This window comes from Paenibacillus sp. JNU01 (genome assembly GCF_059130585.1).
Map to the genome: position 1 here is coordinate 1,614,800 of NZ_CP169723.1, position 57,671 is coordinate 1,672,470.

The following is a 57,671-nucleotide window of genomic DNA, read 5'->3' on the forward strand; positions in this document are numbered from 1 at the left end:
ATTGTACATGAACATCATGCAGTCCCTGTTCTGCATAGAACTCCAGCACTGCACTACCCATGCTACCTGCTTGGGATGCTTCTTCAAGTACAATCAATTTGGTTCCGCGAACGGCCAGATCACGCAGCATCTGCTCGTCAAGAGGTTTGAGGAAGCGTGCGTTGATTACGCCTGCTGTGATACCTTCCCGCTTCACCATCTCCGCTGCTTCTTCAGCAAGCTGTACCATCGACCCGGAAGCGATGACAGCATATCCCTCCGATGGACGCAGTTGCTCCCATGATCCGATTGGAATCGGAACAAGTACATCATCCAGAGGTACACCGACCACATTGTTTCGTGGATAACGGTAAGCAATTGGACCTTCATTATAATCAAGCGCCGTTTTCATCATATGGCGCAATTCATTTTCGTCTTTTGGCATCATCAGCACGATATTCGGAATATGACGCATGAATGCCACATCGTATACCCCTTGATGTGTTTCCCCATCCGGTCCAACAAATCCGGCACGGTCAATGGCAAACATCACGTTGGCGTTATGTCGGCATATATCATGTACAATCTGATCATATGCACGTTGCATGAATGTGGAATACACCGCGAAGACCGGCTTCAAGCCTTCCATAGCGAGTGCAGCACACATGGTGGCCGCATGCTGTTCTGCAATCCCTACGTCAATCATGCGATCAGGAAATTCCTTACTAAAAGGAATGAGACCAGATCCCGTAGGCATTGCCGGAGTTACCGCTACAATCCGCTTATCCTGCTTCGCAAGATCAATCAGCGTTTGACCGAACACTTCCGTGTACATTGGTTTTCCAACTGCTTTCAGCACTTGTCCCGATTCAATTTTGTACGGAGAAATCCCGTGCCACTTGTGCGAATCGGCTTCTGCTGGCTGATAACCCTTACCTTTGGTTGTAAGTACATGGACCATGACTGGACCATCCACATTATCCGCCTGTTTAAAGGTTTCAATCAATTTGGGAATATCATGCCCATCAATCGGTCCCAAATATGTGAAGCCCAGTTCTTCAAAAAGAACACCTGGTACCATCATATATTTGACACTGTCTTTAATCCAGCTTGCCGATTTGGCCAAACGATCTCCAATAGCAGGAATTTTTTTAAGCATCCCCTCGACATCATCTTTTGCTTTCAGATAATGACGATCCGAACGAATTTTGCTCAAATATTTATGCATGGCCCCAACGTTTGGAGCAATGGACATTTCATTATCATTCAGAATAACCATCAGTTTTCTCTGCTCATGACCGATATGATTGAGAGCCTCAAAAGCCATACCACCAGTAAGCGCTCCATCACCAATCATCGCGATAACTTGGTTGTCCTCACCCTTCAGATCACGTGCAAGGGCCATCCCCATCGCAGCAGACAATGAAGTACTGCTGTGCCCGGCTTCCCATACATCATGTTCACTTTCGTTGCGTTTGACAAACCCGCACAGTCCGTTATGTTGACGCAATGTATCAAAGCGGTCCATACGTCCTGTCAGAACTTTGTGCACATAAGCCTGATGCCCTACATCAAAAATCATTTTGTCTGCCGGACTGTTATAGCAGTAATGCAGGGCTACCGTGAGCTCAACCACGCCTAAGTTAGGTGCGAGATGCCCCCCTGTAACGGACAGCTTCTCAATCAGAAACTGCCGGATCTCTGCCGACAAAAGGGCAAGATCATCCTGAGACATCGACTTTAGATCACTGGGTTGTTTAATTTGTGGAAGCAGCACGAGAATCTCCCCGCTTTCCTAGATTGTTTAGTTTATTGTTGTAAATCGATATATACATTATGAATCAAATAACATTAAATCATTATAACATAAAAGAATAAGAATCATAATTTCCTGCACTATACTCCCGATAACGAGCATTCTCGCCAGCAAGTTATTTAGAATTCTTCTCCATATGTATTCCCGCATCCACTCGGGACAGACTTATCCCATCCACTCGGAAAAAGGACATTACATTTATTACACGGTTATACAGGGTTTGAAACAGCGCATTTGTCAGAATCTAATGGTCTCGACTCATCAAATAATCTGCAATCTCCAGCAATCTCGATGCATCAGGTAACTCGGCTCTTTCAAGTGCATCTTTAGCAGATTGGGTAAGGGATTTTACTTCGTCTACAGAAGCCTCCATACCAATAAAATAAGGGTACGTTACCTTCTGCTGATTCACATCGCTTTGTGTTTTCTTGCCCATCTTCTGCTCGTCGCCCGTCAGGTCGAGAATATCATCCTGAATCTGGAACGCCAGGCCAAGATCACGGCCAAATACACGCAAGGCTTCCAATTGTCCTTCCGTTGCTCCACCAATTCGTGCTCCGGCAATGAGGGCAAAAACAATCAGGTCACCCGTTTTGTGCAGATGAATATATTGAAGCTGTGCAAGATCCGTCATGCCTTGTTCGCCTTCCATATCCGCAACCTGGCCGCCGACCATGCCTCTTGCTCCAGCGAGTTCGGACATGTCCTCCACGATAGACAGCAATGCATCTGCTGCCACACCACTACGGCGTCCAGCTTGAACAATGCTATAAAAAGCATGAGTTAGCAGTGCATCGCCTGCCAATATGGCTGTTGCTTCACCATAAACCTTATGATTCGTTAATTTTCCCCTGCGGTAATCATCATTATCCATAGCGGGCAGGTCGTCGTGGATCAGTGAATAGGTATGAACCATCTCCACGGCGCAGGCTACCGGCATTGCAGCTGTACGCTGTGCACCGAAGGCTTCCGCCGCAGCAACGACCAGAAGAGGACGAAGGCGTTTGCCTCCGGCCATAAGTGAATACTGCATCGCATCAGTCAGCGATTGGGGTACATCCCAGTGATCAGGAAGCGTCTGTTTCAACGCTTCTGTCACCTCAGCTGTGACCTCTTCGAGGTATGCTTGAAACGAAGGACGATTACTCATGGACTTCACCGCTCTCATCGTCAGCAGTTCCGAAAGGCTTCTTGCGAAGCTCTCCATCTTCTTCTACGATCATCTCGATCTTACGTTCCACTTGTTCCAGCTTCAGACCGCAAAGTTGCGAAAGTTTCATCCCGCGCTGAAATAGATCGATGGCCTGCTCCAACGGAACATCACCATGTTCAAGCTGACCTACGATGTCTTCCAATGCCGCCATTGCTTCTTCAAAATTCAATTCCGGTTCATTCGCCATGGGTATTGTCGTCCTCCTTCATTCCCCAAACCTGACAGTCCAGCTGTCCGTCTGTTAATTTAATCTTAATTGAATCTCCAGGCTGTACATCCTTCGTCGACTTGATCAACTGCTGTTCCTGCTCGTCATAGACAAGACTGTATCCTCGAGACATGACTTTAAGCGGGCTAAGCGCATCCAGATGCCGCACAGATGATTTCCACTGTTGCTGCTTCGATCTGGTTATGGATCTGATCGCAAGTTCCAGTTGTCTGCGTGCTGCCGCATTCTCGCGGCGTGCTGCATTGACCTGATCACGAGGATTGAATCGTTGCAGTGCCGCCCGAAGACGCTCCTGCTTCTCTCCCATCCATTTCATACGCGTATCCACTGTTCTCAACAGCCGTTGATGCATCATATCCAGTCGTTCCGTGTGCTGCATCAAGGTACGTCTTGGATGAACAAGCACCGGCGAACGCTGTAATCTTGCGAGCCGTTCACGATTGTGGATAGCACGCTGACGCAAGCTGTGTTGTAACTGGCGCTGACGTTGTGCAATCTGATCCAGCAACTCAGCTCGATTAGGTACAGCCAGCTCCGCAGCAGCTGTTGGCGTCGCCGCACGCAGATCAGCCGCAAAATCCGCAATCGTAAAGTCCGTTTCGTGTCCAACTGCAGAAATAACAGGTATATCCGAAGCAACGATTGCTCTTGCCACTATCTCCTCGTTAAAAGCCCACAATTCCTCTAGTGAGCCGCCTCCACGTCCAACGATGAGTACGTCGGCTTCTCCCATCCGGTTCAAGTTGCCAATCGCCTTAACAATGGAAGGCGCAGCACCTTTGCCTTGAACCAGCACAGGATATAAAACCACTTTAGCAGATGGATACCTGCGCTGAAGTGTAATCATGATGTCTCGTACCGCTGCTCCCGTTGGTGAAGTAACAACACCAATGGTCTGTGGATAACGCGGGATCTCTCTTTTGCGCGAAGGTGAAAATAAGCCTTCATCCTCCAGCTTTTTCTTCAGCTGTTCGTAAGCCAGATACAGACTGCCGATCCCGTCCGGCTGCATGTGAGTAGCGTAGAATTGATACTGCCCATCCCGTTCATACACCGAGACATTACCACGGGCAATAACCCTTGCACCCTCCTTCGGTACAAAGGGTAATCGCTGGTTATGGGAGGCAAACATAATCGACTTAATCCGGCTGTCCTTGTCCTTCAATGTAAAATACATATGGCCGCTGGAGTGATGTGTGAAATTGGATATCTCTCCGCGTAACCAAACGTCCGACAGGACCTGATCCGATTCCAGTTTCATCCGAATGTATCGGTTCAGGTCTTTGATGGAGTAGATCTTTTGATCTGCCACAGACAGAGCCCTAGGCCAATCCGTGAGCGCGCTTGGCAGCGATCAGTGTATTTTGCATCAGCATTGTGATTGTCATTGGACCAACACCACCAGGAACCGGTGTAATTGGACCAGATACTGCCTTCACGCTCTCAAAGTCTACATCTCCTGCCAGTTTGCCGTTCTCCAAACGGTTCATGCCGACATCGATGACCACAGCACCCGGTTTAACAAAATCAGCATCCACAAAGTTTGCACGACCGATAGCTACCACCAAAATATCAGCCTGACGCGTGATTTCTTTCATGTTTGCTGTGCGGGAGTGACACATGGTTACCGTTGCATTCTCGCGTTGGAGCAACAGCGATACCGGTTTGCCAACGATATTGCTTCTTCCGATAACTACTGCATGTTTACCAGACATTTCGAGTCCAGTACGCTTGATCAGTTCAATGACACCTGCTGGGGTACATGGAAGCAGACTATCGTCTCCAATCACGAGATTACCAACATTAACTGGATGGAATCCATCTACGTCTTTATCCACAGCAATCGCATCAATGACCGCTTTCTCTTCAATATGTTTCGGCAGTGGGAGTTGAACCAAAATTCCGTTAATGGATTGTTGATTGTTCAGCTTGTCCACCAGCGCGAGCAGATCTTCTTGGGATGTGTCTGCATCCAAACGATGCACTTCGGAGTAGAATCCGAGGTCATGACATGCTTTTTCTTTATTACGCACATATACTTGGGATGCCGGATCTTCCCCGACGAGCACAACAGCCAGACCAGGTACTACCCCCTGTTCGCTAAGCTGTTTTACTTCTGCTGTCATGCTTGCGCGGATCTCTTGGGATACTTCTTTACCGTTAATAATAGATGCTGTCATTGTACTCTCTCTCCCTTATGTGAATATAAAATTAGAGGTTGTTCAAAAAAACCGCTTTTGATTAAGATGAGCACTGAAAACCGGTCCTTTTGAACACGCACTATGGTTAATCATAACTTAAGACAATTTTGCTTTTATGGCATCCACTTCCTGAATCATGCGTCCAAGCACGCCATTGACAAACTTGCCGGATTCTTCTGTACCAAAATATTTGGACAGTTCGATCGCTTCATTGACAGATACCTTTGCCGGAATGTCATCACGGAACACCATTTCATACGTAGACAGTCGTAAAATCTGGCGATCTACACGCGAAAGACGGCTAATCTGCCAACCTTTCAAATAATCCACGAGCAATCCGTCGATGGCTTCCTTATTGTTCCAAGCTCCTTGTACAATTTCGGTAACATAAGTACGCATTACATCTGCATCGCGAATAACCACTTCGGTTTCATTATCTTCAGCAGCTTCATTGATCAACATGTTTACAGCTTCTGCTGCACCCACCTCATTCATTTCCATCTGATACAGACTTTGTACTGCAATTTCCCTTGCCAAACGTCTTTTCATGTCCTGCCTCCTGCAACGCTCCTTCTAGAGCGTCATCATGCTTATTTTATAATTCATGCAACCATCTCATCAAGTCCTCAAGGGATTAGTCGATGGCTTCCACGGTATTGTTATTGTTATCTCTTTTCACAAAAAAACCTGCAATACGTCTCCTCCAAAAAACGGGCAACCTAAACTACAGCTCTATTTTCGGAAGAAACATATTGCAGGGTTCAGGTAGGTCATTTAAACGGACGCCAGCGATCGCCCAGCCATTGTCCCCACTCCCTCCAGGGAATGGACGAACCCAGCTTCGAATCGCTTCGTCTGCCTAACGTATAACCGATGAACACCAAGAGTGCAAAGAACAACATATCCCAAAAACCGATCCATACATAAAGAAATCCAAAAAAGATGCCGCCGATAATTCCGGTAATTCGGCCTCTATGACTATCCCAAATCTCTTTCCACAGCATCAGTGAAACTCACCTCATTCCACTCGACTCTTGTAGTTAGGCGACTGGGTTACATTGGCGATATACACCGTTACAAAAGAAACCGGGATGCCCGTGATCTCTTGTACATGATCATGTATCGCCTTTTGCAGATCAGAAGTCAGCGCAGGAATAGGTGTCTCACCATCCACTACCGCACGAATCATAATCTCCAGTCCTGACTCAACCACGCGTATGCGTGCCTTGACATCACGTACTCCCCGGAACCGGGAAGTTGCCTTCAAACAGAGATTCTCAATCGTCTCCATCGAAATCTGTACATCACCAAACTCCGTACGTTGATCTACAGACGGCAACGATGCACGCTCACGCCGAACCGAGATGTAGAAAAATCGCAAACTCAGGACAAACAAAATGGCTGCTGCAATAACCGATGCAACAATAACGTTTTGTTCCTGCTGATAATTCAATTCGTAAGGCAGCACACCGCTGATCAGAAGAATGACGGCTGCCGATATTGCTCCAACGCTTATGCTGTATATAAACAACAGAAGCCGATCCAGTATTTTAGCCACGAACTGCACAGCCTCCCTTGCTCACTAACATGACTTAACCTGTTCACTAGCAAAAATGAGATCGTCATCTAGCTTTCACTATAATGAAGACCTGTCCAAGACGGGGATAACCCCCGGCAGAATATGCCGGGGGAATCTGTCTTCTTTTATTTTACGCGCTGACTGTTCAGGTCGATCTCTTCCACTTTCTCGGTGCTCTTGAACTGAACGTCATGAATGTGCACATTCACTTCATTCACATTCAATCCTGTCATGTTCTCAATGGAACGTTTCACGTTCTGTTGAATCTCCGTAGCTACCTGTGGCAGACGGTATCCGTACTCGATAATTACGGAAACATCAACTGCAGCTTCACGTTGGCCCACTTCAACTTTAACACCTTTGGAAAGGTTTTTGCGGCCAAGCAATTCAGCAAATCCGCCAGCGAATCCGCCACTCATGCCTGCAACACCCTTTACTTCAAGGGTTGCCAATCCAGCAATCACTTCAATAACTTCAGGTGCGATTTGGATTTCACCGATATCCGTTCGTTCAAATTCAGTCGGTAGTGTACTCATAACTGTTCAACACACCTTTCGCGAGATAAGTTTGCGGCCATCCGTCAGGGCGCTGGACTCAGGTTAGATAACCTTCAGAACCCTTCCGGTCCGGCTTTACCGGAACTCCTGCAAACATCCGCGAGGTGCGGGCTTATCCTTTGCAGGAGACATGCGCTCTTATTATTACATACTATATCATTTGGGCTACATTATGACAAACAAGCCCAATATACCTATTAAATCTCGTTTTCCTCAAGAAATTTGATATCAAAGTCACCACGAATGAACGTCGGGTGCTCCAGCAATTTCTGATGGAAAGGAATGGTTGTAGATATGCCCTCAATCGCAAATTCCCCAAGTGCACGCTTCATCTTGGCAATCGCCTCTTCACGATTCGCTCCCCACACAATCAATTTTGCGATCATGGAGTCGTAGAAAGGTGAAATGGTATAACCAGGATACGCAGCACTATCTACACGAACGCCAGGTCCTCCCGGTGCAAGGTAGAATCCGATTTTGCCTGGTGATGGCATAAAGTTACGGTCCGGATCTTCTGCATTGATACGACATTCGATGGACCAGCCATTGATAACCACGTCTTCCTGACGGAATGAAAGTGGGTTGCCTTCCGCTACAGAGATCATCTCACGGATCAGATCCACGCCAGTAACCATCTCAGTTACCGGGTGCTCTACCTGAATACGCGTATTCATCTCCATGAAATAGAACTCGCCATTCGGGCTGAGCAGAAACTCCAATGTACCTGCTCCAGAGTAATCCACAGCAAGGGCAGCCCGTACCGCAGCTTCGCCCATAAGTGTACGCACATCTTCGGAGAGAATCGGACATGGAGCTTCTTCTACCAATTTCTGGCGACGACGCTGAACCGAGCAATCACGCTCTCCCAAATGTGCTGCATTTCCGTGTTTATCAGCAATAATCTGAATTTCCACGTGTTTCATGCCTGTCAGGAATTTCTCCAGATACACACCTGCATTACCAAATGCCTTTTGTGCTTCCTGCTGAGCAGCCGTAATCTGCTTAATCAGCGTCTCTTCATCTTCGGCAATACGAATCCCCTTACCTCCGCCACCGGCAGTAGCTTTGATAATGATAGGATATCCGATATCTCTAGCAATCATGATGGCTTCTTCCATACTTTCAACGAGACCGTCTGATCCAGGAATAACAGGTACTCCTGCATCTTTCATCGTCTGTTTGGCAACAGCCTTGTCCCCCATTTTGGTAATGGCTTCGGGTGAAGGGCCGATGAATGTAATGTTGCAGGAACCACAGATTTCTGCAAAGTCAGCATTCTCCGCCAAAAAACCATAACCAGGGTGGATTGCATCACATTCCGTCAGGGTAGCTACACTCATCAGGTTGGTGAAGTTCAGATAACTGTCCTTGGACAGTGTCGGTCCGATACAGTAAGCCTCATCTGCAAGACGAACATGCAGAGAATCCTTGTCCGCTTCCGAATAGACGGCTACCGTTGAGATGCCGATTTCGCGGCAGGCACGAATAATACGTACCGCAATCTCACCACGGTTCGCAATCAGTATTTTTTGAAATTTCATTTCGTTTTGTCCTCCTTCGAAGCTCATGCGGTTAGCTGTTAACCAGCTATAACGGTTATTCCGGTTTCACCAGGAAAAGGGGCTGCCCATACTCGACCAGCTGTCCGTTCTCAACCAGCACTTCAACGATTTCTCCCTTGATGTCCGCATCAAGCTCGTTCATCAGCTTCATGGCTTCGATGATACATACCGTTGTTTTCTCAACAACTTTATCACCTGCGCTCACAAAAGGACCCGCTTCCGGCGAGGAAGCTCTGTAAAAAGTACCTACCATCGGAGATACAATTTTATGTAAATGACTTGTAGTATCGACCTGCGGTGCAGCTTCACTTACCACTGCTGCCGGCTGTACTTGCGGAGCAGCAATCATTTGCGGTTGCACAGCAGCTGCTTGAACATACTCCGTTTTGCCCGGTTTGCGGATCGATAACCGTGATCCTTCATTTTCAATTTCCAACTCTTGAACGGAACTTTCATCTACCAGTTTGATCAGTTCTTTAATCTCACTCAATTTAAACATTTCCATTATTCACTCCTTCGGCATCATGCCAGTCTCACTAGGACGGTCATATGGCTTTATGTATTATATCATAATCATTAAAAATGGAAAGAGCCCGAGAGTGGAACAAGCTCCCGGGACTGCTTTTCCATGATTTGGATTACTGCTCTGTGACGTATTGCACACTGATTTTGTTCTGTGAAACGGCTAATTCTTTCATCACCAGATCCACAATGGATACCGCCTGTTTTACATCCAGTTTGTCACTGAGGACCACCACTTTATACTTGTCGGATTCTTCTTGAACAATCGCATTGGCGAACTGTTGGGAGAGGGTCTCCTCAATGCCTGTGATTTTGGCTTCTTTTTCTTCCAAGGTACGGAGCTGCTCCGTTGCTTTTGCATTCTCTTCTGGTGTTTTACTCAAGTCGCCTGCCACAGTCATCAGTTCCTCATACTTGCGATTGTTGCTCTCTTCACGCTGCCATTGATAGTTCTGGAACTGGCTGCTCGCAGATGCTGCCGTATTCTGCTCTTCCATTTCCTTGAGGACTTCCTCATCAGTCTTGGTTGCAGTGCCCCCAGCCTGACCGTCTGTCTCCGGTGTGGTTGCTGCCCCTTTGTCGGTCTCTTTGCCTGTTTCACCCTTATTCTCTCCCGGTTCGGCAGCAGGTGTTTTCTCTGTATTTCCAGCTTCTTTACCTTCCGTAGCCGCCGGTTCTTCCACAGCGCCAGCCGCACTTGGATCACTTTCAACTTCGCCGCTACTTACTACTTCATTCACAACCAATCCTTCTGTAGGATCAAGAATGCCTGCCGTCTCCTTCGCTTCCCCTTGCTTGATTCCATCGACTTGCTGACTGTCAGCCACCGGCGCGTTGATTGGACCGGAATCTTCAGTGAACAGATAATACGCGGACAAAATGACCATCAGACTCAGCATGGAAACGAGCCATACCGTTTGACGTTTGTTATTCATTAGAACTTCCTCCTCAAATTGGCTTCAATCTTATGAGAATTGAATCTTGTGATTCAACAAACCAAATTAGTCTTGTTTGCGTGGTACAACCGAGATCCGGTAGGCTGCCACATTCAGTCCTTTTTCTACAGCATCGGTTATCAGGTCCTTCACAACCTTGTTCTCTGCACCCCTCGCAACCACAAGCACACCACGGATCTGCGGTTTGAGCTTTTTGGTCACTATGGGTGTCTGATCCCCTGATATTTCGTACGTAATAATCTCACCATCACGGGTGTATTGCGTCATATGTCGTTTGCCCCCGCTGGCATCCGTTTCTTCGGTAAGTTGCTGAGAATCCTTAACGTTCCGCTGAACGACCAGTTCTTCTGTGGAGTCCACGGTAACCATCACATCAACTGTCCCCACACCAACGATGTTTTCCAACACACCTTTGATTTTGTCTTCAAATGCAATTTCGATCGCCTGAAAAGGATTCTGTTCCGACGGATCACTCTGTATGGATGCCATGGATGTTGCCGGGTCCGGTGGTTCCCGACCGATATTTTCGGAATCAATTTTTTTGACATTGACAAAGGAATTGAACAGCATGATTCCCACGCCGATCAAACCAAGGATAATCAGCCAACGGAAGGTTTGACTCCGCCTTGCCCCACCCTCTCCGCCACCCATCCAGGTTTCCATCTTTTTGAACCATTGTTTCATCGGATACCCTCCTTCTCAGAGCACTTCAGCACTTTTCGGTTCTGTCACTTGAACTTTATTTGCATCAACATCCCACTTTTCAGTCAACAAGGTAATAATCTGCACTGCATGTTCAGACCTTGTGGATGTCTCACCTTGTTGCTTAGTTTCATCTGCTTGATCACGTATAACAGGCTCGGAAGACGCTTCATTTCCATCACGCTGTCCTTTATTTACATCAATCTGTACATCAGGTACTTCAATCTGACTGATCTGGATGGGCTGCTGCATTTGAGATGACTTATCCTTGTCGGTTGCTGTGTCTGTACCGAATATGGGTTGTGTATTTACAGCGACTTCTTGCTGTGTAGCTTTCACTTCACTTCCTGCGTCCTCTCCTGCCATCTCAACCAACACACGCTGGATCACAGGCAGTTCGACGGATGAGGCAGCTTCCATCTCGGTTTCATATTTACTCATTGCTAGCTGTACCTCTACGGATCGAACCCTCGCTCCTGTGGTTTCTTCAATCTGGCCTTTCATGACATTAGCCAGTTCTTTTGCTGTCCATTGCAGGGATTGTTCCTGTTCACCCGCTTGCAGTCGTTTTCCCTGAGCCAAAATCTGTTCAAGTGTTGCATTCCCATCCGATGGAGCATCCATTGCCGACATTGCCCGTTTCAGTTCGCCAACCGGATCACTTTTGAGCAGCTTGGTTATGGGTGATAAAAGGGTCAGCAGGATGAGAAGGCTCAGCACAAGCTTGACGTAACGTTCCATGGATCGATTCGGCAATAGCATATCCACGAAAGTCGCCAGCAGAACGATCATAATCAATTCCTGGAGCCAGTTGCTCAGCCACCCCATCCTTTCCATCCCCTTTCTTGCCAACATACATTCAGCGCATCATGACAGTCAGATTGCCCGCGGTCAGCAGGATGGTAATTGCCAGGAAAAACATCAGTCCGACGGCTGCGAGCGCCGCAAATACATAAATCATGCTCTTACCAATGGCCTGCAGGCATCCTACAATCGGGGTGTCTCCTAGCGGTTGCATGATGGCTCCCGTTACGTTGTATATCAAGGCAAGAGCCAGGATCTTGAGTGCCGGAAAGGCACATAGAAACAAAATGATGATCACCCCGGTGAGTCCAATTGCATTTTTCACCAGTAGAGAAGCTGTAATGACCGTATCCGTCGCATCCGCAAATGTTCTGCCCACAACAGGGACAAAGTTACCTGCGATGTACTTGGCGGCCTTCAGGCTGACTCCATCCGCTACGGAACCCGATGCCCCCTGAACCGAGATTACGCCCAAAAACATGGTCAACAGGATACCCAGCAATGCCACACTAATATTGCGCAGGAGGTCTGCCAGCTGTGTCAGCTTGTACTTGTCAGACAATGAACTGACGAGATGCAGAACAGCTGAGAAGAAGAGTAACGGGAATACCAGCAAGTGAATCAATGTACTCACCAGATGAATCATGAAAATGATGAGTGGATGGGTCACGGAGACGGTGATGACATTCCCCATGGACGCGAGCAGTGTGAATAACAAGGGAACCATGGCCATCATGAAGTTGATCATGCCGGTAATGGCATCCTTGGCGTATCCAATCGCCACACTGAAGCTGTTGATTGCAATGATGATGATGACCATATAACAGATGGAATAGGCGATTTTGCTAATATTATTTTTCTCAAATGCGGTCTGAAGGGTCTCCAGAATCATGCTGAGTACGCTTAACATCACAATCGTGACCAGAAGCTTGCCATTATATAAAATTTCATGCAGCATGAAGGTGCCTATGGCTACAAACACCGATTTCAGGCTGAACCCTTCATTGCCGGGGATTAACATATCCATGAAGGAAGGGGTCTTCCCATCCGGGAAGAAACCACCGTATTGTTGCATCAGTTGGTCCCAGTATTTCTCCACCTGATCCTTGGGAAGCTGATCCGCCTGTTGCTCCATCCACTCACCGGAAGGTGCACTTGCAGTCACCTGTCCCAGGACTCCGAACAGAAAACAGAGCATCAGCACAACCGTAAGGCGCCACTGCGGCTTATGATGCATTAATTTCATATAAGTCCGCACACCCCTTCTACACCGGCATCAGCTTCATGACGGTTTCGATAATAATGCTGATGATCGGTATAGCAAGTACAAGGATCAATACCTTACCGGCCAGTTCAATCTTGGACGCAATGCTCTCCTGACCTGCATCCCTGACAATCTGCGCTCCAAATTCAGCAATGTACGCTATGCCAATAATTTTCAGCACCGTTTTCAGATAGATACTTTCCATGCCTGAGTTCTCGGCAAGCCGCTTCAACACTTCGATGACTGCACCGATTTTGCCAATCAACAACATGAAGATGACAATGCCGGTCGCGGCTGCAATCAGAAAGGCAAACATCGGTTTCTGTTCCTTAATGACCAGAATGAGTACTGTTGCGATGAGCGCCAAACCTACAACTTGTATAATTTCCACAGGTCACCACCATCCGGCTTTATGACCGTTTTTCATTGAAAAAGAAATATCGATTTGATCTCTTGCAGCAGGCTGTCCAACATACGGACCACCATGAACAATACAACGACAAATCCGATTACGGTCACCCAGTGAGCCATATCTTCCTTTCCCATTTGTTTCAGTACCGTGTGAATCATGGCAATGATGATTCCGATACCCGCAATTTGAAAGATTGCGTTCACTTCTAGATTCATGACCTTGGCACCTCACTATCCCGGCTATTTCAGAAGATCAGAATGACGATTAACGCTCCGACAAGCATCCCGAGGCTTCGGCTCATTCGTTCATATTTCATTTGATCCGCCTGAGCACGGGATTCCTCATGCATTAGTTGTTGAATGGCTAACGATATATGTTTGGTCTGATCCTGACGGTCACTTGTGCCAAGGCTGAAGCTTAATTGCATCATGACCTCACGCTCGTCAGCCTTCATGGCTGATCTTCCCCATGCCACATCCACGCCTGACTGCAGACTTTCGCGGGCGGTGAGTCCATGGGGAGGTTCCATCTGTGTGGCTGCATGAAGGAACAGCGTCTTAACAGGTTCTTTGGTCTGGGCTCCCATCTTACTCATGGCATCGGGAAGTGGAGTGAGCCCATAGTTAATCTCCGTCATTAGTCGCTGGAGGGCCGCAATGAGTTCTCGCAACTGTCTCGGTCTTAATGCATACTGTCTGGCCTTGTAAAAACCGGCGAGGGTGCTGGCTAATAGAATGATTACCGCACCAAGCATGTTAACCAAATCCTTCACCTCCTGCCCCGCTCTGCTGCAACCCACGCATTTTGCCATCAGCCAGCCGAAAGGTCATGCCCCGGCTCGTCCGTTGCAGCTGGACATAACGTTGAAACATCTGCTCTGTAATTAAGGTTCTGAGGGCGGGTCTGGCCGACAGTTCCGACAGGTCACGGCCATGAGCAGTCGCGATCACAGAGACTCCTGCATGCAGGGCTTCCATCACCGCCTCAGCATCCTCCGGGCGACCGATCTCGTCCACAATCAGGACATCGGGCGACATGGATCGAAGCATCATCATCATGCCCTCAGCCTTCGGACAACCGTCCATCACATCGGTTCGGGGACCTACGTCGAAGCCAGGTACTCCTTTGTAGCTACCAGCGATTTCGGACCTTTCATCCACAATGCCTACTTTCAGACGTGGACGAATGCTTTGAACCAGTTCATTGCCCCCTGTAAGCTTTGTACCACTGCTAATTTGTCTCGCCAGATCTCGCAGCAACGTCGTTTTTCCTTGTTGTGGTGGTGACAGGATTAACGTGTGCAGGACCTGTCCGCTCTTCATGTCGAGAAGGTAAGGAAGGATACGATCAGCCACTCCATGTACCTCACGGGCTATCCGAACGTTAAACCCGTTGATGTCGCGCAAGTATTCAACACGCCCATCACTTAGTACCGTCCGGCCAGCAAGTCCAATTCGATGTCCGCCAGGTATGGTGATGAACCCTTTGCGCAGCTCCTCTTCCAATGTATAAAGTGAATGATTACTGATCAGATCCAGCAACCTGTGGGTCACTTCTTTCTGAGGGACATACGCTTCATCAGGATTCCCGGTCGGACAACCTTGAGGTGTCAGGAAGTGGTATGTGTTGTCTGCATTAATCTCCAGGGGTCTGCCTTCACGAATACGTACTTCCTCCACTTGTTCCAATAGAGCGGGTGGCATCCTTCCGAGAATGGTTCGGATCGGTTCCGGAAAAAGTTCCTTCCAGTTCACCTTCATGAGTAGGCTCCTCCAACCTTGAGATCATTTGGTTCACGCTTCTGGCGCTTGTTCATATCTCAAGTTTATGCCTGTACATTTAATTTATGACGCTGAAATCTATCAATTCTTCAGAATACGGTTGAGAGTTGAAAGCATAGATCCACCTTCTGTTCTAGGCACCCGTCTAGATGCGCATGCATACAGTAATGGCAGATAGGTAAGTTCCATTCGGGTTCAAAACAGAACTACCGATCCCCAGATACAGAAAGGAGCTGTGGGGAGTGCGAGTCGATGTCGTTGGCAATGTGAATGAAGTGCGTACCATTGATATTGCAGGGCGAAGTGCAGTTGTCATTGATGTATTGTGTACGACCAGTACAATTGTTACGGCTCTGGCGTATGACGCTTCGGCTGTGATTGCCGTAGAGACGGTTCCACAAGCCAAACAAATGGAAGTGAAAGATTGCATTCGAGGCGGAGAGCGTTTTGACAAAAAAATCACCGGATTTGAGGTGGGGAATTCCCCCTATGAATATATGACCGCAGGCATTGCAGATAAAACCATTATTCTAACCACAACCGATGGAACCCGAGCTTTGATCAAGGCTTCCAAGGGGAAACATGTATTCGCTGGTTCATTCCTCAATGTGCAGGCTGTTGCAGCAGTTCTATGTGAACTTCAACGAGATGTATTGCTGTTATGTGCGGGGAACCAGGATGAATTTGCACTGGAGGACGCTTTATGTGCTGGATGTATCATCGATGAACTGCACCGTCAATCCTGTTCTCCCCTCCAACTAAACGATCTCGGCACAGTGCTTCATCAAGCGGTATCCCAAAAACAGGAGAGCATCCCGGATCTGGTGCAAAGATCGGTTAGCGGACGGAGGCTTGAAAAGTTAGGCAGAGTTCATGATATATCGTATTGTTCTCAATTAAACCTGCTGGATTGCGTTCCCGAGATGGGGGAGGGGAACCGCATGCAACCTTATAGAGGCATACGTGGGGGGAAGATGTTCAAGTTGATGTGAGAATGGCGATGAGTAAAACAAAAAAAGGTGTACTGCTGCCCCTTGGCAACAGTACACCTTTGCTAATTTACATACACAGAAACAACTTATCTGCGATCTTGTGGTCCACCGATAACGGCTTGCTCGGCAGTGTCTAGATCATATGCTGTATGCAATGCCTTAATGACGTCATGCAGCTTATCTCCATCAATAACACAAGATACTTTGATCTCCGAAGTACTCACCATTTTGATGCTCACGCCTTCAGCAGAGATGACTTTGAACATCTTCGCAGCTACACCTGGGTGACTGACCATGCCTGCACCAACAATGGAGATTTTAACGAGGTTCTCCTCTGATGTGACTTCACGGTAAGGCAAACGGCTGTGAAGGCCTTCAATGACACGCAATGCGTTCTCACGATCAGACAGCGCCACAGAGAACGAGAAGTCCGCTTTGCCATCCATCACTCCGCTCTGAACGATAATGTCCACATCCAGCTGATTGGCCGCAAGTGCACCAAATACTTCGGCCAGAACTCCTGGTACATCCGGCACACCCAAAATACTGATGCGAGCCACATTTTTGTCATAGGCAATTCCACTAACCACTACGCCTTGTTCCATTGCTGCTTCCTCCTTCACAACCGTTCCTTCATTATGGTTAAAGCTGGATCTTACAATTAAAGGTACACCGGAATGCTTCGCGTACTCTACAGCACGCGGATGCAGCACCGCTGCCCCCAAATTAGCGAGCTCCAGCATTTCGTCGTACGATATTTCCTTCAACTTGCGCGCTACCTTAACGATCCGCGGGTCCGTAGAATATATTCCGTCTACATCCGTATAGATCTCACACGCATCAGCCTTAATGGCTGCTGCCAGCGCTACCGCTGTAGTATCCGAACCACCACGACCCAATGTTGTGATCTCGCCGTCTTCCGTCATGCCCTGGAAGCCTGCAACAATAACGATGTTGCCTTCAGCAAGTGCTGCATTCACACGGTCTGGATGAATATCATGAATACGTGCTTTTCCATGAACTGGCTCTGTGCGGAAACCCGCTTGCCAGCCTGTAAACGATACTGCCTTGCGCCCAAGCGCTTGAATAGCCATGGATAACAAAGAGATCGAAATCTGTTCTCCTGTGGTTAAGAGCATATCCATCTCACGAGCAGGCAGCTCACTATTCAGTTGTTTTGCCTGATCAATCAAATCATCTGTTGTATCCCCCATGGCCGAAACCACGACTACACACCGATGTCCTTCATCCGCTTTTTCTACAACACGTCCGGCTACACGCTTCATGCGTTCTGTATCTCCGACCGAGCTGCCCCCAAATTTCATGACGTACAATGACAACGCAAATCCACTCCCTACCTTGTGCAGTATGCATAATTGATGTCCATCGTCATTATTCTCTACGAGAAATGACTTTAACCCAGTATATTACGAAAGCGCCTGATAGGCTAATCTTTTTTCGAAAAAAACCCTCTGCCAAAGGAATGGCAAAGGGTTGTTAATACCGTTTATTAGCTTACAGCTTGTGAAAGTTACGCACGGGAAGAGTATTTACCTTCACGTGTGTCAATCAGGAGAACGTCACCTTCGTTAATGAACAAAGGAACCTGTACGTTCAAGCCTGTTTCCACTTTTGCATTTTTGGTAGCGCCTTGTGCAGTGTTACCTTTAACACTTGGCTCAGTCTCGATGACTTTCAACTCAACGCTTGTTGGCAAGTCGATTCCGAGGATTTCACCTTGGTAGCTAACGATTTTAACGACCATGTTTTCTTTCAGGAAGTTCAATTCCCATTCCAGTTGATCACTAGTCAATGTGAACTGATCATAAGTTTCGTTATCCATGAACGTGTGCTCTGTACCACTCGCATACAGATAGGATACGCCGCGGTTTTCGATGATGGCACGACCAATGGTTTCGCCTGCGCGGAATGTTTTTTCAACGGTGTTACCATTACGCAGGTTTTTCAATTTGGAACGTACGAAGGCAGCGCCTTTACCTGGTTTAACGTGTTGGAAATCAAGCACGGTATAGATATCGTTGTCTACTTGCACGGTCAAGCCTGTTTTAAAATCGTTTACTGAAATCACAAAAAATCCCTCCTGATATGGTTGAAAAGTAGGTGATATAAGACGATGGGTTAATGTAAAGGTGGGTTTATTCTGAATTGATGACCATGTGCGATGTGACCGTTACGGGTTCGGATCGTTCCTCCGATCGCTGTTGTCTCCTCATTTTCCCGACTAGATTTTAATAAGGTTTAAAATGAGGAGACAAAGGCGAGCGCTTCGCTTCTTCAGAATCGATTCCGCTCCCTTCACTACTTTTGCATATGGTCCAAAACATTCAGCAATAACCTGTACCTTTATATTAAAAATCGTCTTATATCCCTTGTGGCTGTAATTTAGCCGATTACGGTGAACTTCTTGTCCGACTTCGTGAGAATATGAATACCCGTCTCGGTAATCACTACGTCATCCTCGATACGCACGCCGCCAAGCCCATCAATATATATACCCGGTTCAACGGTAACAACCATACCCGGTTTCAATACATCATCGCTAAGCTTGGACAAGCGAGGAGCTTCGTGAACTTCCATACCCAGACCGTGGCCTGTGCTGTGTCCGAATTGATCTCCGTATCCGTGACCTGCAATGATATCACGAGCCAATGCATCTGCTTCCCGTCCGGTCATGCCCGGTTTCAGGTTCTCCAGCGTATGTAACTGAGCTTCCAGTACAATGTCATAAATTTTGCGCAGTTCAGGTACAGGTGTACCTGTTGCAATGGTACGTGTCAGATCTGAACAGTATCCGTCCAAAAGTGCACCAAAGTCAAATGTAATTAACTCATTTTGCCCGATAGCCTTGCTGCTCGCTACCCCGTGAGGCATAGCAGAACGTTCACCCGATGCTACAATGGTGTCAAACGAAGAGGACGTTGCTCCATGTTTGCGCATGAAAAACTCCATCTCCAGATCCACTTCCCGCTCCGTCATGCCTGGTTTTGCAAACTGCAAAACGTGGCTGAATGTGGCATCTGCCAGATCTGCCGCTCTCTGCATGACCGCGATCTCGTCTTCATCCTTGAACATGCGAAGTTGTTCCACAACCCCGGATACAGCTTTCAGTTCAATAGATTGAAGTGCTTCAGCATAAGCAGAGTGCGTGCCGAATGTAACACTATCCTGCTCGAAGCCTACTTCTTTGATATTCGCGGACGCAAGCAGTTCGCGCACCGTATCCATCGGCTTAGCCCCATGCTCCACAACAGTGAATCCTTTGGCTTGCTGAGGCGCTTGAGCCATGTAACGGAAATCAGTCAACAAGAAAGCATCCTGTTCCGTAATCAGCACATATCCCGCCGAGCCTGTAAAACCCGTCATATAACGACGGTTAATCGGGTTTGTAATCAGCATTGCTCTGAGTTCACGCTCACGCATGGCTTCACGCAATTTATTAACTCGTTTGTTTTCCATCGGTAACCCTTCTTTCTCTCACATTCCCGGGTTCCCGGCTCAGGTTTGTTTGTCCAGATGACGCACAAGAGCCAGCAATCCCAGTTCATAGCTTACTTCGCCAAATCCGGCAATCTGCCCGATTGTTTCCGCTGCAATCACTGAATGATGTCTGAACGCTTCGCGTGCATGAATGTTGGATAGATGTACTTCCACTGTAGGGACTTTTACAGCATTGATTGCATCACGTATAGCATAGCTATAATGAGTAAATGCTCCGGCATTCAATATCATTCCGTCTGCTTCTCCCATCGCTGCGTGAATACGATCAATGATATCCCCTTCATGGTTCGATTGATAAAAAGCGATGGAGACGCCAAGTTCATCAGCCTGTCTGCGAATTTTGTCCTCAATATCCTTCAGACTAAGCGTTCCATAGATGCCTGGTTCGCGTACGCCAAGCATGTTCAGGTTCGGACCATTGATCACAATAATTCGTTTCATCGCTGCTCCACCCTCTCTGCAAATAACCATCTGCTATTTTAACACAGGCATTGCCGGATTGAGAAGCTTTTTTGCGCTATGCCCCTGCTTGCTCTGGCTCGCGTTTGCGTTCATCCGTGTACTCCATGGCTACCGTGTATCCAATGAACAGCCCCCATAGCAAAAAGAAGCAGATTTCCGTGATGATGGAATCCCATGTTAAACCCTTCAAAGGCTTCATCATTCCCAGTTTTGGTCCGACCAGTACAAAGAGAATCAGCCACCAGACAAGTCCATACACCATGCCGGGTAACGGCCCTTTCAATTTTCTAATCGTAAACGTGTAGAGCAAGGAAGCCAAGACCGAAAAGACAATAAAAAACAGCCACCCTGTTAAATGCCCTGCTGCGGTATATATATATTGATGTTTGAAAAAAGGCTCTGCGAGAAATCCTACAGGCACAATCGTAAAGTGCAACAGGTAGAATAGCCAGTGTAGCCCTCCCCAGATTAGACCTGCAAAGAAACCAAGCTCCAAAGCAAAGGAAAATGGCTTGGTATAGTAGTGCGCTTGACCCTGCCTCTGGGTAGGGCGCCTGCCCCTGTCTTTCGGCTGCCGTTCTCTCGGTCGTTGACCTTCATGATGTGATGTATCTTCATGCGTACGTTCTGTCATCGATATTCTCCTTCATTCAGTTGATAATCCCGCGTTATGCCCCGAATTTCCTGTCTGATTCTAAGAGGTAGTATGTTCAAAACAGGACAATCTTAACAACATCCTTCAAGCTTTGACTCACAAACTAGAAATTGGTCTTAAAATTCGATACAATAGGGTTATTAAACTGCCTTTGATTGCGAAGGCCAAGAACAGAATAGGAAGGTGAATAATTTGCCTCAACAATCCAAGCCTGTCAGCTATGGGGGGCAAGCTGTCATTGAAGGCGTAATGTTTGGTGGGAAACATGTCAACGTTACAGCTGTTCGTAGAAAAGACGGCGAAATTACGTATCTGGAAGTTCCCAAGCAAGACAAGTCCTGGGTCACGAAATTGCGGCGGATTCCTTTATTACGCGGAATTGTCAGCATTATAGATTCAAGTGTCAAAGGTAGCAGACATCTCAATTATTCTGCTGACGCCTATGCTGATGATGAACTGGAACCGGAAGAGAAAGCCAAGCAAAAAGAGAAAGAAGGTTCGGGGTGGAGCCTTAGCATGATCATTGGTGTGACCGCCGTAGCTATCCTCTCATTCCTTTTTGGTAAAGTTGTGCTCACATTGCTTCCTGTTGTTATCGAGAATTTTCTATTCAAAAATGCATTCGACAATCAGTTTTTGCATAATTTACTGGAAGGCGGCATTAAGCTGATCCTGTTACTGGCCTATCTGTGGTTAATCTCACAGACGCCGATGATTAAACGTCTCTTCCAGTATCATGGAGCGGAACACAAAGTCATTAGCGCACATGAAGCTGGTGAAGAACTGACACCGGAGAACGTGCAAAAGTACAGCCGTCTGCACTACCGTTGCGGAAGCAGCTTCATCATGTTGACTGTCATTATTGGCGTGTTTCTATACTCCCTCTTCACGTACGATAACCTCTGGGAACGTATGGGTCAGCGTCTGTTGTTATTGCCAGTTGTGCTAGGCATTTCTTTTGAACTGTTAAAGCTCACGAATTCGGTACGCGATATTCCTGTACTGCGTTATCTCGGCTATCCGGGATTGTGGCTGCAATTGCTGACAACAAAAGAACCGACCAACGAACAGGTAGAAGTATCCATTGCTTCGTTTAACCGTATGCGTGAGTTGGATGCCAAGCTTGCCAATGTCTCTGCTACATCAGAAGTACCTGTTGCAACACTCGATCCTGTGAAAGGGTGAATGATATGAACAAGCAGGCAATCTTATTTTGGACGTTCATCGCACTAGCTGCTGTTGGAGTCTTGACTTGGCTGGGAAATGCTAGTCCATCCAGGATCATTATTCCTCTGGTCGTGTTCGGAGCCGTATTCCTGCTGTACAGATATCCGCCTCGTCGCTGGGCAAGCAAAACCAAATCACCGAAGATTAAGCCATCCGCACGAACCATGGCGAAAGTCAATGCACAGTCCAGTGCCAGAAAGAGCAGTGGTTCTTCAAAGAAACGCAAGGATTATCCTTTCCAGGTGATTCAGGGACAAAAGGGTAAAAGCGATGAAGATATACCGAAATATCACTAAAAGTTACTGAATGTACAAAAAGCAATTCTCCCATGCGGAGAATTGCTTTTTTCACGTTTATACAGGAATCAGCGGTGGAGCTTCTGCTTGTTTCTTGCGCAATTCTTTTCTTTGTTTGTCCAGCTGCTCATCATACATTTTCGTATTCCACCCGTTGAAAAATTCGCTTCCAGCGGTAACACCTGAACGGTATAAAGCCGTGCTGTCCTGTAACGATAAATGAAATTGTGTTGGTTTAATGCCAAGCGTTGGTATTTTCACGGTACGAAACCGGTTAATCTGTTCGATGTAGCGTTCATCATGTGCTGTGAGCATCGTCTCCACAAGGGCCTGAAGCATGCTTAGCGGTCCTTTAATCCGGGCAGGCTCCACCTCCGTTTTGCCCACCATTTTGAATCCGACGACCGGAATAACATCTCCCCCCTGTCCCGTACGATCACCATCGAAGAGCCACAACGGAAAATTGCTAAGCAACCCACCATCCACTACGTACACGAACTGATCTTGAAAAGGAAGCCCTTTGGAGAATACTGGCGATTTGCGTATGACAACTGGATCGAAAAAATACGGAATACTGCAACTCATACGTACCGCTTTTGCCACATCCAACTTAGCAGGATCAATGCCGAACCGCCGAATATCGTCCGGCAGCACCAAGATGGTCCCATTGGATATGTCCGATGCGGTTATAAGCAACTTGCCTTTCGGCAAGTCAGCGAATGTGCGAATCCCTTTTTGCTCCAGCATCTTGCGAATCCATGATTCCAGCGCTTCTCCCGAATACAGTCCTTTCTTCAAGAACAGCCTTGCTGCGGGTCCGATCCATCGGGTATTAAAAATGGGGGAACGACGCAGCAATGAAATAAAGGGTGTTTTCTCAATAATGTCTTTCATCTCTTCGGCCCGATAACCGGCGGCCAGCAGCGCAGCTACAATGGAGCCGGATGACGTGCCAGCTACCCGATTAAACTGAATGCCACAATCTTGAGCACCCTGAACAGCACCTGCAAGCGATATTCCCTTGACGCCTCCACCTTCAAATACCGCGTTAATTAACATCACAAAAAACCCCCGTTCTCCAGGCAGCACATTTCTACTGCCACTCTATGAGAACAAGGGTTTGTCTTATCACTATGTTGTTAAAATGTTTTATAGACCATAGTAGGCTTTCAATTTGGCAATCAACCCAAGTGGGTTCTTCGTCAGGTACTGTGAGCTAAAGAAAATGTCTCCTTTGACCGAGCCATACTTTTTGTTGTAGTTCAGCTGATCGATGATCTCCTGTGATGTCTGCCAGCCAATCTCCGGCGTGCCCAGCTTATAAGGAGCGTGACCAATGTACAATTTTACATTTGTGTTAGCCACTTCATTCGCCCACCAGTCCACAACTTTGTCGTATCGAGCTGCGCTTAGTGTCATACTCCAATACACCTGAGGAGCGACATAGTCGATCCACTCCTGATTGATCCATGTCCGCACATCTGCATTCATGCTGTCATACGCGGTTACTCCGGCTTTGGTATCAGAGCCGGTCAGATCAACAGATTTATTACGCCATACACCGAATGGACTAATTCCATATTCAACGTTCGCTTTTACCCTATGAATGCTCTGTCCGAGCTGCTTGACGAACTGATTAATATTGTCCCGACGCCATTCAGCACGGTCTTTCGTATTCAATGTGTTATAGGTTTTGAAGGCTGCATCATCATTAAACGTCACATTGGATGGATAGAAATAATCATCCAGGTGTACACCATCAATATTATATTGATTGACCACTTCCATGATTGTATCGATAATATGCTGTCTGGCTTCCGGGATGCCCGGGTTAATATACATTTTGCCGGATGCATTCACAATCCAGTCGGGATGAAGCTTGGAGATGTGGTTTGCAGCCAGATTGGATGAACTCGTTGAGTTGGTCGCCCTAAACGGATTAAACCAGGCATGGAACTCCAGGCCCCGCTTGTGAGCTTCCTCAATCATGAAGGCGAGGGGATCATAACCTGGATCTTTACCCTGTGTCCCTGTCAGCACACTGTTCCAAGGTACCAGACCTGAAGGATAGAGGGCATCCCCGTTTGCTCTGACTTGGACAAATACGGCGTTAATGCCCATGCCTTGTAATGTATCAAGCTGTTTCGTATATTCTTGCTTTTGCTTCTCTACATTTCCCTTCGCCCCGGATGAAGGCCAGTCTCCATTTACAGTGGAGATCCATGCTCCCCGCATCTCTTCAGATGCCGGTACAGTGCCTGTGCCTCCAGGCTCTGCCGGGATTGCCGGAGTTGGTTCAGGTGTTGGTGTTAAAACGTCTCCTGTGTACAAATCAATGGTCTGGGCTGATTGGTTCCAATTCACCCGAATGCCAAGGTTCTCACTGACAAATCGAATAGGTACCATAACCCGACCCTGTTTCAATTCTACCGATGCATCCAGACCAACTACAGCGTTATCCACGTTCGCCTGCTGACGTCCACTTGTCATCGTGATGACGGAATCGGACTTCTGGATGGTCACGGTACGAGTAGCCTGAGACCATAGTACAGATGCACCCAGTCCTTCGCTAATGACACGCAGAGGTACCATCGTTACATTGACCTTGGGCAAGATGTATGGTGATACATCCGATTCCAAGCGGTTGCCGTCCAGAAAAATAGCAATCTCCTTCTGTCCGGCTGCTTGTGCCGTCATGCCTGCTGTCTGTAATCCAAGTACAAAAATGAGCAGCAGCATCAATCCTTTACGAACATTCATTAGTGCAGTCCTCCAAAATCATTATAAATTTGCGGTAAATTCTACTAGTTTAATAGACGCTCCTATCGATCGTTTAGTTGCGATAATTCGCCAAATTATGGTGTTCATGCAAACAAAAAAATGCTTCCTGCCATTAAAACGGCAAGAAGCATCCTTTGATCACAGGATACAATTCATTGTATATTACTTTGTTTAATGTACTGCTGGAACTCAAGACTCCGTATTACTCATGACGTCCTGAAGATTTTTGAGGTCACGTAACCGACTCTCATCCTGACGGAAGTATTCAACCAAGGACTCAATACATGTAATGGAGTCCCAACTCAGGTGATGTTCAATGCCTTCCACATCATTGTAGATATTTTCTTCCTGAACACCAATCGTTGTCAAAAATTGTTCAAGCAGATGATGGCGTTCCATCAAACGTTTGCCCATCTTTTTGCCTTTTGGCGTAAGCACCAGTCCGCGGTACTTCTCATAGATCAGGTACTCGTCTTTGTCCAGCTTTTGGATCATCTTCGTCACCGATGAAGGATGCACTTCCAGTCCTTCAGCTATATCAGACACACGAGCATAGCCCTTTTCATCAATTAATTTGTATATACGCTCCAAATAATCTTCCATACTGGGCGTTGGCATCTGCTTCCCTCTTTTCTCTCTGACCGGCCCCTATTCGTGCCTGGTCCCTATCTTATAATGATACATGTTATCAATACGCATTGGCAAGTCCTGCACATTTCGCAGCGCACGGTACACAAGTAATTGGCAGGCGTGACTTTTCACCGAACGAGGCAAACTAAGCTAAGTTCCGCATCGAAAGGAGTGATTTCGTGAGTACAAGTGTAGCTCAACCGCCAGTTCGCAAAGCAAAAGGTACTAAACCCTTTATTCCCGATTTGGTGTACTTTGAACCCGGTGCGCTGGAATATGATAAAGGTAAACGTATTATGGAGTGGGTGACTTCCAAAGACATCCCTTATCAGATGACCACATCGCATAACCGGATCACGAATCTACCAGGTGAAACCGAACAAGAAAAGTACCGGATGGCGAAGCGTACTCTGGTCGTTGGTGTGCGCAAAACACTCAAGTTCGACCAGTCGAAACCTTCAGCGGAATATGCCATTCCTATCTCTACAGGCTGTATGGGACACTGCCATTATTGTTATCTTCAAACTACACTTGGTGCCAAACCTTATGTCCGGGTGTACGTCAATACCGAGGAGATCATTCAGGCTGCCAAAGGGTATATCGAAGAGCGCGCGCCAGAAATCACTCGATTTGAAGCCGCCTGTACGTCTGATCCCGTAGGACTCGAGCATATCACGGAGAATTTAAGTGACTTGATCCGTTTTATGGCGGAAGAAGAATATGGACGCTTGCGCTTCGTAACCAAATATCATCACGTTGATCCGTTGCTGAACATTAAGCATAACGGCCACACCCGTATCCGGTTTAGTGTCAATTCGGATTATGTCATCAAAAACTTTGAACCGGCTACCTCCAGATTTGAGGAACGCATAGAAGCTGCTGGCAAAATTGCACACGCAGGTTACCCTCTTGGCTTCATTATCGCTCCTATTATGTGGTATGAGGGCTGGGAAGAAGGATATTCCGAGCTGTTGCAGAAGCTGGCAGATACACTTCCAGAGGAAGCAACCAAGGACCTTACGTTTGAGATGATCCAGCACCGTTTTACCAAAACGGCCAAAGCGACCATTGAAAAGCGTTATCCTAAAACCAAGCTGGAGATGGATATCGAGAAACGCAAGATGAAATGGGGCCGCTGGGGCCAGTACAAGTATGTGTATAAAGATGATCAGCAAGATGCGCTGCGCGAATTCATTACGGAACGGATCTTTGAACATTTTCCACTAGCCAATATTGATTACTTCACCTAAACGAAAAAACGGGACTGCCCTGCACGAATAGTGATGTTGGTATAAACATTCACATAAAACGATTAAAAAGCAGGTTACATGACCCAGAGTGACTCTGGTTAACATGTAGCCTGCTTTATCATGCATAATAAAAATCTAATTTCAGTTCATCCGTTTAAATAATCATCCAGTCTGGTGTAATCTGCTGCAACCAGATCGTAATCTTCGTCATCTGGTCTGTAAAAAGCAATATTCCAAGGAATAGCATCAATGCTCCCCCGATTTTCATCATGACATTGGAATACCGTAAGATCCAGCGTGTCGAACCAATAAAAAACGCCAAAATGAAGAACGGGATGGCGAACCCTGCAGTATAACCTGTAATCAGCGCCAGCCAGGTGGTGGGTTCACTCGCAGCCATTGCAATAATCGCTGTTAGAATAGGCCCAATACAAGGCGACCATCCTGCTGAGAAACCGATACCAAATATGAAAGAGCCCAGATAGCCTGCTGGTTTCCACTTCATATCCATCTTTCGTTCCTTCATTAGAAACTGCGGTTTGAACACACCAAGCAAAAATAACCCCATAAGCATAATCAAAATCGCAGACAATTGCCGAATCAGTTCCCGGTTATCATTGAAAAATTGGCCAAACAGTCCGGCACCCAAGCCAAGCGAATAAAACACAGCCGAAAAGCCCAGAATAAACGCCAGCGTGTGCGTCATGGTCTTAAAGCGGACTTCTCGCTGATTGCGGTCATCCTTCAATTGTTGCACCGTCATCCCTGTAATGTAAGAGAGATATGACGGATACAACGGAAGACAGCATGGTGATATAAATGAGACCAAACCTGCTACAAAAGCCATCCATACATTAACATCAGGCATGAAGCGGATGTCTCCCTTCCCCGAGCTCACGTGCTTGCTCGTTCCGTCGTCAGGCTCGGAACCCTTTTTTTCCAATCATCGTCAGAATCAGCATCATGATCAGCAATAATACGATCGTTGCTCCAGGTGCGAGGTTCCAAATGCCTGCAACAACCAATCCAAGGACTACAGCAATTTCACCGATCACCACGGACAGAATTATCGCGGATTTGAAACTTCGAGCCATTAACAGGCTGACCGCTACCGGAATGGTCAATAACGCTGACACCAGTAGTGCGCCGACAATCTTGATCGCCGTACTAATAACGAGTGCTGTCATTACAGTGATTAACATGTTCAGAATTCTTACAGGCAATCCTGTAACCGCTGCTGCATCTTCCTCAAAGCTGAGCAGGAAAAATTCCTTATGTAACAATGCCACTACAATCACCACGATCAGCGTAACCACACCTACCAGCTTCAGATCCGTAGCGTCTAAGGTATATATACTGCCGAACAAATAACTCATGACATCTGCATTATATCCTTTGCCCAGCGTGAAGAACAAGGAAGCAAGAGCGACGCCACCGGACATGATAATGGCAATCGATAATTCGGCGTAACTCTTATACGCTTTGCGCAATTTCTCTATCGCAAATGAAGCAAGCACGGCAAATATCAAGCCCACCGCAATTGGATACACTTCAATCAGGAATCCAAGTGCAACCCCGGCGATGGTCACATGAGACAAGGTGTCTCCGATCATGGATAACCGCCGCAAGACCAGGAACAGTCCGATTAACGGAGCGGTAATGCCGATTAGCAACCCACCCGCCAGCGCACGCTGAAAAAAATCACTCATTAATATTTCCAAAACAAACACGACTCCTTCGGCCTTACTTACTCTAATCTAATGGGCCATACATACGGCTAGCGTACCTGTGCAGTGGTATGTTGCAGATTGGTTTCTGCACAATCCTGTACCTCATGCGAATGACGAACATGGAAATTAATTTTGCCATTCGTTACGGCAGCTTCAGAACCCAGATAACTCTCCATCCGATCCATATCATGAGACACCATCAGAAAAGTCATGCGGTGATGTTCATGCATATGGGTAATCAATTCAAAGAAACTGGCCTGTGATTCGGCATCAATACCTACTGTGGGTTCATCCAGAATCAACAGATCCGGGTGATTGATAAGCGCTCGTGCCAAAAAAACACGCTGCTGCTGTCCACCGGACAATTGACCAATTCGTTTATTCGCCAGATCTTCAATCCGCATAACCTGCATCGCATCTGTGCACTGTTGCTGACATTTGCGAGACATACGACGGAACATGTTTTTGTTATTGTACAAACCGGACATAACCACTTCACGAACAGTTGCAGGGAATAACGGATTAAACGCATTCTTTTGAGGTACATACCCGATTCGTTCCCAGTCCTTGAACCTGCGGATCGACTCTCCGAATAGCTTGATATCTCCCTGCGCAGGAGGAAGAAGTCCTACCAGCATACGCAGCAATGTCGTTTTTCCCGCCCCATTGGAACCGATAATCCCGACAAAGTCCCGTTCCTGGGCCATAAAATTGAGATTCTCAATCACTCGCTGGTCCCCGTAGGAAAATGATAGTTTCTCGATCTCTATAATTGGATCATGACATAGTGGCATGATTTGCTGCATGGCAAAGCCGCCCTTCATTATATATAAGGATTGCATAGCGTTCTAAGAGCCTTCACCGCGAACGGTAAAGACTCTTCGACCTGAATCCTTCATTCTATCTTATTTTAATGCGATCAGCAGATTTTGCAAATTTTTCTCCATCAGGGTGAAATAATCATCCCCGTTGGTTGCCTGCTCCTTGGTCAATCCTTCAACAGGGTTAAGAACCATAGTCTCCACTCCTGCTTCACTTGCCAGTGTTTTTGCCAATTTGTCAGATACCAGCTCTTCGAAGAAAATGTACTTAATGCCTTCATCTTTAACCAGTTTCGCAAGTTTCACAATATCCTGCCCTGTCGGTTCAGCATCCGGGGAAAGTCCCATAATGGCATGCTGAGTTAGTCCATAATCACGTGCAAGGTAGCCGAAGGCCTGGTGCGAGACAACAATTTCCTTGTTTGGCACTTTAGCCAATTCATCTGTAAAATGCTGATCCAGCGTCTCAAGCTTGGTACGAAGCTCTTCATAACGTTGTTCGTAACCTGCTGTGTGATCAGGATCTGCCTCAACCAGACTATTTTTGATGTTTTCAGCCATGATCATAGCAGATTTTGGACTAACCCACGTATGTGGATCAATATGATGATCAGCGACATCTTCTTCATTGGTAGCCTCATCTGCATGTTCGTCTTCATGCTCTTCGCCGTGACCGTGCCCATCGTCACCCTCTGCGGTTAACAGCTTCACGCCTTCGCTGACGGCAACAGACTTCACCTTTGTATCGCTATTCAACGACTTTAGGAAATTAGGCACCCATCCTTCCAGTCCAGCTCCATTATAAAAAAACAACTGTGCCTTGGACGTATTGACAATATCCTGACTCTTTGGAGTCCAGTCATGTGGTTCTACTCCTGTTGGCAGCAGGTTAATAACATTGGCATCTTCACCACCAATTGCAGCCGTAAAAGCATACACAGGATAAAATGTCGTCACCACGTTTACCTTACCTTCTACAATCGTCGCACTCTTGGAGTTATCCTGCCCACACGCAGACAATACCAGTAAACTGAGAATAAGGAAAGCAGTCCACAGTAACTTCATATTGCCTCTTTTGCTTGTCTTCCCTGTCCGGTTATCCGGAACTTGATGTTGCACTTTATAAAATGTCATTATGATTCACTCCGTATCTCTTAATCGTAAACATTACTGAAAGAATTATAGGTAACATGAACCCACTTGTCAAGCTATACCTTCCTATTCATTCTTTCCTGAAGTACGGAGTTATAACAGTATATGCTTGTTCTCTACCCGTCAGATATGAAATTATATCAACAAAAAAGGGACCCGAATTACATCGGGCCACCTTGAGTTATAGATACGACAATATTTGAATCAATTTCATAACTCATAAAAAAGGATTATGATTTGATTCTTTTTATTTTACTTGTGCGCCATTAGGCATGTTGTCTGGTACTGTTGCAAGTGTAAGCTGATCGCCATGGGATGCAGCAAGGATCATACCTTGAGACAGTTCACCACGAAGTTTCACCGGTTTGAGGTTAGTTACACAGATGACTTTGCGTCCAACCATCTCTTCTGGCGAATAGAACTTTGCGATTCCAGAGACGACTTGGCGCTGCTCATAACCCAGATCGAGCTGCAATTTCAGCAACTTATCCGCTTTTTTGACAGGTTCGCAGGAGATGACTTGAGCCACACGCAGTTCAACTTTAGCAAAATCGTCAATGCCGATCTCTTCCGTACCTTCAGGTGCAGTTACCGGTTCAACAGCTGCCGAAGCTCCAGCCTCTGCTTGACCTGCTTCAGGCTGTGCCGCTTTTTGGCCGCCAGTCATCGCTTCTGAGATATAGGCAATTTCCTGTTCGGAATCCAAACGCGGGAAGATTGGATCACCTTTTTGCAAAGCGTTTCCAGCCGGAACCAGCCCCCATTGCTTGGCTGTATCCCACGCCGTGAGTTCACCTTCCTGAATGCCGAGCTGTGCCCAGATTTTATGCGGAGCACGTGTCAGGAACGGTTGCAACAGAATGGATGCAATGCGCAAGCTTTCGATCAGGTGAGCCATAACGGATGCCAATTCATCGCGTTTTGCTTCATCACGAGCCAGCGCCCATGGCTGCGTCTCATCAATGTATTTATTGGTGCGGCTGACAAATTGGCTGATCGCCGTCAGTGCTACGGAAAACTGCAGGTTTTCCATCGCCTGTTCCACTTTTTCTACTGTAGCATGGCCTGCTTCTTCCAGCGAAGCATCAAATTCCGTTACATTCGATGCAAACGCAGGGGCTTTGCCTTCAAAATATTTGTCTACCATGGCAACTGTACGGTTCAACAGGTTACCCAGATCGTTCGCAAGGTCGGAGTTTACACGTTCTACGAAGCTCTCCGGTGTAAACGTACCATCGGAACCAAACGGTACTTCACGCAGCAGGTAATAACGCAGTGCATCGAGACCATAGCGGTCAATCAGAGTCACTGGATCAACCACATTGCCTTTGGATTTGGACATCTTGCCATCCTTCATCAACAACCAGCCATGTGCAAACACTTTCTTCGGCAAAGGCAGATCCAATGCCATCAACATAATTGGCCAGTAGATCGTATGGAAACGAACAATTTCTTTACCTACCAGATGTACATCCGCAGGCCAGAACTTGTTATACAGGGATGCATCGGATGAACCATAGCCCAGAGCTGTAATATAGTTGGACAGCGCATCAATCCACACGTAGACCACGTGTTTTGGATCGCCTTTAACTTTGACGCCCCATTCAAATGTAGTACGTGATACAGCCAAATCTTCAAGACCCGGCTTGATGAAGTTGTTGATCATCTCGTTCTTACGGGATTCCGGCTGAATAAAGCCCGGGTTCTCTTCATAATATTTCAACAAACGATCTGCATATTTGCTCATACGGAAGAAGTAGGATTCTTCTTTGACCAATTCAACGGGGTGGCCGCTATCCGGGCTCTTGGCTGAGATAATCTCGCCCTTCTCATTCTTCTCTACATCCACCAGTTGAGTCTCCGTGTAATACGTCTCATCTGGAATGCTGTACCAGCCTTCATACTCACCTTTGTAGATATCTCCCTGTTTCAGCAAACGGTCAAAGATATCCTGAACGACGGTTTTGTGACGCTCTTCAGTTGTACGGATAAAGTCGTCATTGGAAATGTCCAGCTTGTTCCACAGTTCCTTGATTCCCACAACGATATCATCGATAAAAGCTTGCGGAGTCTGTCCTTTCTCCTGGGCCTTACGCTCAATCTTCTGGCCATGTTCATCAGTTCCTGTCAGATAATGAGCATCATAACCACGCAGACGCTTGTAACGAACCATCGCATCTCCCGCCACAGTTGTATACGCGTGCCCAATATGCAATTTGTCACTCGGATAATAAATCGGGGTTGTTAGATAAAATGTTTTTTGGTCAGCCATGAATGACTTCTCCTCCTTCAAATGGTCCTGCTTCATGTGATCCTTTCGTCCAAAACAACTAAAAAAGAACACAAAAAACTCCCGCCCCTATGGGACGAGAGTTGCTCTCACGTGTTACCACCCAAATTCCCCATGTTTTTCGCAAAACACAGGCTCTGTCGGTCCTTCGACCGCCCATTAACGCTGGATCACGCCTCAGCCTTACGACAGCAGCTCTGAAATCGCTGTCTGCACGCTCGAAAGAGGTTCCTCCGGGACCATGTTCCATCCTCCTCCCAGACCGGTTCTCAGCTCATCCGGCTCTCTGCACTGGGGGTGTGTCTGTACTTATCCCTTCACTGGAAATCATATAGAAGTTGTTCAAAAAGTAAAACCAGACTTTTGAACTTGCACATATAGGAAAAATATACTGAAATGCGGGCCCCTTTGTCAAGTGGGCAGCAGCCTCGATTTCAATTCCAGTTTGCTTCACGGCCACCCGAATACTTCAGGTTATAACGTTACTCGGATACCAGAGTAGACTTCTCCGCCTTTGGTGGCACCAGATCTACACCACCTGGATGAAACGGATGACATTTGGCAATACGTTTCGCTGTTAACAACGAGCCTTTGAGCGCACCGTGCACTTCAATCGCCTCCATGGCATAAGCCGAACAGCTCGGATAGAACCGACATGTTGGCGGCGTTAATGGAGAGATATAGTTGCGGTACACACGAATGGGTGCCTGAGCGATTCTGCGCGATAACTTCATCGTCAGTGCTTCCCGTGAGCGTGATGTCCCGACGCCGCTTTGGCAGGAGCATGCTCAGCACAGTCCTTGCAATAGCCAAACACCTCAAACTTGTGGTCCACAACCTGAAATTGTTCAGGCGCATCCGCAAGCTGCATCGGGCAAAAAATAATAGGATACGTCTTCTGACACTTCAGACAGATCATATGATGGTGATGATGATCTTCACTACAGTGTGCTTTGAATTTAACGCCATCTTCGAAGATGACCTGTTCCAGTACACCCAGTTCCTGCATCACCCGCAGATTCCGATATACTGTGTCAAAACTCAGTCCGCTGTAAGTCTTACCCATATATTCATAGACGTCCTTGGGTGTAAGATACCCGGGGGACTCGGCAAATAACCGGGCCAGTGTTTTCCGCTGATCAGTAATGCGGAGCCCCTGTGAGGACATAGTCGAAATAATCTGTTCTGTCGACAGCATGATCTAAAGCACCTCCTGTCTTACGAGCATTTTGCCTCTTCTGTATACATCTAATAATGCATCAAATTACGATTAGAGTCAACGAAGACACCGGGTTAGGTCATTCCAACAACACATAAAAAGGACTCCATACACATGCATTGCCATTACGTTTAGCTTTGAGCTAATGACATTACATATTAATGGAGTCCCTTCCTGACGGTTCAGATGATCAATCGTTCGGGCGACTTTTGGGGTGAACGGGTATATATGATATAAGCTTTCACTCCAAACCGTCCGTGCATGTTCATGATATTACTTTTCAGCCGGAAGCGGCGTGAACAGCAGGTTAACAGGCAAGTTACTTCCTGGTGCCGCCGAGAAGAGAATCGTTACACTCTCGCCGTATGAACCTGTGCGATACATTACGCTTTGCTCATTAGGTGCAGTTACAGATTTACCTGTGGAAATCTGAACAACTTGTCCGTTCACGAGTGCCACACCTGAGTATCTGCCTCCACGAGGGTTAAATGAAATCAACGTGCGCGGAGCAACATTATTCAATGTAATTTTGTACAATACACCGAAGTTACCTGCGTTGGAAGCTTCTGTGTAAGCCATCGGGTCCGTTCCTACAAGGTTCGGATCACTTGCATTGTCTCCAAGTGGAAGACGTGCAGGCTTCGATCCTATTTCTTGATCATACGTGATGATCCGTGTTGCATTCGGGTACGTTCCGCGGTTGTGAACACCATCACGATCCAGAACCGGCAGGCTCGACAACACTTCCATCGGGTCCTTGTTTTCTTCGATCATGATAATGTTGTAATCCAGTTCATAGTCACTGAATACATCCGAATACAAGGAGATGACTTGTCCCTGTTTCATCGGGAGAACACTCAGATCATTAAGAATCAGCTTGCTTTCTCCTGGCTGGATATACACTTTCTTTTGTCCGGTACCATTCTGCATGGACTGGAACCAACGATCAATGGACAACTTTCCAGCTACCGTTGCAAAAGGAGATGGTCCTGCAAAGCCCATGTTTTGTTGTTCAATGGACGCCGTGTATGCATTGTTGTTTGTCGCTACAACATACATTTTCACGTTTTTGCCCGTGTTGTTCACATGGTGAATCATGAATCGTGTCTGTCCGAAGGAAGATTCCTTGTACACAATGCCTTCTGTATTCACGGTTTCCGGGCTGTTACTGCGGATCAGCAGACTGGGTTCATCATTATAAGTGAAAGGTACTTTCTCCAATGCGGGTACTCCACCACCGTCAAAAGTGAATTTCTCACCAACTGGTGTGAACAATTGATTGAAGTCGGACAAACTATAAAGCGTTTCGCCCGTAATGTTGATCATCTTGGTGTAGCTATCACTAGCACCATGTTTATCGGTAACTGTAATCGTTACGGTCTTCGGTCCTGGAACAAAGAATGCAAGTGCATTGTTATCCCATTCGGTTTTAACAATTGCGTTCTCATCATCTGTGCTTTGATCAATATAAGTGATTTTCTCACCCATTTTGTATTCTTCTTTATCTGTCGTAAACATTGCAACAGGTGGCAGATTCGGTCTTTCAACCTTAATCGTAACCGAATACGGATCGCTCCATTGACCACTTGAATCCTGAACCGCATAGGTTACTGTGTATACACCTGGTTGGTCGAATGAATCCTGACGACCTGTCCAACGCTCATCTATAATGCTGAGTCCCTTGGGAGAACTGGATCTGGTGGTGTAGGTTACCTGGTCTCCGGCAAAGACCTCTTTTTGTACCGTGAAGCTTGCCACCGGTTTGGTACTCAGATTCAATACAACCGTTTTGGCAGATTGATTTACTTTATACGTAATGTCCAGAGCCTGTGTAATTGAAGTCAACGGCACCATGAACGTATTTTTTTGTTGATAAGCCGCGCCCTTCATCGTTCTGGACACACCATTAACGGTATAGATCTTGCTGTTGGTTTTGAAACGCAGCTCATCTTCACCACTAATAATGATCGTTTCTTTGGTTGTGTTATCGTATTTAACATCATAGCCAACCCGATCAACGAGAGCACGAATAGCTACATAGGATACACCATTTTTAACAGCCATTGGCTGCCCGGCAAGATATGTTTTGCCATCTTGCATCATTTTATTACTGTTCATATAAAGAGTAAGGTCTCCGCCTCCAGCAACAGATGAACTCCCCGTAGACGGTTGCTCTACTTCTACTGGTGCAGGTGATGGTGTTTCCTCAGCTGTACCTTCTTCGTCCGTCGGTTCCTCTACCGGATCAACTGGAGTAACATCTGTTCCTGTAGGAACATTGGTTTCCGGATTCCCTTCTTCAGTTGTTTCATTATTTGATGTTGGCGTGTTTGTTTCGGATTTCACTTCGGATTCCGCGATGGTTTGTTCTTTCTTCACAACCTCCACGGATTTAACTTTGGCTGTATTCACTGGTGTAGTATCGCTCTGATCTGCTGACTGTGCATTGGCAGGAATCACTGCAAACGCCTGAAAAACAGCAAAAGCGGTAAGTATGGACAATTTCTTCTTCAAATTCATTCTTTGTCTTTGGCTCCTTCTGCTCCCATTTATAAATATCCCCCTCAAAAAGTCATATTATTAGACGCTTGCAACCGGGAAAAGTTGCTAAAAAGTTAAGAGGAGAATTGTAAACTTTTAATAGAAGGAAAATACTATGAAAATAGTTATCTATCAATAATCATTTCGGCATGGGATTCCAAAATTACCCATTGACAACTTTCAACAAAAAAATCTCTCTGCCATATGGTCTATCAGCACCATATCACAGAGAGATGTAAGGATTGAATAGATCTAGCGCAAACGGACAGGCAGGCGCCCTGTTGGCTGCAGTCCCCCTGTTAACACTTGGGACAGTGCCCGGACGACTGCTGGTGTATTCTCATAAGTACACACATAACTTCCCGGCCTCGAAATCTCCAGCAGATCATATGGATTGCGCAGAGCAATGACAATCAGCGAATGATTCTCACTCAGCTTTTCAACCAAATACTGTTGCCCTTTCGGAAGATGACCTGCAGATGTGTACGTACATACGATAACTTGCTCACTCTCCGACACTTCAGCCAATATCCGATCTGCTTCATCATAAGTAGGCTGAGTTGTAATCTTGTGTTCACGAACTCTGCCTCGCAGTTGCGATAACGCTATACCAAGCGATTCTGTATGGGACCATGGTTCATCCACCTCTGTCCGCTGCACAACCTCAGGCCAGATGACATGCACGTCCTTCTCTGGGTCCAACGGCAGTAGTCCATCATTATGAACGATGGTAATGCTGCTTGAAGCAATCTTGAACAGCGTCGATTCGTTTCGTTCACTGGGATCACTGGGTTCAGTGGATTCATTGTCATTAACAGGTTCAACATCGGTTATTTCGATCGTTTCACTTGCTTTAGGCGAATCAAGACCAGTGTCCGGATACCCGCAGCGCGCTGCCTTCCATGTAATAATACGTTCCAGTGCCTTGTTAATGATATCTTCCGTAATTCGCCCTGTTCGAACGGCTTGAACAATGGCTTCCACAGCAGCAACCTGATCTTGCAGGGTATGACTTACCAGAATCAGATCTGCTCCTGCCTCCACAGCACGAATGGCAGCTTCAGCTACCCCATATGGCTTGGATATTGCATGCATTTCTAGACAGTCTGTAATAATAATGCCCTCAAAGCCCATTTCTTCGCGTAACAGACCAGTTAATACTTTACGCGACAACGTTGCCGGAATGGGCTCGGGCTCAATTGAAGGGAACATCACATGAGCTGTCATAATAGCATCAACTCCGGCCTCAATCGCCTTGCGGAACGGTAACAACTCCATCTGTTCCAATCTGTTTCGATCATGAGGTACCGTAACCATACCCAGATGAGAATCTACGGCGGTATCTCCATGTCCCGGAAAATGTTTGGCAGTAGCAGCAATGCCTTGTGATTGGTATCCCCTGATGGCTGCTACGCCATGAGCGGCCACACTTTCAGCATGTTCACCATACGAACGCACACCGATAACCGGATTGAGCGGGTTGTTATTCACGTCAACCACGGGGGCAAGGTTCATATCAATACCGATGCTTTTTAACTCACGCCCCAGAATTTGGGCACACGCCAGGGTATATTCCGGATTGCCTGTCGCACCAAGTGCCATATTACCCGGCACTTGCGTCATTCCCTCTTTGTCAATCCGTGCAACCATGCCACCTTCCTGGTCCACCGAAATCATGAGTGGAAATGCCCCCGCTGCAGCAGCCATATCTTGCAGTTCGGCGGACAGCTTTGTCAATTGATCTACACTGTGCACATTGCGCCGAAAATAAATGACGCCTCCAATATGATAGTCACGTATTAAATGAGTAATCTGTTCATCTGCGTGCTGACCGTGAAATCCACACATCAACAATTGGCCTACCTTTTGCTCCAATGTCAGCTCATTCAAGGGTTTCATTCGACCTCTCCTCTCGTTTCCGTTGCCACTATGAACCCAGTCGTTTGCTCTGTCTATACTCCGAAGGTTTCATGTGGAAGTATTTGTGAAACACCTTGGAGAAGTAACGGCGCTCCTTGAACCCTGTTGCTTCCCCAATCGCTGTAATGCTCCATTCGGTTGTACTCAACAATAAAGCGGCACTTTCCATCCGTTTCTGGGTCATGTATTCCACAAAAGTAACACCCATTTGAGTTTTAAATAGCTGGCAGAAGTATCCCGGACTGATTCCGAGCCAATCGGAGACTTCATCTATTCCCAAGTCCTGTTGCAGCCGTGCATCCATATACTCACAAGCAGACAGGATCAGTTCCGATACGGAAGGACGTGGCTGCGTTTGTTTGCCCTGACAGGCTTGGGTAAGAACCTCTGCAAGTTCAAGCAGTTCCCTCATGGACACAGCCCCTTGCAGTGCATTCCAATAATTCACTTCATGCCCTTCAGCGATGGCCTGTACTTCGCGCAGTTCCCGAAGCATGTGTACAAGCATAAACCGAAGATTGGTTTCATCCATTCTATTGAAGGTGTGTCCTGAATTCCCCATTCGTTGTTTAAGACGATCCAACACATCGCGTAACCCGTGCTTGTTCCCTTGACGAATCCACCGAGTAACCAGCTCCAGATCTTCTCTTGTAATCCATGAGTTAGCCCCTTTGGAGGCCGTGTGATCATACGATAAAGCGGTTTCGGGACAACTCGAACTTAGCACCCTGTCTTCACTCTCCGAATGGAACATCAGTATTTTTTGACAATGCCGGTATCGCTCCAGAATTTTACTTTCCCGGTTCACGGGCACATCATCCTGAACAACCCTGATCCTCACACTTGAATTCAAGGATACGATCGCATTCACTTCATGATACAGTTGATGGGCCAGTTCCTCTGAACGACATTTCCACTCACCCGATGCCTCCAGCAGGATGCACCACTCACCTTTGCGAGTCGAAAGAATCTGACAGTCCCCCGTCATGCTCTCTGCCACTTCCCGAAGTCTTGAACTGATGTTCTCATGCCATCGCTCATGCTGAAGCTCGGACCAGCCGATAGAATGGCGAAAATAACCGACCGCATCCACCAGCAGCAACGTATACGGTGCAGCCGCTGTTATGAACTCAGGAACAGAGGCAGGATAGGCAATTTTCTGCGGTGCTTCTCCCCGCAACAGGTCAATCAAATGTTTGTGTCTGATCCAGCTTTCCATCTCTTGGCTGCGATAACGTTGCGATTCTTTTTCCATACGTCTCTTCTGGATCTGCCCGGCAAGCTCACGCAGTTTATGTTCCAGATTCAAATAATCGATGGGCTTGCATATGTATTCATGCACGTTATATTGAATAGCGGTCCGAGCATACTCAAACTGCTGATAACCGGTCAGCAAAATAATTTCACACGTTTCACCCTGCTCTCGCAGCAACCGAATGAGTTCCAATCCATCCATGGACGGCATCCGAATATCGCATAAGAGAATGTCTGGATGAATTTCTGTTACTTTCCCCAGCGCTTCTGCCCCGCTTCTCGCTGTACCCGTAATTTCAATCCCCATCTCTTCCCAGGGTAAGATGTAGTTCAGATTCTCCAGAATCGGGAGCTCATCGTCAACCAGCATTGCAGTCAGATTCATCCGGCTTCCTCCTGCTCATATAATGGTATGATGCATCGAATCACAGTGCCATACCCCGGTGCAGAACATATGAATATGCCATACCCGGTCCCGTATTGAATACGAATTCGATCTGCCACACTTCGTAATCCCAATCCCCGGCGTTCCGTTATGGATGATAATGATTCCGTTCCTTTGACCAGCATGTCTTCCGGCGGATCTGCTGCCATGTACTCAAATCGTGCGAGCATTTCCTGGGGAATACCAATCCCATTATCCTCAACACATAACACAAGTTGATCCCGTTCTGCATATGCGCTTATCCGCAATACACCTGGATAGGTGATTCCCTCAAACCCATGTTGAATGCTATTTTCCACCAGAGGCTGGAGCGTCAGTTTGAGCAAAATTGAACTGTATAGATGGGGTGGTATGTCAATCTCATAGGTGAACAAATCACTGAACCTGTATTGTTGAATTTCCAGATAACTCTGCAAATGCCTTATCTCCTCACTCAGCGGAATCTCCTCCTGATCCTGAATGCTGATACGAAGCATATTGCCCAACCTGGTCACCATCTCGCTTACTTTGCGGCCCTCGCCACGTAGTGCCAATCCATTAATGGATTCCAATGTGTTAAACAGAAAATGGGGTTTGATCTGGGCTTGGAGTACACGTAGTTCCGCTTGGGCCTTCTGCTCTTGCTCAGCCCGAACACGACGGAATAATCCCCCAATACGTTCCAATAGCTCATTGAACCCTTGCGCCAGCAGCTGCATCTCGTCAAAACCTTTACCTTCCACCCTTGCGTTAAAATCACCATCATCCACACGGCGCATAAATCTTACAAGTACAGCAATATTGCCCGTAATGCGATTCATGAAAAATAGATTAAAGATCATGGCGGCGAACAGGCACGACAGAATAATAATGACAGACCAGCCTGCAAAAGCATTTGTTTCCGCAGATAAGGCTTCCCATGAAGTCACACTGACGAGACTCCAGTTATAGTTCTTCAGATGATATTGCGAAATGATGCTCTCCTTGCCGTCAAAGACCGTTCTGACGCTGCGAAAGCCGGGACCGTAACTGCCGGATTCTGCTCCAAGGTTCTGCATGTTCTCACCGTTATAACGCCCTGCTGGATCATAAACGATCAGTCCTTCTTCGTTAATTAACAGGAATGATGTATCCTGTGCCGAATCACTGATTTGCAGGTGACGAAAGATCCGGTCAATTTCTCCTTTTTTGATCTGAACAACAAGCACGCCGATATTTTGAAAATAACTGAGTTCCTTGACCAGTCTGATCTGGGTGAAAACAGGTTCTACTCCGGTTAATTCGGAATACTCCAGAGGCGCGAGCCATTTGGGCACGCCATTAAGTTGCTGAATTTCGTTGAATAAGGGATGCACTTTGAATTGCTGAAAAGGAAGGGCTTGAAAATTCTCTTTGGTGAAAATGGAGACAATCTGGTTGTTCTCGGAAGAACGCAAATCATATAAAAAGGCATAACTGATGAACGGATAATTATATAGAAGGGAACGGAAATTGCGCTGGCTGGCATTCAGGGATAACTGATTACCGGTGCCCAGATCCTGCTTAGTCGGGTCTTTCGCGTTCAATGCCATCTGGAAAACAGATGTCGCTATCCCGTTGTCGGTCACATTATTAATCTGCTGAAATACATTCTCGATATTGTAACTAATGGCCTGAAGCGCATATTCGGCCTGTTGATTGTATTTTTTCTCAATCGTATGTGATGTGACCAGAAACATGCCAATGCCCAGCGCACACATCGGTACAATGATCAGCAGCAGAAATGCCAAGGCCAGCTTCATTCGCAAGTTCATATCCCGTTCTCCCTATTCACTGGTTCATGGTATTAACCTTTGACACCGCCTGCAGTTACTCCTTCTATAATTTTCTCCTGGAGTATGGCGTAGATCACAAGTACAGGTACAACGCTGTATACAATACCTGCCGACATCTGAGCATAGTTCATCTGATATTGATCCCGAAACTGGACCATACCCACGGGCAGCGTGCGCAATTTATCGGTGGATAAGAAATAGTTGGCGAGTAAAAATTCGTTCCAGTTCCCGAGGAAATTAACGATAAAAACGGTAACAATAGCCGGAACCGTAAGAGGTATCACTATTTTAGCAAAGATACCCGGAGCCCTCAAGCCGTCCATAACCGCCGCTTCCTCAATTTCACCAGGCAGAGATCGCATAAAAGCCGCCAGTATAATAATGGTAAAGGGAATCGCATTCGCCACATAGGGAACGATCAATGCCAGATGTGTATCCAATATGCCCATTTTGCGTACAAGCAGATAGATCGGCAGCATGAGTGCATTGTTGGGAATAAGCATGCCCGCCAGAATCAAGCTGTACAGAAATAGACTCCATTTCCGGTGTCTCATCCGGGTTACGGCAAAAGCAAACATCGCACCGAGTGCAATTGTAGACGCCGAAGACAGAATTGAGATGTATAGGCTGTTCCAGAAATACGTGCCAATCTTCGCATTCACCCAGGCCTCCACATAATTGTTAAACTCCCATGTTGTCGGCAGACCGAATGGATTCAAGGCAATTTCATTGTTATCCTGCTTGAAAGACGAGAAAATCACAAATAAAAAGGGAAACAAAATCGCGATTAAATACAACATTAACAACACATGAGGTATACTGCTTTTTATGTTTTTCGCCATCAATATTCCACCTTCTCGCTCTTTCTCGCCACCAGCAGTTGATACACCGCAGTAAGCACAAGCGTCAGAGCAAAGATCAGTACCGCAATGGTATTGCCATAACCATATTTGAAATTGGTAATCGCATATTTGATCATGTATGTCGCCAGAACCTCGGTGGACCCAGCGGGCCCACCTTTGGTCATGACAATCACGATGTCAGCTGCTTTCATAGCTCCTGCAATGGACAACATGATAACGACGGAAATGATCGGACGAATCAGCGGCAGTGTTATCCGCATTGCACGTTGTACCGCCGTTGCACCATCGATTGCAGCTGCTTCATCCAAATCACGGGGAATCGCCAGTATGGCAGCCAGTACCATGACAATGTAAAATCCCGTCCACTGCCAGGCATTGGTAACCAAAATGGACAACATGGCAAATCGGTTATCGGATAACCAGTAGATTGGATCGATGCCCAGCACATGAAGCATTTTGTTTAATAATCCGATGTTGGGCTCATAGATGAACCCCCATAAGATACCGATCACGGCTGTCGACATAATGGATGGTAAAAAAACAGCTGTTTTATACAGACCTTTCAGCCTTTTCACATTGGCAATCAGTAGCGAAAACAGGACGATTAGAGGTACCTGAATCAGTACCGAAAATCCGATGAAAAAGCCGTTATTCCGTGTGGAAATCCAAAATCGTTCATCGGTCAGTGCCTTCACATAGTTGGATAAGCCCACAAAACGTGGCTCAGCGGAAACCCCATTCCAACTCGTCAGACTGTAATATAAGGAGCTGCCAATAGGATATAGAAAGAACATGATAAACAGAATCAGGGCTGGCATTACAAACAGCGTATAGATTAACGGGCTGCGGAGTGAAGTATTCATGGTCAGCCTCCTTAAGTCACTTCAACGGTCGCAGTTTCAACTTGGATTGATTTATTCCACTGAAGCGTTTGCTTCCTCCTGTACCTTTTGCAGTTCTTCTGCCATTTTCTCTGGCGTAGTCTGCCCACCGATCAACTTCTGAATCTGCAGATTACTGATCTCTGTCGTCACATCAGCCTGAACGAGTGCATCAAATGCCGGGAACGACGTCTTGGACGCATTAAGCACGGCCACAATTTCTTTCATCAAATCATCGGTAATGCTATCGGTTAACACTTTTTCATCCAGCTTCATGGCAGGCAATACACCATCTTCCACAAGGCCGCGAACCTGCATATCTTCATTGTAGAAATTTTTGATAAAAGCTTTAACGGCTTCCAGCTTCTGCGGATCATCCGCCACGGCTGCCGAGAATCCATATCCATTGTTCACATCCCGCATCAAGGACGTCTGATCACCTGCTCCGTTCTCTACCGGAGGCATATTAAAGAATCCAACCTTGCCAATGAGCGATTCCCCGCTTTGGCCTTCCTTGAACACAGATGATTTCCATGTTCCGTCATACATTAATACCGCTTCTCCGCTGGTAAATTGCGTGGTGTATTCGGCATATTCGAAGCCCAGTTCACCTTTTTTGAAATAACCCTTATCAACCCATTCCTTATGTTTGGCAAAACCTTGGACAACACCCGGATCAGTCCACTTCGCTTCACCTGTTGCAAACTTTGCAGTAATCTCCGGCCCGGCATAGCGGGACCACAGGTGGTTGGTTAACATAAGGGGAACCCAGCCTGCCTTGGATGCAGAAGCAAGCGGCACTTTGCCATCAGCCTTAATCTCGGCCAACATGTTGTCCAGTTCAGCCATGGTCGTTGGAGCTTTCCATCCTTTTTGTTCAAAGTACTCTTTATTATAGAAAAAACCTTCGCCCGAACCGCCAATCGGTAGTCCATACACTTTGTCTTCATACGTAAATGGCTCAAGGGATGTAAACTGGTCCTGGATGCCCAACTCTTGAAGGATTGGAGTCAGATCAAGCAGCATACCTTCCTTGGCATACACTTTGGAATCCGGACTGCCGAACAGTTCAAATATATCCGGCGGGTTACCTGCCGCCATCTCCCCGCGAAGCTTCTCCTTGCGATTCACATCGGATTCGACACCATCCAGCGTAAAGGTCAGATTGGGTATCTCACCCTCCACTTTGTCCACAACGTCCTGCAGAATGGCCAATCGTTTCTGTTTGTCAGCCCCCACCTGCGTGTGGCGAAGGAGCATCTCAACCGGTTCCTTACTTGTCTCCTCCACAGGTGTATTGCCTGCGCCTTGCTGTGGCTCGTTACTTGAGCTTGCACATCCCGCCAAAGTCCATGAAGTGATAAGCAATAATGAAAGCAGCAATGTCATTCTTTTTTTCATCGGGTTGACCCTCCTCAAGATATTGAGCATTTGGCTTTACACTCTGATTATAAAAAGCCGGAGCTTACATCGTAAGGATGACAATTCATCAATGGAGGGATAAAATCCTTCACTGGACAAAAAACAGCCCCTGCGAAGTATATTCGCAAGGGCTGCTTGGCTCTTGATTTTTACGTTATATATAAATGTTGATCACTTATCGGAACAAGCCACGCCAGCCGTTTCCTGGCGACCTTGTTCGATGAGGCGATACGCCCGCTCCACTTCTTCTTCACTTGGTGAAGGAACGCCATCCAGTGGATATATTTTGCCGAGTGCTTCCCATTTGTAGATCCCCATCTGATGGTATGGAAGAATTTCGAACTTCTCGACGCCATTTAATGTTCCAATAAACCGTCCGAGGTTAAGCAGATCCTCTTCCTCGTTATGAATGCCAGGCACATACACGTGGCGTATCCACATTTTCCGACCTTGCTCCGATAACCACTTGGCCGTTTTCAACGTTCTCTCGTTCGACTTGCCTGTCAGCTTGATATGTTTCTCATCATCAATATGCTTGAGATCCAGCAGAACCAAGTCTGTGTTATCCAGCAGATCGTGAATCCGTTCCGGTTCGTTAAATCCGTTGCTGTCCAGTGTCGTATGCAATCCCCAGCGCCGCTTCACTTCTTTGAAGATTTCGCCTACAAAGTGGGCCTGTAACGTTGGTTCTCCGCCAGATATCGTGAGTCCGCCTCCGGAGCTGCGGTAATAGGATAGATATGGCTCAATTTCAGCCAATACCTCCTCTAGCGTCATTTCTTTTCCACCATCGAGCGCCCATGTATCAGGGTTATGGCAGTACTGACATTTGAGTAGACATCCTTGCATAAAAAGCACGAAGCGGATGCCTGGGCCGTCAACCGTCCCGAAAGTTTCGAGTGAATGAATATGTCCGTTAACCATGCTGCCTCTTCCTTTCTGTATCCGCATCCGCTGTGCGTTTAATATGAGTTGGAATGTCTTGCTCTAGCGGTCTTCTACTTGCATATTACTTACATCGAGCCATGGAACGTACGGTTGATGACATCCAACTGTTGTTCACGAGTCAGTTTAATGAAGTTAACCGCATATCCGGATACCCGTACAGTCAGTTGCGGATAGTTTTCCGGGTGATCCATCGCATCAATCAGTTGCTGACGATCAAATACGTTAACGTTCAGATGATGAGCGTTTTGACCAAAGTAGCCATCCATCATCGCAGTGAGATTGGATTTACGTGTAGTCTCCTCTTTACCCAATGCTTTTGGCACGATGGAGAAGGTATTGGAAATCCCGTCAAGACTGTGTTCATAAGGCAATTTGGCTACAGAGCCAAGGGAAGCCAGTGCACCTTTTTTGTCACGACCATGCATTGGGTTCGCACCTGGAGCAAATGGTTCACCTGCTTTACGACCGTCCGGTGTAGTCCCTGTTTTCTTACCATATACCACGTTGGAAGTGATCGTCAGAACGGATTGTGTTGGTATTGCGTTACGGTATGCTTTGTGCTTACGAATCATGCCCATGAAGCTCTCAACCAGTTCAACAGCAATGCTATCCACGCTATCTTCATTGTTACCGTAACAAGGGAAGTCACCTTCGATTTCAAAATCAACCGCGATGCCTTGTTCGTTACGGATTGGTTTTACTTTGGCATATTTAATGGCACTCAGTGAATCTGCTGTAACCGAGAGACCCGCGATACCACAAGCCATCGTGCGTACAATGTCACGATCATGTAATGCCATTTCGATACGCTCATAGCTGTATTTATCGTGCATGTAGTGAATGACGTTGAGGGTGTTCATATACAGCTTCGCGAGCCACTCCATCATTGGTTTGAAGCGTTTCATGACTTCATTGTAATCCAGCACTTCACTGGTAATGGCAGGATACTCCGGTCCAACCTGTGCTCCGGATTTCTCGTCACGACCACCGTTGATCGCATACAGGAGAGCTTTTGCCAAGTTGGCACGAGCGCCGAAGAATTGCATTTGTTTCCCGATCTTCATCGCCGATACACAGCAAGCAATACCGTAATCGTCACCGTAGATCGGACGCATCAGGTCATCATTTTCATACTGGATTGAACTGGTTTCAATGGATACTTTGCTGCAATAATCTTTGAAAGCTTCTGGAAGCTTCGTGGACCATAGTACAGTCAGGTTCGGTTCTGGTGCAGGACCCAAGTTGTGCAGGGTATGCAGGAAACGGAAGCTGTTTTTGGTTACGCGTGTTTCACCATTTACAGACATACCACCGATGGACTCCGTTACCCACGTTGGATCTCCACTGAACAGTTCGTTGTAATCCGGTGTACGCAGGAATTTGACAATCCGCAGTTTCATTACGAAATGGTCCACCAATTCCTGAGCCTGTTCTTCGGACAGAATGCCTTCTTGCAGGTCACGTTCAATGTAGATATCCAGGAAAGAAGATACACGTCCCAGAGACATCGCAGCACCGTTCTGCTCTTTGATGGCAGCGAGGTAACCGAAGTACAACCATTGGAACGCTTCTTTTGCAGTAGTCGCTGGCAAGGAAATATCGAACCCGTGCATATCACCCAATTGTTTCAATTCTTGCAATGCACGAATCTGCTCAGACAATTCTTCCCGCAGTCGAATGACATCTTCATCAATAACATCAACTTCGAGTGCGTTCAATTCACCTTTTTTGTTACGAATCAGGAAGTCTACCCCGTACAAAGCTACACGACGATAGTCACCGATGATCCGGCCACGGCCGTAAGCATCTGGCAGACCTGTAATAATCCCTGCTTTACGCGCTGCACGCATATCGGAAGTATAAGCATCGAATACACCCTGGTTATGTGTTTTGCGAATGTTTGTAAATATATCAATGAGCCCTTGAGGCAATTCGAAGCCATATGCTTCACATGCATCAATCATCATCCGGATTCCGCCTGTTGGTTGAATGGAACGTCTGAATGGAGCATCGGTCTGAACACCGACAATCTGCTCTTTGGACTGATCCAGATAACCTGGTTGATGAGAAACAATTGTCGCTGGTGTGTTCACATCAACATCAAGTACTCCGCCGTTATCCCGTTCTTTTTTGGTCAGATCAGATACGATCTCCCACAATTCTTTGGTATTCTGGGTTGCACCTGCTAGGAATGCTTCATCACCGTAATACGGAGTCAAGTTGTGTGCCAGAAAATCATTCACATCTACGGATTTGGTCCATGTTCCTTTGGTAAAGTTTCTCCAGCCTGTTTGTTGTTTGACATCTTTTTCAATCACCGACATCTTAATCCCTCCACTAATTTGGATTTCTGGACACATAACATCTTGCTTCATTCGTAGCATTGTGTGCCCAGAGCCGCGATTAATGTGAATTGTTTCACATAAACCGGATCATGTTCTCTCTACTTGGGAACCGGAACCGCGGAATGAATGTTTTTCTTACATTTTCAGTATACGTCTTGAGGCTTTCATCATCTGTGATTTTTGTCACAAAGTCAGTGAACTAACTCACTCCACCTGCGCTGTGTCCCATTGAACCCCCTTTAGATTCACACTTAGCCACTGCGCGGGCAGAACAACCTTCCAATCGCTGCTCACTATTTAAATTTACTGAAAAAGCGAATGAACATTAGGTGCCGTACACTGGCCACTGCAAGTAGAGAACAACCTTCCGATCGCTGTTATCCTCGGATTTTTTGATCACTTTTTCAAAGGTGAAAATCCGTTGATAAAGGCGAACGCTCCGCTTCTTCAGGTTTTTTCTCTCCTCTCCGTTATCGTGTACATGTGTAGTTCAACTGATAAAACAACAAAGTTCAAATTTTATTTTAAAGACGCATGCTTCGCTTTTTAGGTTTGTTCTGCCCCTCTGTTGTTGTGTAAAGGGAATAGTTCAAACCGCCACATCACGGATTCAGTGTAACCTCTATAAAACCCTTTTGCTCCTCTATGCTCAGTGCAAACCAAATCTTAAAATACTCCTGAAAAACAGATGCTTCGCTTTTCTGTTTTTCTGCCCGTTCTGCTCTGTTCGTCATCGTGTTAGTGTCTCACTTGCTCACTTAACTTCGTGTAACCTCTATAAAGACGGCAATCGGGGCTCCCCTCTCGGGGAACCCTGATCTTTTTTTGCCGTAAGGCACGCTTCGTTCTAGATTTGTTATTCAAACTTTCCGTAGAAAGCGTTGCGGTATACATCAGCCAGTTCAGTTACCAGCGGCAACTTCGGATTGGCGGTTGTGCATTGGTCTTCAAAGGCACGGTCTGCCAGATAATCTACATGTGCTTCGAAGTCTTTAGCATCAAATCCGATTTCTTGGAACGATTCTTCAATGCCCAATGTTTTGTTCAGTTTGCGAATGGCATTGATCAGACTGGTTACGCCTTCTTCTGTCGTACGTGCAGGCAGTCCCAGAATCCGGGCAATTTCGGCATACCGCTCATCCGCTACAAAGTGCGAATATTTCGGGAACGATGCAAATTTGGTCGGTTTTTTCGCGTTGTAACGAATAACGTGTGGCATCAGAATTGCATTGGTGCGTCCGTGTGCGGTGTGGTACTGACCGCCCCATTTGTGCGCCAAGCTGTGGTTAATGCCCAGGAATGCGTTGGCAAAAGCCATACCGGCAATGGTGGAGGCATTATGCATTTTCTCACGTGCCAGTTTATCACCTTGCAGTGCCGATTGCTCCAGGTATTGGAATACCAGTTGAATCGCTTTGATCGCAAGGCCATCCGTGTAATCATTCGCCATGACAGACACATAAGCTTCAATCGCATGAGTCAGTACGTCCATACCTGTATCTGCAACGGCTGTTCTAGGCAGAGAGTATACGAATTCCGGATCGACAATCGCTACGTCTGGTGTCAGCTCATAGTCGGCCAATGGATATTTAGTATTCCCTTGATTTTTATCTGTGATAACCGCGAACGATGTTACTTCAGAACCTGTACCGGATGTCGTTGGAATCGCTACAAATTTCGCTTTTACGCCGAGACGTGGATATTTGTAGATCCGTTTGCGGATATCCATGAATTTTTGTTTCAGATCGTTAAAGTCCGTGTCCGGATATTCATAGAACAACCACATGGCTTTCGCAGCATCCATCGGTGATCCCCCGCCGAGTGCGATAATGCAGTCTGGCTGGAAGCGGCGCATCATTTCGGTTCCACGATCTACCGTTGTTGTGGATGGATCTGGCTCTACATCGGAGAATACTTCGATTGCTACTGGCATTTGGCGTTGACGCAGATAATGTTCTACCTTTTCAACATATCCCAGTTTCACCATCATGGCATCCGTAATAATCGCCACACGTGTGATGTCAGGCATTTTGGCAAGATACTGCGTTGCCCCTTTTTCGAAGTAGACTTTGTTCGGCACTTTGAACCATTGCATATTCACGGTACGGCGAGCCACCCTTTTCACATTGATTAAGTTCACAGCGGTTACGTTGGAAGAAGTCGAGTTACGTCCATATGATCCGCATCCCAGTGTCAATGATGGCATATTCGTGTTGTAGATATCCCCGATGGCACCATGTGTAGATGGTGAATTCACAATGATCCGTCCAGTTTGCAGACGATCTGCGAATTTGCCAATCACTTCTTCATTCGTGGAGTGGATCACCGAGGAGTGCCCCATACCGCCAAAAGCAACCACTTCTGCTGCACGTTCAATTCCCTCTGCTGCCGTTTTAACTTTGTAACAAGCCAGTACCGGACTTAATTTCTCTGCCGACAATGGGAATTTGGTACCTACCCCTTCAATCTCGGCTACAAGAATTTTGGTGCCTGCAGGAACTTCAATACCGCACAACTTCGCAATGCTCACCGCAGATTGACCCACAATCGCCGGATTCACTGCACATTTCTCGGCGTTAATTGCACCTGCTGTCAATTTTGCTGCTTCATCTTTGTTAACAAAGTAACAGCCATTCGCGATCATTTTTTTCTTCACTTGATCAAAGATCGGTTCTTCAATGATGACCGCTTGCTCGGAAGCACAGATCATACCGTTGTCGAAGGACTTGGACAGGATCAAATCCGTCACTGCCTGATTGATATCCGCGCTTTTCTCGATAAAGCAAGGAACGTTACCCGGTCCTACGCCCAGTGCGGGTTTACCACAGCTGTACGCTGCACGTACCATGCCGGATCCGCCTGTTGCCAGAATGAGAGCCACATCATTGTGATTCATCAGTTCGTTTGTACGATCCATGGAAGGATCATCAATCCATTGGATACAATCCGCTGGAGCACCATGCTTCACCGCTGCATCGCGCAGGATTTTGGCAGCTTCGCGGCTACAATTCTGTGCAGATGGGTGGAAACCGAAAATGATCGGGTTACGCGTCTTAATGGAGATCAGTGCTTTAAACATCGTCGTTGATGTTGGATTCGTGACGGGTGTAATCCCCATAATAATACCGACCGGCTCCGCGATTTTCTGGAAGCTCTCATACTCATTATCTTCAATTACACCTACGGTTTTGTCATACTTGATGCTGTGGTACACATATTCTGTTGCAAATATATTTTTGGTGATTTTATCCTCATATACTCCGCGGCCTGTTTCTTCTACGGCCATCTTTGCGAGCATCATGTGTTTATCCAAACCCGCAAGCGCCATCGCTTGCACAATCCGGTCAATCTGCATCTGATCCATCTTCATGAATGCGGCGTGTGCTTTATTCGCTTTGTCGATTAACGTTTGAATATACTGACCTGCTGTCGGTTCTTTTGCTGGGGCGACTTCGTTCTTTACAGCCATCTCCCTCATCCTCCTAAAGGTTCGTATTGGTTTGTCTCTCTTCTTTACATTCACATCGTAACATGACCATAAACTTAATTATGTGATTTTTTTCACAAAGTATAACAAATTTTATTTAAGTTTTGTAGTGTCCTTCATCCAACCATTTTCACTTCCTATTTAAAGTATAGGGCTGTAAAAATCATGCTCTCCAATAAAAGTGAATTTAATCACAATGTTTGAAATTTCGTCATTTTTGCCCCCTTTCCTTCCCCCTCAAACGGTAAGATTAGGTATATACTGAACTTAAAAATTGAACCACCGCAATTTGTACCGTCCTTCCTCCCGGCCGAGATGACCCTGATCAGGACGGCAACGGTTTGCGGCAAACCTCGGAGGCTACTGCAAGCTACAGGAGTCCATCCGACGGACACAAAGGGGAGATAGACTTATGTTAGAACTAACAACTGTACTGGAAAAACGCGGCAATACGAACTGTTTCTCGGAAGCGAATTTCAACCATCTGCTGGTTACCATGAAAGATAGAACCTATCCGGAAGGTACACATCTGTACTGGGAAGGAGACGTCTCTGACAAACTTTATTATATGAAACGGGGCCGTGCCCAGATCACCAAATCCACGGATGAAGGCAAGGAACTAATCATGTACATGTATCAGTCCGGTGATATGATTGGTCAGGCTGATCCCTTCTTTGGCTCGAAACACACCTTCTCAGCGGAAGTACTGGAGGATAGTGAGATCGGTGTACTGGAGCATAAGGACCTGGAGATGCTAATCTGCCAACATTGTGACTTCGCGATCGACTTTATGAAATGGATGGGCATCCACCACCGGTTGACACAGACGAAGTTCCGGGATCTCATGTTATATGGCAAACCAGGTGCGCTTTGCTCCACCCTCATTCGATTGTCGAATTCGTATGGTGAGCCTCATGGAGAGCATGTCATTATTCATAAAAAAATTACCCACACGGACCTGTCCAATATGATTGGAGCTACCCGTGAAAGTGTAAACCGCATGTTAAGCGATCTGCGCAAGAAAGATGCGATCGAATATGACAATGGCATGATCGTCATCAAAGATCTGAAGATGCTGCAAGGGATCTGTCACTGTGAACTTTGCCCGAACGAGATCTGTCGTATTTAATAATTGACTATGCTAATCGAATGTTGCTTTAATTTTAATGAAAAAAGCCCAGTTCTCCTAAATAGAGATTGGGCTTCTTGGTATGCTTAGGATGCATTGGTCAATTCAAGCTTCACCGCATCACGTGGATTCAATTTCATGTCCAAACCATTTTCCATTAGTTCTTTGTCATTCACCATAATGACCCACCGCTCATTCATGCGGGGTGTGACATTCTCGACCGAAACGACGAATTTGTTATTCTCTGACATTCTTACAATTCCGCTGGACTTCAACACATCGCGAACGGTACACTCTTGAACGTAGACTCCGGCATATTGACGATTGAGGGTTGGCATAATGTTTCCACCGCTCACCTTGAGTAACGTTGTCTGATATGCAACGCCATCCCCCCCACTGTCAGCGGCTTTCACGTAAATGATCACTTCATCTTTGGCATGAAGCTCCATGTCCCAATCTTCCTGTTCAATGTCCTTGCCATTCAATTTGACAGCCCAGCTAAGCGAAGAATCCAGAGAAACTTCACCAACGGATTGAATCCGTTTGCCATCTGCCGTAAAATCAACCAGTCCGCTATTGAGTAATGCCTTTTTGAGTGTCAAACCTTCGCTAAAATCTCGCTTAATGGACTTGGTTGCATCAGGCAAAAACGTACTGCCATCTACAGCCACTGTAATCGTATTCGCTGTTTCTGTCTCTTTGACAATTGGCTGTTCAGAAGGCTGTGTCTCACTACAACCAGCCAAGATCGCCAGTAAGAGCAAACATACACCTATGTAACCGGGGATTTTCTTCATCATGTAGGTAACACCACCCTGCGTAAAATCATTCACCCTGTTGTCCATAACCTCTATTATGGCACAACCTTCAGCAAAAAAAAGTGTCAAAGCCGTTACTTTTAAGGGAGTGCCTCTCCAAATAAGGCTTGTACAAGAAAGAGAGCCTGCACACAGGCTCTCCAATCTGAATCATTTTCTCGATTTCATTGGTTCTTCTGTTACTGGACACTAGCCTGCATGTATGTCCGTCCTCCATCTCCATCTTTCAGATATGGATTAAGTCCGAAGAACTGTTCTTCAGACACATATACACCTGTCAGCAATCGCCCTTCAAGCAATCCTCCGTCCACCTGCACGCAACATGAAGGTGCGTCTACATACTCCTGATATAACGGAATCTGCCCATATTGTTGATGTATCTTGAACACCTTGCCTTGCTCATGCAAAGGCCGTTCAGAGAAATAGGTAGGCACAATATAACGGGCAATGACATCCAGTTCCTGAACGCTATAGAAGGCGTCATCCCCAAGCCAAGGTGCAAACATTCGAATCTTCTCATATTGAGACCAGACAACCGCCTGAATCAGCATTTCTGCGTGAACCAACCGACCTTCTCCGATATCCAGAAGCAACTGCTTTTCATCGATTGTTTCTTCCATCTGAGACATCGTTAAATCAGGTTGTCTCAGTTCACATCCGATACACTTCCAGCCCCTGGACGTTTGAATCCATTTTTGCAGCACAGCCGGAGCTAATCTCGGGCCATCGCTGTTCACAGAATGTGTATTCACTTCGGTTAGATCATCTTTAACCGAACGGGAGTATGCTGTGCGCTTAAATAACTCTGCAGCTTTTTTGTATATTAGATGGACCTGAATGGATGCGCTCTCAAGTTCTGCAATATCTTTCTTGCCGTAGCGTACTTCACGGGATAAGCTTTCTTCTCTCATGACAAGTGGGCCTCCTTCGCTCCGGCCGTCTGTGGCCATTTTCTATAGATTATACTACAACTCATGACAACATGTGCAACGCCCAAGAGAAAAACGCCGATCCACGTTATTTTTAAGACAAAAACCCCTGATTTCCACAGAAATCAGGAGTCTAAGTCATTCATGCAACGAAAGTGGGTGATGTTGCTTAGACGTTAGTCAACCCACTTCTCAGCCCAGTCTTGAATTTGATTCATGACAGGCTGGAGCGCTCTACCTTTATCCGTCAGTTCATATTCAATACGAACCGGCGTCTCAGGATAGACGTGACGAACCAGAATACCTTCACCCTCCAGATCTTTCATCCGTTCGGATAACATCTTATCACTCATGGATGGAATCAGATTGGAGATATCCTTGAATCGCTTCGAACCACTCATCAACGTTTGAATAATTAGACCATTCCAGCGCTTGCCCAAAAAGGAAAACGCCGTCTCAAAACGCGGACACATCCGCAAGTCTTGACCTTCCACATTAATCACCTCTTTAGAGATCACTCAACTTACATTTTGTTAGTATATTTCATAATAACATATTTAAGCATTAAAGAAAACGTCTGCCCCTAAAAAGTTTAAATTTTAGAAGTATTACTTGTTATATCCCAGTATACCTTACAGCCCGTCTCGTAACCATGGGAAATATCGTATAACTTCCCCATAATACTATCTTACCCAAAAGGAACCCAACTGCCACAGTCATCATCGACTTGCAGAAGGGTTCCTTGGTATGGATATGTTATCCCAGATTTTTTGATTCCTTTCTAGGAATAAAGAAATTGTGAATTAAACCAGCACGCCACCAAATGGTCTTACAGGTTCGCTCTTGCCAAATTCCGGCTTAAAGCTGCGGGCAGGATATGCCCATTTTACTGCGTTACTGATTACTCGCAATATTTCCGGTTTGTAATAGGTCGGATACGTCTCATGACCTGGTCGGAAATAAAAGATTTTACCTTCACCACGCCGGAACGTACATCCGCTCCGGAATACTTCCCCACCCTGGAAGTTACTTACAAACACCAGTTCATCCGGTACTGGAATATCGAAGAATTCACCGTACATCTCTTCTTTTTCCAATACAATCTTGCCTTCAATGCCATCTGCAATCGGATGAGATGGATTAACACACCACACAATTTCCTGCTCGTCAGCTACACGCCATTTCAGATCGCAGCTGGTTCCCATCAGCGCTTTGAATGGTTTGGAGAAATGACCTGAATGGAGCACAATCATTCCCATCCCGTTCAGCACTCGCTGTGCAACTTTCTGTGAGATCTCATCGCTTACACGATCATGTGCCATATGTCCCCACCATATAAGCACATCTGTGGAATTCAGCACTTCATCAGTCAAACCGTGTTCAGGCTGATCCAGTGTAGCCGTACGAATAGCAAAGCCTTCGCCGCCAAGTCCGTCAGCCAGTGCTCGATGCAGACCATCCGGGTAGACTTCCCTTACTTCATCGTGAATTTTCTCATGGACAAATTCATTCCAAATGGTGACGTTGATCATATTCAATTTCCCCCTAGTGTAGCTCTAAACCCACCACATATCGCCCAGCGGTTCTTCAATCAATACTTGCTGGAGATTTTGTACGGCTTTAGAGAATCCTTCTTCAACCGACATCAGACCGTCCTCGTGTTCAATACTTACTACGTAATCATAACCGACCAGACGCAAGGCACTAATAATATCTGCCCATGTCTTGTTATCATGTCCATAACCGACCGAGCGGAACTGCCAAGCGCGATCCAGCATATTCGTATAGTCCTGCATATCCGTTACACCGTGTTTGTTCACGTTTACCGGATCAATTGTTGTATCTTTGGCATGGAAGTGATGGATGGCTCCTTCACGGCCCAAGATGTGAATGGCCTGAACCGGATCAATACCTTGCCACCACATGTGACTTGGGTCCAGATTGGCTCCGATTACTTCACCTGCTGCCTCACGCAGTCTCAGCAAGGTTGCTGGTGTATGAACGGAGAATCCACCGTGCAGCTCCAATCCGACTTTTACGTTACGATCTGCTGCAAATTTACCCCACTCTGTCCAATACGGGATCACTTTGTTCTCCCACTGCCACTTCAGGACCTCCTGGAAATCATTCGGCCATGGTGCAACAGGCCAGTTCGGATACTTGGCATCCTCATGGTCTCCCGGACAACCGGAGAATGTATTCACTACAGGCACTTCCAGCTTCTCAGCCAGTTCTACCGTTTTAACAAAATCATCGTGGAATCCCTTCGCAATATCCTTTTGCGGATGAAGCGGG

The 57,671-nt window shown here is 46.6% G+C and carries 54 protein-coding genes (2 of these 54 running past the window's edge); 5 read left to right on the plus strand and 49 right to left on the minus strand.

Annotated features, from left to right (window positions below):
* The 19 genes from dxs to spoIIIAA all read right to left on the minus strand — a co-directional run.
* Positions 1–1,756 carry the 5' portion of a 1-deoxy-D-xylulose-5-phosphate synthase gene (gene dxs / locus NLBNIHML_RS06880; protein WP_339307194.1) on the minus strand. It extends 152 nt beyond the left edge of the window, so only the first 1,756 of its 1,908 coding nucleotides appear in the window; it begins with the start codon at positions 1,754–1,756; its stop codon lies beyond the left edge, outside the window.
* A gap of 283 nt (positions 1,757–2,039) precedes the next feature.
* Positions 2,040–2,945, minus strand: coding sequence for a polyprenyl synthetase family protein (locus NLBNIHML_RS06885; RefSeq protein ID WP_445252836.1), 906 nt, complete (start codon positions 2,943–2,945; stop codon positions 2,040–2,042).
* Positions 2,938–3,195 (minus strand): exodeoxyribonuclease VII small subunit, encoded by a 258-nt coding sequence (gene xseB, locus NLBNIHML_RS06890; protein ID WP_017687599.1) that lies wholly within the window; start codon positions 3,193–3,195, stop codon positions 2,938–2,940. The genes NLBNIHML_RS06885 and xseB overlap by 8 nt, the downstream gene beginning before the upstream one ends.
* Positions 3,185–4,498: an exodeoxyribonuclease VII large subunit gene (gene xseA, locus NLBNIHML_RS06895; protein ID WP_494354679.1), complete on the minus strand. Its 1,314-nt coding sequence runs from the start codon at positions 4,496–4,498 to the stop codon at positions 3,185–3,187. The genes xseB and xseA overlap by 11 nt, the downstream gene beginning before the upstream one ends.
* 61 nt (positions 4,499–4,559) lie before the next feature.
* Positions 4,560–5,417 (minus strand): bifunctional methylenetetrahydrofolate dehydrogenase/methenyltetrahydrofolate cyclohydrolase FolD, encoded by an 858-nt coding sequence (folD, locus tag NLBNIHML_RS06900; protein WP_339235469.1) that lies wholly within the window; start codon positions 5,415–5,417, stop codon positions 4,560–4,562.
* Positions 5,418–5,534: 117 nt separating this feature from the next.
* The gene (gene nusB, locus NLBNIHML_RS06905) at positions 5,535–5,987 is read right to left on the minus strand and encodes a transcription antitermination factor NusB (protein ID WP_017687596.1); all 453 of its coding nucleotides are present in this window, start codon (positions 5,985–5,987) and stop codon (positions 5,535–5,537) included.
* A 221-nt stretch (positions 5,988–6,208) separates the two neighbouring features.
* Positions 6,209–6,442, minus strand: coding sequence for a DUF2273 domain-containing protein (locus NLBNIHML_RS06910; protein ID WP_017687595.1), 234 nt, complete (start codon positions 6,440–6,442; stop codon positions 6,209–6,211).
* Positions 6,443–6,456: 14 nt separating this feature from the next.
* Positions 6,457–6,996 (minus strand): alkaline shock response membrane anchor protein AmaP, encoded by a 540-nt coding sequence (amaP, locus tag NLBNIHML_RS06915; RefSeq protein WP_339235472.1) that lies wholly within the window; start codon positions 6,994–6,996, stop codon positions 6,457–6,459.
* Between the two features lie 146 nt (positions 6,997–7,142).
* Positions 7,143–7,553: an Asp23/Gls24 family envelope stress response protein gene (locus NLBNIHML_RS06920; RefSeq protein WP_017687593.1), complete on the minus strand. Its 411-nt coding sequence runs from the start codon at positions 7,551–7,553 to the stop codon at positions 7,143–7,145.
* A gap of 218 nt (positions 7,554–7,771) precedes the next feature.
* Positions 7,772–9,115 (minus strand): acetyl-CoA carboxylase biotin carboxylase subunit, encoded by a 1,344-nt coding sequence (gene accC, locus NLBNIHML_RS06925; protein ID WP_339235475.1) that lies wholly within the window; start codon positions 9,113–9,115, stop codon positions 7,772–7,774.
* Positions 9,116–9,170: 55 nt separating this feature from the next.
* A complete protein-coding gene (gene accB, locus NLBNIHML_RS06930; protein ID WP_036614903.1) occupies positions 9,171–9,635 on the minus strand; it encodes an acetyl-CoA carboxylase biotin carboxyl carrier protein in 465 nt (154 codons plus the stop codon).
* A gap of 139 nt (positions 9,636–9,774) precedes the next feature.
* A complete protein-coding gene (locus NLBNIHML_RS06935) occupies positions 9,775–10,593 on the minus strand; it encodes a SpoIIIAH-like family protein (protein WP_339235478.1) in 819 nt (272 codons plus the stop codon).
* Positions 10,594–10,659: 66 nt separating this feature from the next.
* Positions 10,660–11,298, minus strand: coding sequence for a stage III sporulation protein AG (spoIIIAG, locus tag NLBNIHML_RS06940; protein WP_017687589.1), 639 nt, complete (start codon positions 11,296–11,298; stop codon positions 10,660–10,662).
* A gap of 15 nt (positions 11,299–11,313) precedes the next feature.
* Entirely contained in the window at positions 11,314–12,144 is an 831-nt protein-coding gene (gene spoIIIAF, locus NLBNIHML_RS06945) for a stage III sporulation protein AF (protein WP_339235481.1), read from the minus strand.
* Between the two features lie 31 nt (positions 12,145–12,175).
* On the minus strand, positions 12,176–13,318 hold the full coding sequence (gene spoIIIAE, locus NLBNIHML_RS06950; protein WP_494354680.1) for a stage III sporulation protein AE: 1,143 nt from the start codon (positions 13,316–13,318) through the stop codon (positions 12,176–12,178).
* 67 nt (positions 13,319–13,385) lie between these two features.
* Positions 13,386–13,775 (minus strand): stage III sporulation protein AD, encoded by a 390-nt coding sequence (spoIIIAD, locus tag NLBNIHML_RS06955; protein WP_017687586.1) that lies wholly within the window; start codon positions 13,773–13,775, stop codon positions 13,386–13,388.
* A 32-nt stretch (positions 13,776–13,807) separates the two neighbouring features.
* Positions 13,808–14,011, minus strand: a complete 204-nt coding sequence (spoIIIAC, locus tag NLBNIHML_RS06960; protein ID WP_017687585.1) for a stage III sporulation protein AC — start codon at positions 14,009–14,011, stop codon at positions 13,808–13,810.
* A gap of 29 nt (positions 14,012–14,040) precedes the next feature.
* On the minus strand, positions 14,041–14,559 hold the full coding sequence (gene spoIIIAB, locus NLBNIHML_RS06965; RefSeq protein ID WP_339256208.1) for a stage III sporulation protein SpoIIIAB: 519 nt from the start codon (positions 14,557–14,559) through the stop codon (positions 14,041–14,043).
* Positions 14,552–15,556, minus strand: a complete 1,005-nt coding sequence (gene spoIIIAA / locus NLBNIHML_RS06970; protein WP_494354072.1) for a stage III sporulation protein AA — start codon at positions 15,554–15,556, stop codon at positions 14,552–14,554. The genes spoIIIAB and spoIIIAA overlap by 8 nt, the downstream gene beginning before the upstream one ends.
* 263 nt (positions 15,557–15,819) lie before the next feature.
* Between spoIIIAA and NLBNIHML_RS06975 the strand changes: the two genes are divergently transcribed.
* Entirely contained in the window at positions 15,820–16,569 is a 750-nt protein-coding gene (locus NLBNIHML_RS06975; protein ID WP_339307176.1) for a 2-phosphosulfolactate phosphatase, read from the plus strand.
* An 86-nt stretch (positions 16,570–16,655) separates the two neighbouring features.
* Here the strand turns inward: NLBNIHML_RS06975 and NLBNIHML_RS06980 are convergent, their stop codons facing one another.
* The 5 genes from NLBNIHML_RS06980 to NLBNIHML_RS07000 form a co-directional block, all read right to left on the minus strand.
* Positions 16,656–17,909 (minus strand): aspartate kinase, encoded by a 1,254-nt coding sequence (locus tag NLBNIHML_RS06980; protein ID WP_339235492.1) that lies wholly within the window; start codon positions 17,907–17,909, stop codon positions 16,656–16,658.
* Between the two features lie 191 nt (positions 17,910–18,100).
* Positions 18,101–18,658, minus strand: a complete 558-nt coding sequence (gene efp / locus NLBNIHML_RS06985; RefSeq protein ID WP_017687580.1) for an elongation factor P — start codon at positions 18,656–18,658, stop codon at positions 18,101–18,103.
* 314 nt (positions 18,659–18,972) lie between these two features.
* Positions 18,973–20,046 (minus strand): M24 family metallopeptidase, encoded by a 1,074-nt coding sequence (locus NLBNIHML_RS06990; RefSeq protein WP_494354073.1) that lies wholly within the window; start codon positions 20,044–20,046, stop codon positions 18,973–18,975.
* Positions 20,047–20,085: 39 nt separating this feature from the next.
* On the minus strand, positions 20,086–20,529 hold the full coding sequence (gene aroQ, locus NLBNIHML_RS06995; RefSeq protein ID WP_339235497.1) for a type II 3-dehydroquinate dehydratase: 444 nt from the start codon (positions 20,527–20,529) through the stop codon (positions 20,086–20,088).
* A 76-nt stretch (positions 20,530–20,605) separates the two neighbouring features.
* Positions 20,606–21,184: a YqhR family membrane protein gene (locus NLBNIHML_RS07000; protein WP_339235499.1), complete on the minus strand. Its 579-nt coding sequence runs from the start codon at positions 21,182–21,184 to the stop codon at positions 20,606–20,608.
* A gap of 213 nt (positions 21,185–21,397) precedes the next feature.
* Here NLBNIHML_RS07000 and NLBNIHML_RS07005 point away from each other — a divergent pair, with 213 nt between their 5' ends.
* Together NLBNIHML_RS07005 and NLBNIHML_RS07010 are read left to right on the plus strand one after the other, a co-directional pair.
* On the plus strand, positions 21,398–22,390 hold the full coding sequence (locus tag NLBNIHML_RS07005; protein ID WP_062835280.1) for a DUF1385 domain-containing protein: 993 nt from the start codon (positions 21,398–21,400) through the stop codon (positions 22,388–22,390).
* A 5-nt stretch (positions 22,391–22,395) separates the two neighbouring features.
* Positions 22,396–22,728 (plus strand): hypothetical protein, encoded by a 333-nt coding sequence (locus tag NLBNIHML_RS07010; protein WP_339235501.1) that lies wholly within the window; start codon positions 22,396–22,398, stop codon positions 22,726–22,728.
* Between the two features lie 57 nt (positions 22,729–22,785).
* On the opposite strand, the gene NLBNIHML_RS07015 is transcribed toward NLBNIHML_RS07010, so the two are convergent.
* The 3 genes from NLBNIHML_RS07015 to mntR all read right to left on the minus strand — a co-directional run bounded on the left by NLBNIHML_RS07015 (position 22,786) and on the right by mntR (position 26,127).
* On the minus strand, positions 22,786–23,787 hold the full coding sequence (locus NLBNIHML_RS07015; protein ID WP_342570571.1) for a patatin-like phospholipase family protein: 1,002 nt from the start codon (positions 23,785–23,787) through the stop codon (positions 22,786–22,788).
* A gap of 90 nt (positions 23,788–23,877) precedes the next feature.
* On the minus strand, positions 23,878–25,488 hold the full coding sequence (locus NLBNIHML_RS07020) for a family 10 glycosylhydrolase (RefSeq protein WP_494354074.1): 1,611 nt from the start codon (positions 25,486–25,488) through the stop codon (positions 23,878–23,880).
* 210 nt (positions 25,489–25,698) lie between these two features.
* Entirely contained in the window at positions 25,699–26,127 is a 429-nt protein-coding gene (gene mntR, locus NLBNIHML_RS07025; RefSeq protein ID WP_062835284.1) for a transcriptional regulator MntR, read from the minus strand.
* Positions 26,128–26,318: 191 nt separating this feature from the next.
* Here mntR and splB point away from each other — a divergent pair, with 191 nt between their 5' ends.
* Complete coding sequence (splB, locus tag NLBNIHML_RS07030; protein WP_339235508.1) at positions 26,319–27,389, plus strand: spore photoproduct lyase; 1,071 nt, start codon at positions 26,319–26,321, stop codon at positions 27,387–27,389.
* Between the two features lie 154 nt (positions 27,390–27,543).
* Here splB and NLBNIHML_RS07035 read toward each other — a convergent pair whose 3' ends face one another.
* The 17 genes from NLBNIHML_RS07035 to adhE all read right to left on the minus strand — a co-directional run bounded on the left by NLBNIHML_RS07035 (position 27,544) and on the right by adhE (position 52,482).
* On the minus strand, positions 27,544–28,257 hold the full coding sequence (locus NLBNIHML_RS07035) for a cytochrome c biogenesis CcdA family protein (RefSeq protein WP_339235511.1): 714 nt from the start codon (positions 28,255–28,257) through the stop codon (positions 27,544–27,546).
* A 49-nt stretch (positions 28,258–28,306) separates the two neighbouring features.
* Positions 28,307–29,110, minus strand: coding sequence for a metal ABC transporter permease (locus NLBNIHML_RS07040; protein ID WP_017687569.1), 804 nt, complete (start codon positions 29,108–29,110; stop codon positions 28,307–28,309).
* 56 nt (positions 29,111–29,166) lie between these two features.
* The gene (locus NLBNIHML_RS07045; RefSeq protein ID WP_339235515.1) at positions 29,167–29,925 is read right to left on the minus strand and encodes a metal ABC transporter ATP-binding protein; all 759 of its coding nucleotides are present in this window, start codon (positions 29,923–29,925) and stop codon (positions 29,167–29,169) included.
* Between the two features lie 99 nt (positions 29,926–30,024).
* Positions 30,025–31,074: a metal ABC transporter substrate-binding protein gene (locus NLBNIHML_RS07050; protein ID WP_494354075.1), complete on the minus strand. Its 1,050-nt coding sequence runs from the start codon at positions 31,072–31,074 to the stop codon at positions 30,025–30,027.
* Between the two features lie 265 nt (positions 31,075–31,339).
* Positions 31,340–33,364 (minus strand): methionine--tRNA ligase, encoded by a 2,025-nt coding sequence (gene metG, locus NLBNIHML_RS07055; protein ID WP_494354076.1) that lies wholly within the window; start codon positions 33,362–33,364, stop codon positions 31,340–31,342.
* 500 nt (positions 33,365–33,864) lie between these two features.
* The gene (gene yidD, locus NLBNIHML_RS07060) at positions 33,865–34,116 is read right to left on the minus strand and encodes a membrane protein insertion efficiency factor YidD (RefSeq protein WP_091018158.1); all 252 of its coding nucleotides are present in this window, start codon (positions 34,114–34,116) and stop codon (positions 33,865–33,867) included.
* Positions 34,117–34,118: 2 nt separating this feature from the next.
* A complete protein-coding gene (locus NLBNIHML_RS07065; RefSeq protein WP_339235519.1) occupies positions 34,119–34,580 on the minus strand; it encodes a Fur family transcriptional regulator in 462 nt (153 codons plus the stop codon).
* 294 nt (positions 34,581–34,874) lie between these two features.
* Complete coding sequence (locus NLBNIHML_RS07070) at positions 34,875–37,121, minus strand: stalk domain-containing protein (RefSeq protein ID WP_494354077.1); 2,247 nt, start codon at positions 37,119–37,121, stop codon at positions 34,875–34,877.
* Between the two features lie 273 nt (positions 37,122–37,394).
* Positions 37,395–39,041 (minus strand): beta-N-acetylhexosaminidase, encoded by a 1,647-nt coding sequence (gene nagZ, locus NLBNIHML_RS07075; RefSeq protein WP_494354078.1) that lies wholly within the window; start codon positions 39,039–39,041, stop codon positions 37,395–37,397.
* 28 nt (positions 39,042–39,069) lie between these two features.
* Entirely contained in the window at positions 39,070–40,701 is a 1,632-nt protein-coding gene (locus NLBNIHML_RS07080) for a response regulator transcription factor (protein WP_494354079.1), read from the minus strand.
* Positions 40,698–42,533, minus strand: coding sequence for a cache domain-containing sensor histidine kinase (locus tag NLBNIHML_RS07085; protein ID WP_494354080.1), 1,836 nt, complete (start codon positions 42,531–42,533; stop codon positions 40,698–40,700). The genes NLBNIHML_RS07080 and NLBNIHML_RS07085 overlap by 4 nt, the downstream gene beginning before the upstream one ends.
* A gap of 32 nt (positions 42,534–42,565) precedes the next feature.
* Entirely contained in the window at positions 42,566–43,396 is an 831-nt protein-coding gene (locus NLBNIHML_RS07090) for a carbohydrate ABC transporter permease (protein WP_494354081.1), read from the minus strand.
* Complete coding sequence (locus NLBNIHML_RS07095; RefSeq protein WP_339256228.1) at positions 43,396–44,280, minus strand: carbohydrate ABC transporter permease; 885 nt, start codon at positions 44,278–44,280, stop codon at positions 43,396–43,398. The genes NLBNIHML_RS07090 and NLBNIHML_RS07095 overlap by 1 nt, the downstream gene beginning before the upstream one ends.
* A gap of 51 nt (positions 44,281–44,331) precedes the next feature.
* Positions 44,332–45,699, minus strand: coding sequence for an ABC transporter substrate-binding protein (locus tag NLBNIHML_RS07100; protein ID WP_339256230.1), 1,368 nt, complete (start codon positions 45,697–45,699; stop codon positions 44,332–44,334).
* A gap of 192 nt (positions 45,700–45,891) precedes the next feature.
* A complete protein-coding gene (gene pflA / locus NLBNIHML_RS07105; protein WP_339235540.1) occupies positions 45,892–46,644 on the minus strand; it encodes a pyruvate formate-lyase-activating protein in 753 nt (250 codons plus the stop codon).
* Between the two features lie 89 nt (positions 46,645–46,733).
* Complete coding sequence (pflB, locus tag NLBNIHML_RS07110; protein WP_494354082.1) at positions 46,734–48,992, minus strand: formate C-acetyltransferase; 2,259 nt, start codon at positions 48,990–48,992, stop codon at positions 46,734–46,736.
* An 877-nt stretch (positions 48,993–49,869) separates the two neighbouring features.
* Complete coding sequence (adhE, locus tag NLBNIHML_RS07115) at positions 49,870–52,482, minus strand: bifunctional acetaldehyde-CoA/alcohol dehydrogenase (RefSeq protein WP_339235545.1); 2,613 nt, start codon at positions 52,480–52,482, stop codon at positions 49,870–49,872.
* A 430-nt stretch (positions 52,483–52,912) separates the two neighbouring features.
* Here adhE and NLBNIHML_RS07120 point away from each other — a divergent pair, with 430 nt between their 5' ends.
* The gene (locus NLBNIHML_RS07120; protein ID WP_339235547.1) at positions 52,913–53,629 is read left to right on the plus strand and encodes a Crp/Fnr family transcriptional regulator; all 717 of its coding nucleotides are present in this window, start codon (positions 52,913–52,915) and stop codon (positions 53,627–53,629) included.
* An 86-nt stretch (positions 53,630–53,715) separates the two neighbouring features.
* On the opposite strand, the gene NLBNIHML_RS07125 is transcribed toward NLBNIHML_RS07120, so the two are convergent.
* The 5 genes from NLBNIHML_RS07125 to NLBNIHML_RS07145 form a co-directional block, all read right to left on the minus strand.
* Positions 53,716–54,429, minus strand: a complete 714-nt coding sequence (locus tag NLBNIHML_RS07125) for a hypothetical protein (protein ID WP_017687552.1) — start codon at positions 54,427–54,429, stop codon at positions 53,716–53,718.
* Between the two features lie 197 nt (positions 54,430–54,626).
* Positions 54,627–55,358, minus strand: coding sequence for a hypothetical protein (locus tag NLBNIHML_RS07130; protein WP_339235553.1), 732 nt, complete (start codon positions 55,356–55,358; stop codon positions 54,627–54,629).
* A 194-nt stretch (positions 55,359–55,552) separates the two neighbouring features.
* Positions 55,553–55,849 (minus strand): winged helix-turn-helix transcriptional regulator, encoded by a 297-nt coding sequence (locus NLBNIHML_RS07135; protein WP_253442681.1) that lies wholly within the window; start codon positions 55,847–55,849, stop codon positions 55,553–55,555.
* A 330-nt stretch (positions 55,850–56,179) separates the two neighbouring features.
* Positions 56,180–56,908: a ThuA domain-containing protein gene (locus NLBNIHML_RS07140; protein WP_339235555.1), complete on the minus strand. Its 729-nt coding sequence runs from the start codon at positions 56,906–56,908 to the stop codon at positions 56,180–56,182.
* A 24-nt stretch (positions 56,909–56,932) separates the two neighbouring features.
* Positions 56,933–57,671, minus strand: partial view of a sugar phosphate isomerase/epimerase family protein gene (locus NLBNIHML_RS07145; protein WP_253438881.1) — the 3' portion only. 230 nt of this gene lie beyond the right edge of the window; the window shows 739 of its 969 coding nt (coding positions 231–969); its start codon lies off the right edge, out of view — the gene reads right to left on this strand; it ends in the stop codon at positions 56,933–56,935.

Excerpts from the sequence above, each read along its gene's own strand:
- NLBNIHML_RS06885 (WP_445252836.1), bottom strand. The coding sequence starts at position 2,945 with ATGAGTAATCGTCCTTCGTTTCAAGCATACCTCGAAGAGGTCACAGCT.
- xseB (WP_017687599.1), bottom strand. The coding sequence starts at position 3,195 with ATGGCGAATGAACCGGAATTGAATTTTGAAGAAGCAATGGCGGCATTG.
- xseA (WP_494354679.1), bottom strand. The coding sequence starts at position 4,498 with ATGAAACTGGAATCGGATCAGGTCCTGTCGGACGTTTGGTTACGCGGA.
- folD (WP_339235469.1), bottom strand. The coding sequence starts at position 5,417 with ATGACAGCATCTATTATTAACGGTAAAGAAGTATCCCAAGAGATCCGC.
- nusB (WP_017687596.1), bottom strand. The coding sequence starts at position 5,987 with ATGAAAAGACGTTTGGCAAGGGAAATTGCAGTACAAAGTCTGTATCAG.
- NLBNIHML_RS06910 (WP_017687595.1), bottom strand. The coding sequence starts at position 6,442 with ATGCTGTGGAAAGAGATTTGGGATAGTCATAGAGGCCGAATTACCGGA.
- NLBNIHML_RS06920 (WP_017687593.1), bottom strand. The coding sequence starts at position 7,553 with ATGAGTACACTACCGACTGAATTTGAACGAACGGATATCGGTGAAATC.
- accC (WP_339235475.1), bottom strand. The coding sequence starts at position 9,115 with ATGAAATTTCAAAAAATACTGATTGCGAACCGTGGTGAGATTGCGGTA.
- accB (WP_036614903.1), bottom strand. The coding sequence starts at position 9,635 with ATGTTTAAATTGAGTGAGATTAAAGAACTGATCAAACTGGTAGATGAA.
- NLBNIHML_RS06935 (WP_339235478.1), bottom strand. The coding sequence starts at position 10,593 with ATGAATAACAAACGTCAAACGGTATGGCTCGTTTCCATGCTGAGTCTG.
- spoIIIAG (WP_017687589.1), bottom strand. The coding sequence starts at position 11,298 with ATGAAACAATGGTTCAAAAAGATGGAAACCTGGATGGGTGGCGGAGAG.
- spoIIIAF (WP_339235481.1), bottom strand. The coding sequence starts at position 12,144 with ATGGGGTGGCTGAGCAACTGGCTCCAGGAATTGATTATGATCGTTCTG.
- spoIIIAE (WP_494354680.1), bottom strand. The coding sequence starts at position 13,318 with ATGCTCTGTTTTCTGTTCGGAGTCCTGGGACAGGTGACTGCAAGTGCA.
- spoIIIAC (WP_017687585.1), bottom strand. The coding sequence starts at position 14,011 with ATGAATCTAGAAGTGAACGCAATCTTTCAAATTGCGGGTATCGGAATC.
- spoIIIAA (WP_494354072.1), bottom strand. The coding sequence starts at position 15,556 with ATGAAGGTGAACTGGAAGGAACTTTTTCCGGAACCGATCCGAACCATT.
- NLBNIHML_RS06990 (WP_494354073.1), bottom strand. The coding sequence starts at position 20,046 with ATGGAAAACAAACGAGTTAATAAATTGCGTGAAGCCATGCGTGAGCGT.
- aroQ (WP_339235497.1), bottom strand. The coding sequence starts at position 20,529 with ATGAAACGAATTATTGTGATCAATGGTCCGAACCTGAACATGCTTGGC.
- NLBNIHML_RS07000 (WP_339235499.1), bottom strand. The coding sequence starts at position 21,184 with ATGACAGAACGTACGCATGAAGATACATCACATCATGAAGGTCAACGA.
- NLBNIHML_RS07010 (WP_339235501.1), top strand. The coding sequence starts at position 22,396 with ATGAACAAGCAGGCAATCTTATTTTGGACGTTCATCGCACTAGCTGCT.
- NLBNIHML_RS07015 (WP_342570571.1), bottom strand. The coding sequence starts at position 23,787 with ATGTTAATTAACGCGGTATTTGAAGGTGGAGGCGTCAAGGGAATATCG.
- NLBNIHML_RS07020 (WP_494354074.1), bottom strand. The coding sequence starts at position 25,488 with ATGAATGTTCGTAAAGGATTGATGCTGCTGCTCATTTTTGTACTTGGA.
- mntR (WP_062835284.1), bottom strand. The coding sequence starts at position 26,127 with ATGCCAACGCCCAGTATGGAAGATTATTTGGAGCGTATATACAAATTA.
- NLBNIHML_RS07035 (WP_339235511.1), bottom strand. The coding sequence starts at position 28,257 with ATGCCTGATGTTAATGTATGGATGGCTTTTGTAGCAGGTTTGGTCTCA.
- NLBNIHML_RS07045 (WP_339235515.1), bottom strand. The coding sequence starts at position 29,925 with ATGCAGCAAATCATGCCACTATGTCATGATCCAATTATAGAGATCGAG.
- NLBNIHML_RS07050 (WP_494354075.1), bottom strand. The coding sequence starts at position 31,074 with ATGACATTTTATAAAGTGCAACATCAAGTTCCGGATAACCGGACAGGG.
- metG (WP_494354076.1), bottom strand. The coding sequence starts at position 33,364 with ATGGCTGACCAAAAAACATTTTATCTAACAACCCCGATTTATTATCCG.
- yidD (WP_091018158.1), bottom strand. The coding sequence starts at position 34,116 with ATGAAGTTATCGCGCAGAATCGCTCAGGCACCCATTCGTGTGTACCGC.
- NLBNIHML_RS07065 (WP_339235519.1), bottom strand. The coding sequence starts at position 34,580 with ATGCTGTCGACAGAACAGATTATTTCGACTATGTCCTCACAGGGGCTC.
- NLBNIHML_RS07070 (WP_494354077.1), bottom strand. The coding sequence starts at position 37,121 with ATGAATTTGAAGAAGAAATTGTCCATACTTACCGCTTTTGCTGTTTTT.
- nagZ (WP_494354078.1), bottom strand. The coding sequence starts at position 39,041 with ATGAAACCCTTGAATGAGCTGACATTGGAGCAAAAGGTAGGCCAATTG.
- NLBNIHML_RS07080 (WP_494354079.1), bottom strand. The coding sequence starts at position 40,701 with ATGAATCTGACTGCAATGCTGGTTGACGATGAGCTCCCGATTCTGGAG.
- NLBNIHML_RS07085 (WP_494354080.1), bottom strand. The coding sequence starts at position 42,533 with ATGAACTTGCGAATGAAGCTGGCCTTGGCATTTCTGCTGCTGATCATT.
- NLBNIHML_RS07090 (WP_494354081.1), bottom strand. The coding sequence starts at position 43,396 with ATGGCGAAAAACATAAAAAGCAGTATACCTCATGTGTTGTTAATGTTG.
- NLBNIHML_RS07095 (WP_339256228.1), bottom strand. The coding sequence starts at position 44,280 with ATGAATACTTCACTCCGCAGCCCGTTAATCTATACGCTGTTTGTAATG.
- NLBNIHML_RS07100 (WP_339256230.1), bottom strand. The coding sequence starts at position 45,699 with ATGAAAAAAAGAATGACATTGCTGCTTTCATTATTGCTTATCACTTCA.
- pflA (WP_339235540.1), bottom strand. The coding sequence starts at position 46,644 with ATGGTTAACGGACATATTCATTCACTCGAAACTTTCGGGACGGTTGAC.
- pflB (WP_494354082.1), bottom strand. The coding sequence starts at position 48,992 with ATGTCGGTGATTGAAAAAGATGTCAAACAACAAACAGGCTGGAGAAAC.
- adhE (WP_339235545.1), bottom strand. The coding sequence starts at position 52,482 with ATGGCTGTAAAGAACGAAGTCGCCCCAGCAAAAGAACCGACAGCAGGT.
- NLBNIHML_RS07120 (WP_339235547.1), top strand. The coding sequence starts at position 52,913 with ATGTTAGAACTAACAACTGTACTGGAAAAACGCGGCAATACGAACTGT.
- NLBNIHML_RS07125 (WP_017687552.1), bottom strand. The coding sequence starts at position 54,429 with ATGATGAAGAAAATCCCCGGTTACATAGGTGTATGTTTGCTCTTACTG.
- NLBNIHML_RS07130 (WP_339235553.1), bottom strand. The coding sequence starts at position 55,358 with ATGAGAGAAGAAAGCTTATCCCGTGAAGTACGCTACGGCAAGAAAGAT.
- NLBNIHML_RS07135 (WP_253442681.1), bottom strand. The coding sequence starts at position 55,849 with ATGTGTCCGCGTTTTGAGACGGCGTTTTCCTTTTTGGGCAAGCGCTGG.
- NLBNIHML_RS07140 (WP_339235555.1), bottom strand. The coding sequence starts at position 56,908 with ATGATCAACGTCACCATTTGGAATGAATTTGTCCATGAGAAAATTCAC.